This window comes from Streptomyces sp. NPDC042364 (assembly GCF_056437585.1).
This window is the reverse complement of record NZ_JBWKAJ010000023.1, coordinates 1-55,921: the sequence shown is the minus strand read 5'-3', so window position 1 is coordinate 55,921 and position 55,921 is coordinate 1. Positions and strand designations below refer to the sequence as shown.

General features: G+C 73.8%; 52 protein-coding genes and 4 pseudogenes (1 of these 56 cut by a window edge). 34 read left to right on the top strand and 22 right to left on the bottom strand.

Annotated elements, in window-relative coordinates; translation table 11 throughout:
• From hypF to AC067N_RS32500, 11 genes are all read left to right on the top strand, one after another.
• Positions 1-1,842, top strand: the 3' portion of a protein-coding gene (gene hypF, locus AC067N_RS32550; protein ID WP_478682505.1) for a carbamoyltransferase HypF. 447 nt of this gene lie to the left of the window's left edge; only the last 1,842 of its 2,289 coding nucleotides appear in the window; its start codon lies off the left edge, out of view; the stop codon is at positions 1,840-1,842.
• 6 nt (positions 1,843-1,848) lie between these two features.
• Positions 1,849-2,133: a HypC/HybG/HupF family hydrogenase formation chaperone gene (locus tag AC067N_RS32545; protein WP_478682504.1), complete on the top strand. Its 285-nt coding sequence runs from the start codon at positions 1,849-1,851 to the stop codon at positions 2,131-2,133.
• 151 nt (positions 2,134-2,284) lie between these two features.
• Complete coding sequence (locus AC067N_RS32540; protein ID WP_478682503.1) at positions 2,285-3,439, top strand: 4Fe-4S dicluster domain-containing protein; 1,155 nt, start codon at positions 2,285-2,287, stop codon at positions 3,437-3,439.
• A gap of 3 nt (positions 3,440-3,442) precedes the next feature.
• The gene (locus AC067N_RS32535) at positions 3,443-3,907 is read left to right on the top strand and encodes a Crp/Fnr family transcriptional regulator (protein WP_478682502.1); all 465 of its coding nucleotides are present in this window, start codon (positions 3,443-3,445) and stop codon (positions 3,905-3,907) included.
• Positions 3,904-4,710: an FAD/NAD(P)-binding protein gene (locus AC067N_RS32530; protein WP_478682501.1), complete on the top strand. Its 807-nt coding sequence runs from the start codon at positions 3,904-3,906 to the stop codon at positions 4,708-4,710. Before AC067N_RS32535 ends, AC067N_RS32530 begins: the two co-directional genes overlap by 4 nt.
• Position 4,711: 1 nt before the next feature.
• The gene (locus AC067N_RS32525) at positions 4,712-5,467 is read left to right on the top strand and encodes an NADH-quinone oxidoreductase subunit B family protein (protein WP_478682500.1); all 756 of its coding nucleotides are present in this window, start codon (positions 4,712-4,714) and stop codon (positions 5,465-5,467) included.
• Complete coding sequence (locus AC067N_RS32520; protein WP_478682499.1) at positions 5,464-6,795, top strand: Ni/Fe hydrogenase subunit alpha; 1,332 nt, start codon at positions 5,464-5,466, stop codon at positions 6,793-6,795. The genes AC067N_RS32525 and AC067N_RS32520 overlap by 4 nt, the downstream gene beginning before the upstream one ends.
• 11 nt (positions 6,796-6,806) lie before the next feature.
• Positions 6,807-7,433: a CBS domain-containing protein gene (locus AC067N_RS32515; RefSeq protein ID WP_478682498.1), complete on the top strand. Its 627-nt coding sequence runs from the start codon at positions 6,807-6,809 to the stop codon at positions 7,431-7,433.
• A gap of 33 nt (positions 7,434-7,466) precedes the next feature.
• Positions 7,467-8,663, top strand: coding sequence for a hydrogenase formation protein HypD (gene hypD / locus AC067N_RS32510; RefSeq protein ID WP_478682497.1), 1,197 nt, complete (start codon positions 7,467-7,469; stop codon positions 8,661-8,663).
• Positions 8,660-9,694 carry a hydrogenase expression/formation protein HypE gene (hypE, locus tag AC067N_RS32505; protein ID WP_478682496.1) on the top strand — a complete coding sequence of 345 codons (1,035 nt, stop codon included), beginning with the start codon at positions 8,660-8,662 and terminating at the stop codon, positions 9,692-9,694. Before hypD ends, hypE begins: the two co-directional genes overlap by 4 nt.
• A gap of 233 nt (positions 9,695-9,927) precedes the next feature.
• Complete coding sequence (locus AC067N_RS32500) at positions 9,928-10,632, top strand: CBS domain-containing protein (protein WP_478682495.1); 705 nt, start codon at positions 9,928-9,930, stop codon at positions 10,630-10,632.
• 62 nt (positions 10,633-10,694) lie between these two features.
• On the opposite strand, the gene AC067N_RS32495 is transcribed toward AC067N_RS32500, so the two are convergent.
• The 3 genes from AC067N_RS32495 to AC067N_RS32485 all read right to left on the bottom strand — a co-directional run bounded on the left by AC067N_RS32495 (position 10,695) and on the right by AC067N_RS32485 (position 12,851).
• Positions 10,695-11,504 carry a universal stress protein gene (locus AC067N_RS32495; protein ID WP_478682494.1) on the bottom strand — a complete coding sequence of 270 codons (810 nt, stop codon included), beginning with the start codon at positions 11,502-11,504 and terminating at the stop codon, positions 10,695-10,697.
• 45 nt (positions 11,505-11,549) lie between these two features.
• Complete coding sequence (locus tag AC067N_RS32490; RefSeq protein ID WP_478682493.1) at positions 11,550-12,458, bottom strand: universal stress protein; 909 nt, start codon at positions 12,456-12,458, stop codon at positions 11,550-11,552.
• A gap of 138 nt (positions 12,459-12,596) precedes the next feature.
• Entirely contained in the window at positions 12,597-12,851 is a 255-nt protein-coding gene (locus AC067N_RS32485; protein ID WP_478682492.1) for a hypothetical protein, read from the bottom strand.
• 219 nt (positions 12,852-13,070) lie between these two features.
• On the opposite strand from AC067N_RS32485, the gene AC067N_RS32480 reads away from it, so the two are divergent.
• Positions 13,071-14,063, top strand: a complete 993-nt coding sequence (locus tag AC067N_RS32480; RefSeq protein ID WP_478682491.1) for an Acg family FMN-binding oxidoreductase — start codon at positions 13,071-13,073, stop codon at positions 14,061-14,063.
• Positions 14,064-14,228: 165 nt separating this feature from the next.
• Here AC067N_RS32480 and AC067N_RS32475 read toward each other — a convergent pair whose 3' ends face one another.
• Positions 14,229-15,110 carry a universal stress protein gene (locus AC067N_RS32475; protein ID WP_478682490.1) on the bottom strand — a complete coding sequence of 294 codons (882 nt, stop codon included), beginning with the start codon at positions 15,108-15,110 and terminating at the stop codon, positions 14,229-14,231.
• Between the two features lie 228 nt (positions 15,111-15,338).
• On the opposite strand from AC067N_RS32475, the gene AC067N_RS32470 reads away from it, so the two are divergent.
• From AC067N_RS32470 to AC067N_RS32440, 7 genes are all read left to right on the top strand, one after another.
• Entirely contained in the window at positions 15,339-16,232 is an 894-nt protein-coding gene (locus tag AC067N_RS32470) for a universal stress protein (RefSeq protein WP_478682489.1), read from the top strand.
• Positions 16,233-16,308: 76 nt separating this feature from the next.
• The gene (locus AC067N_RS32465; RefSeq protein ID WP_478682488.1) at positions 16,309-17,256 is read left to right on the top strand and encodes an ABC transporter ATP-binding protein; all 948 of its coding nucleotides are present in this window, start codon (positions 16,309-16,311) and stop codon (positions 17,254-17,256) included.
• A gap of 6 nt (positions 17,257-17,262) precedes the next feature.
• Positions 17,263-18,432: an ABC transporter permease gene (locus tag AC067N_RS32460; RefSeq protein ID WP_478682487.1), complete on the top strand. Its 1,170-nt coding sequence runs from the start codon at positions 17,263-17,265 to the stop codon at positions 18,430-18,432.
• Positions 18,429-19,604, top strand: coding sequence for an ABC transporter permease (locus tag AC067N_RS32455; RefSeq protein WP_478682486.1), 1,176 nt, complete (start codon positions 18,429-18,431; stop codon positions 19,602-19,604). Before AC067N_RS32460 ends, AC067N_RS32455 begins: the two co-directional genes overlap by 4 nt.
• 116 nt (positions 19,605-19,720) lie before the next feature.
• Positions 19,721-21,070: a phosphoribosyltransferase family protein gene (locus AC067N_RS32450; protein WP_478682485.1), complete on the top strand. Its 1,350-nt coding sequence runs from the start codon at positions 19,721-19,723 to the stop codon at positions 21,068-21,070.
• A gap of 176 nt (positions 21,071-21,246) precedes the next feature.
• Positions 21,247-21,522 (top strand): hypothetical protein, encoded by a 276-nt coding sequence (locus AC067N_RS32445; protein ID WP_478682484.1) that lies wholly within the window; start codon positions 21,247-21,249, stop codon positions 21,520-21,522.
• 426 nt (positions 21,523-21,948) lie between these two features.
• A complete protein-coding gene (locus AC067N_RS32440; RefSeq protein WP_478682483.1) occupies positions 21,949-22,515 on the top strand; it encodes a universal stress protein in 567 nt (188 codons plus the stop codon).
• A 428-nt stretch (positions 22,516-22,943) separates the two neighbouring features.
• Here AC067N_RS32440 and AC067N_RS32435 read toward each other — a convergent pair whose 3' ends face one another.
• Entirely contained in the window at positions 22,944-23,165 is a 222-nt protein-coding gene (locus tag AC067N_RS32435; RefSeq protein ID WP_478682482.1) for a rhodanese-like domain-containing protein, read from the bottom strand.
• A 49-nt stretch (positions 23,166-23,214) separates the two neighbouring features.
• Complete coding sequence (locus AC067N_RS32430) at positions 23,215-23,541, bottom strand: rhodanese-like domain-containing protein (RefSeq protein ID WP_478682481.1); 327 nt, start codon at positions 23,539-23,541, stop codon at positions 23,215-23,217.
• Positions 23,542-23,853: 312 nt separating this feature from the next.
• Here AC067N_RS32430 and AC067N_RS32425 point away from each other — a divergent pair, with 312 nt between their 5' ends.
• Both AC067N_RS32425 and AC067N_RS32420 read left to right on the top strand, forming a co-directional pair.
• Positions 23,854-24,435: an Rv1733c family protein gene (locus AC067N_RS32425; protein ID WP_478682480.1), complete on the top strand. Its 582-nt coding sequence runs from the start codon at positions 23,854-23,856 to the stop codon at positions 24,433-24,435.
• Positions 24,436-24,917: 482 nt separating this feature from the next.
• Positions 24,918-25,450 (top strand): annotated as a pseudogene (locus tag AC067N_RS32420) (Tn3 family transposase); the annotation flags it as partial.
• A gap of 55 nt (positions 25,451-25,505) precedes the next feature.
• Here the strand turns inward: AC067N_RS32420 and AC067N_RS32415 are convergent.
• The 6 genes and pseudogenes from AC067N_RS32415 to AC067N_RS32390 all read right to left on the bottom strand — a co-directional run bounded on the left by AC067N_RS32415 (position 25,506) and on the right by AC067N_RS32390 (position 29,744).
• A complete protein-coding gene (locus AC067N_RS32415; RefSeq protein ID WP_478682479.1) occupies positions 25,506-26,747 on the bottom strand; it encodes an MFS transporter in 1,242 nt (413 codons plus the stop codon).
• Positions 26,748-26,870: 123 nt separating this feature from the next.
• A pseudogene (locus tag AC067N_RS32410) lies at positions 26,871-27,023 on the bottom strand (site-specific integrase); the annotation flags it as partial.
• Positions 27,024-27,733: 710 nt separating this feature from the next.
• Positions 27,734-28,468: a dienelactone hydrolase family protein gene (locus AC067N_RS32405; RefSeq protein WP_478682478.1), complete on the bottom strand. Its 735-nt coding sequence runs from the start codon at positions 28,466-28,468 to the stop codon at positions 27,734-27,736.
• A 389-nt stretch (positions 28,469-28,857) separates the two neighbouring features.
• A pseudogene (locus tag AC067N_RS32400) lies at positions 28,858-29,091 on the bottom strand (ATP-binding protein); the annotation flags it as partial.
• A gap of 20 nt (positions 29,092-29,111) precedes the next feature.
• On the bottom strand, positions 29,112-29,237 hold the full coding sequence (locus AC067N_RS32395) for a hypothetical protein (protein ID WP_478682477.1): 126 nt from the start codon (positions 29,235-29,237) through the stop codon (positions 29,112-29,114).
• A gap of 9 nt (positions 29,238-29,246) precedes the next feature.
• Positions 29,247-29,744 (bottom strand): Mu transposase domain-containing protein, encoded by a 498-nt coding sequence (locus AC067N_RS32390; RefSeq protein ID WP_478682476.1) that lies wholly within the window; start codon positions 29,742-29,744, stop codon positions 29,247-29,249.
• Between the two features lie 434 nt (positions 29,745-30,178).
• Here AC067N_RS32390 and AC067N_RS32385 point away from each other — a divergent pair, with 434 nt between their 5' ends.
• A complete protein-coding gene (locus tag AC067N_RS32385; RefSeq protein WP_478682475.1) occupies positions 30,179-30,529 on the top strand; it encodes an ArsR/SmtB family transcription factor in 351 nt (116 codons plus the stop codon).
• Between the two features lie 171 nt (positions 30,530-30,700).
• A pseudogene (locus AC067N_RS32380) lies at positions 30,701-31,363 on the top strand (CBS domain-containing protein).
• A gap of 54 nt (positions 31,364-31,417) precedes the next feature.
• Here the strand turns inward: AC067N_RS32380 and AC067N_RS32375 are convergent.
• From AC067N_RS32375 to AC067N_RS32365, 3 genes are all read right to left on the bottom strand, one after another.
• Positions 31,418-32,368: a pyridoxamine 5'-phosphate oxidase family protein gene (locus tag AC067N_RS32375; protein ID WP_478682474.1), complete on the bottom strand. Its 951-nt coding sequence runs from the start codon at positions 32,366-32,368 to the stop codon at positions 31,418-31,420.
• A 209-nt stretch (positions 32,369-32,577) separates the two neighbouring features.
• Positions 32,578-32,889 (bottom strand): DUF1876 domain-containing protein, encoded by a 312-nt coding sequence (locus AC067N_RS32370; protein WP_478682473.1) that lies wholly within the window; start codon positions 32,887-32,889, stop codon positions 32,578-32,580.
• Positions 32,890-32,900: 11 nt separating this feature from the next.
• Positions 32,901-34,301, bottom strand: a complete 1,401-nt coding sequence (locus tag AC067N_RS32365; RefSeq protein ID WP_478682472.1) for a nicotinate phosphoribosyltransferase — start codon at positions 34,299-34,301, stop codon at positions 32,901-32,903.
• A gap of 396 nt (positions 34,302-34,697) precedes the next feature.
• On the opposite strand from AC067N_RS32365, the gene AC067N_RS32360 reads away from it, so the two are divergent.
• The 3 genes from AC067N_RS32360 (at position 34,698) to AC067N_RS32350 (ending at position 37,176) form a co-directional block, all read left to right on the top strand.
• Positions 34,698-35,573 carry a universal stress protein gene (locus AC067N_RS32360; protein ID WP_478682471.1) on the top strand — a complete coding sequence of 292 codons (876 nt, stop codon included), beginning with the start codon at positions 34,698-34,700 and terminating at the stop codon, positions 35,571-35,573.
• A gap of 180 nt (positions 35,574-35,753) precedes the next feature.
• Positions 35,754-36,065, top strand: coding sequence for an SHOCT domain-containing protein (locus AC067N_RS32355; RefSeq protein WP_478682470.1), 312 nt, complete (start codon positions 35,754-35,756; stop codon positions 36,063-36,065).
• Between the two features lie 121 nt (positions 36,066-36,186).
• A complete protein-coding gene (locus tag AC067N_RS32350; protein WP_478682469.1) occupies positions 36,187-37,176 on the top strand; it encodes an Acg family FMN-binding oxidoreductase in 990 nt (329 codons plus the stop codon).
• 13 nt (positions 37,177-37,189) lie between these two features.
• On the opposite strand, the gene AC067N_RS32345 is transcribed toward AC067N_RS32350, so the two are convergent.
• From AC067N_RS32345 to AC067N_RS32335, 3 genes are all read right to left on the bottom strand, one after another.
• Positions 37,190-39,559, bottom strand: a complete 2,370-nt coding sequence (locus AC067N_RS32345) for a heavy metal translocating P-type ATPase (RefSeq protein WP_478682468.1) — start codon at positions 39,557-39,559, stop codon at positions 37,190-37,192.
• A gap of 116 nt (positions 39,560-39,675) precedes the next feature.
• Complete coding sequence (locus tag AC067N_RS32340; protein WP_478682467.1) at positions 39,676-40,578, bottom strand: universal stress protein; 903 nt, start codon at positions 40,576-40,578, stop codon at positions 39,676-39,678.
• A gap of 178 nt (positions 40,579-40,756) precedes the next feature.
• Positions 40,757-41,632 carry a universal stress protein gene (locus AC067N_RS32335; RefSeq protein ID WP_478682466.1) on the bottom strand — a complete coding sequence of 292 codons (876 nt, stop codon included), beginning with the start codon at positions 41,630-41,632 and terminating at the stop codon, positions 40,757-40,759.
• 327 nt (positions 41,633-41,959) lie between these two features.
• Between AC067N_RS32335 and AC067N_RS32330 the strand changes: the two genes are divergently transcribed.
• From AC067N_RS32330 to AC067N_RS32320, 3 genes are read left to right on the top strand one after another with little or no spacing between them, the layout of a single operon-like run.
• A complete protein-coding gene (locus AC067N_RS32330) occupies positions 41,960-42,688 on the top strand; it encodes a CBS domain-containing protein (RefSeq protein WP_478682465.1) in 729 nt (242 codons plus the stop codon).
• A 59-nt stretch (positions 42,689-42,747) separates the two neighbouring features.
• Entirely contained in the window at positions 42,748-42,969 is a 222-nt protein-coding gene (locus AC067N_RS32325) for a hypothetical protein (protein ID WP_478682464.1), read from the top strand.
• 30 nt (positions 42,970-42,999) lie between these two features.
• The gene (locus AC067N_RS32320; RefSeq protein WP_478682463.1) at positions 43,000-43,656 is read left to right on the top strand and encodes a DUF4389 domain-containing protein; all 657 of its coding nucleotides are present in this window, start codon (positions 43,000-43,002) and stop codon (positions 43,654-43,656) included.
• An 84-nt stretch (positions 43,657-43,740) separates the two neighbouring features.
• Here AC067N_RS32320 and AC067N_RS32315 read toward each other — a convergent pair whose 3' ends face one another.
• Positions 43,741-43,944, bottom strand: a complete 204-nt coding sequence (locus tag AC067N_RS32315) for a hypothetical protein (RefSeq protein ID WP_478682462.1) — start codon at positions 43,942-43,944, stop codon at positions 43,741-43,743.
• Between the two features lie 169 nt (positions 43,945-44,113).
• Positions 44,114-45,127, bottom strand: a complete 1,014-nt coding sequence (locus tag AC067N_RS32310; RefSeq protein ID WP_478682461.1) for a CapA family protein — start codon at positions 45,125-45,127, stop codon at positions 44,114-44,116.
• Positions 45,128-45,678: 551 nt separating this feature from the next.
• On the opposite strand from AC067N_RS32310, the gene acsA reads away from it, so the two are divergent.
• Genes acsA through AC067N_RS32285 form a run of 5 tightly spaced genes read left to right on the top strand, consistent with a single transcriptional unit; the run spans position 45,679 to position 51,338 of the window.
• On the top strand, positions 45,679-47,469 hold the full coding sequence (gene acsA, locus AC067N_RS32305) for an acetate--CoA ligase (RefSeq protein ID WP_478682460.1): 1,791 nt from the start codon (positions 45,679-45,681) through the stop codon (positions 47,467-47,469).
• A complete protein-coding gene (gene pdhA, locus AC067N_RS32300) occupies positions 47,466-48,572 on the top strand; it encodes a pyruvate dehydrogenase (acetyl-transferring) E1 component subunit alpha (protein WP_478682459.1) in 1,107 nt (368 codons plus the stop codon). The genes acsA and pdhA overlap by 4 nt, the downstream gene beginning before the upstream one ends.
• Positions 48,569-49,570 (top strand): alpha-ketoacid dehydrogenase subunit beta, encoded by a 1,002-nt coding sequence (locus tag AC067N_RS32295; RefSeq protein ID WP_478682458.1) that lies wholly within the window; start codon positions 48,569-48,571, stop codon positions 49,568-49,570. The genes pdhA and AC067N_RS32295 overlap by 4 nt, the downstream gene beginning before the upstream one ends.
• 2 nt (positions 49,571-49,572) lie before the next feature.
• A complete protein-coding gene (locus AC067N_RS32290) occupies positions 49,573-51,090 on the top strand; it encodes a dihydrolipoamide acetyltransferase family protein (RefSeq protein ID WP_478682457.1) in 1,518 nt (505 codons plus the stop codon).
• Entirely contained in the window at positions 51,087-51,338 is a 252-nt protein-coding gene (locus AC067N_RS32285) for an acyl carrier protein (RefSeq protein ID WP_478682456.1), read from the top strand. The genes AC067N_RS32290 and AC067N_RS32285 overlap by 4 nt, the downstream gene beginning before the upstream one ends.
• 128 nt (positions 51,339-51,466) lie before the next feature.
• Here the strand turns inward: AC067N_RS32285 and AC067N_RS32280 are convergent, their stop codons facing one another.
• Complete coding sequence (locus AC067N_RS32280; RefSeq protein ID WP_478682455.1) at positions 51,467-52,399, bottom strand: universal stress protein; 933 nt, start codon at positions 52,397-52,399, stop codon at positions 51,467-51,469.
• A gap of 621 nt (positions 52,400-53,020) precedes the next feature.
• The gene (locus AC067N_RS32275; protein WP_478682454.1) at positions 53,021-55,714 is read right to left on the bottom strand and encodes a bifunctional acetate--CoA ligase family protein/GNAT family N-acetyltransferase; all 2,694 of its coding nucleotides are present in this window, start codon (positions 55,712-55,714) and stop codon (positions 53,021-53,023) included.
• Between the last annotated feature and the right edge of the window lie 207 nt (positions 55,715-55,921).

The following is a 55,921-nucleotide window of genomic DNA, read 5'->3' as shown; positions in this document are numbered from 1 at the left end:
CGGATCCGTACGACGATGCGCCGCTTCCCGATGTGCGCGCGGTGCGCGGCCGAGTACGCCGACCCCGCCGACCGGCGCTTCCACGCCGAGCCCGTCGCCTGCCCCGTCTGCGGTCCCCGACTCGCGTGGGACGGCCTGCGGGGCGAGGCGGCGCTGCGGGCGGCGGTGAAGACCGTCGCCGGGGGCGGGATCGTCGCCCTGAAGGGGCTCGGCGGCTACCAGCTGGTGTGCGACGCGGGCGACGCAGCTGCCGTGGCGGAGCTGCGGCGCCGCAAGCACCGGCCGTCGAAGCCCTTCGCCGTCATGGTGCGCGACGGCGCGGCGGCGGCCCGGCTGGCCCGGGTCTGCGCCACCGAGTACGACGCGCTGACGTCCCCGGCCCGGCCCGTGGTGCTGCTCGACCGGTCCCGGCGGCACGGGGAGAGTCCGCTCGCCGAGGAGGTCCATCCGGGGCTGACCCGCGTCGGCCTGTTCCTGCCCACCACGGGCCTGCACCAGCTGCTCCTGGACGATCTCGACCGTCCGCTCGTGGTCACCAGCGGCAACCTCGGTGACGAGCCCGTCGCCGTCGACGACACCGAGGCCCGGCGGACCCTCGCGGACCTCGCCGACGGGTTCCTCACCCACGACCGGCCGATCCGGGCCCGCTACGACGACTCCGTGGTCCAGTTCGCCGGCCGGGTCCGCGTGACCGTCCGCCGGGCGCGCGGCCTCGCCCCCGCCCCCCTGCCCCTCGACGTGGGGGAGCCGGTCGTGGGCGCCGGCGCCCACCTCAAGCACACCTTCGCGCTCGCCGCCGACGGCCGGGCCCTGCTGGGCCCGCACACCGGCGACCTGGCCGACGCGGCGGCGTACGACGCCTTCCGTACCTCGTACGCCGGTCTCAAGCGGCTCACCGGCATCGAGCCGACGGTCGTCGCGCACGACCTCCACCCCGGTTACCTCTCCACGCGGTGGGCGAGGGAACAGCCGCTGCGCCGGATCCCGGTGCAGCACCATCACGCCCATGTGGCCGCCTGCGCGGCCGAGCACGGTGTGCGGGGCCGTTTCCTCGGGGTGGCCTACGACGGTCTGGGGCTGGGCGAGGACGGCACGCTGTGGGGCGGCGAGATCCTCGTCGCCGACCTGCGCGGCTACCGCCGCGTCGGCAGGTTCGCGACCGCTCCCCTGCCCGGCGGCGACGCGGCGGTACGCCATCCCTCCCGCACCGCTCTCGGCCATCTGCTGGGCGCCGAACGGCTGGGCACCCCTCGCCCCTACCCCTGGCTGACCCGGCCCTTCACCGACCGGCTCGACCCCGCCGAGGTCACCGCCGTGCGTGCGATGGTGGCCCGGGGCGTCAACTGCCCGTCGGCCTCCAGCGCCGGGCGGCTCTTCGACGCGGTGGCCTCCCTGCTGGGCCTCGCCGACGAGGCACGCTACGAGGGCGAGGCGGCCGTGCTGCTGGAGGCGGCGGCCGGAGCCGAGCACGCGGCGCCGCTCGCCCACCGGATCGTGCGCGCCCAGGGCCTGTGGGTGTACGACTCCACGACGACCCTCGCCGACCTGCTCCGGCGCAGACTGGAGGGGGAACCCGTGTCCCGGCTGGCCGCGGCCTTCCATCTGACGCTCGGGATCGTCACCGCCGACCTGGTCGCCAGGGCGGTGGCGGACGGGGCGCCGCACACCGTGTGCCTGGGCGGCGGTTGCTTCGTCAACCAGCGGCTGCTCACCGAGACCCGGCGACGACTGCGCGCCCAGGGCCTGAAGGTCCTGGTCGGCGGCGAAGTGCCGGTCGGGGACGGCGGCATCGCCTTCGGCCAGGCGGCGGTGGCGGCCGCGAGGATCGCGGAGGAGAGGTGAACGCGGATGTGCCTGGGCATTCCGGGGCGGATCCTGGAGGTGTACGACGACGCCGGGCTGCGCATGGCCACGGTCGACTTCGGCGGCGTACGGCGCGAGGTCTGCCTCAGCTGTACGCCGGACGCGGGGGTCGGTACGTACGTCATCGTGCACGTCGGCTTCGCGATCACCGAGGTCGACGAGGCGGAGGCGCACCGCACGCTGGAGGTGCTGCGGGCGATGGCGGGTGCCGTGGAGGCGGAGCTGGGCGAGCCGCTGCGGGCTCCGGCGCGGGGCCCCCGACCCGGCTGAACGCCCCGGGCAGGCGGAGGGCACCGGACAACCACCCCTGTGGGGGCCCGGACGGACCTGTCCGCAGGGCCGTATGGCCCCTGTCCCCCGGGCGCCGCCGCCCGGACGCTGGAAGGGTAGGGCACGCACAACTCCGACGAGGAGGACGGCGATGACCGACACGCAGGCCCCCGCGGTCCTGGATCAGAGCGGCCTGGACACTCTGGTCGCGGTCCTGGTCGAGGACGGGCGCACCGTCATCGGGCCGACGGTCCGCGACGGTGCGATCGTGCTGGCCGAGCTGGCCTCGGCGGCCGAGCTGCCCTACGGCTGGGGTGTCGAGCTCGACGCCGGCCGCTACCGGCTGGTCCCGCGCGAGGACGGCGCCGCCTTCGCGCACAGCGCGGGCCCGCAGTCCTGGAAGAACTATCTGCACCCGCCGCGGGAGAAGCTGTGGAGCGCGGACCGCTCGGCGGACGGCGATCTGGGCTTCTCCGCTCACCGGCCCGAGGCACCGGCGTACGCCTTCCTCGGGGTCCGGCCCTGTGACCTGCGGGCGATCGCGATCCAGGACCGCGTCCTGACCGGCGGCCGGTACGCGAACGGCGGCTACGGAGAGCGCCGCGGGCGGGCGCTGCTGATCGCCGCCGAGTGCACGGAACCGGGGGCGACCTGCTTCTGTGTGTCGACGGGCGGCGGGCCCGCCGCCGATCCCGGGTACGACCTGGCGCTGACCGAGGTGGTGGACGGCGACGGGCACCGGTTCCTCGTCAGGGTCGGCAGCGAGGAGGGCGCCCGGCTGCTGGAGCGGGTGCCGCACCGGGGGGCCGACCCGGCCACCGAGGACTCCGCCCGGACCTCGGTGGACGCGGCACGTGAGCGCATGGGCCGGTCGCTGCCCCCGGTCGACCTGCGGACGCTGCTGGGCGCGAGCCTGGAGGCCGACCGCTGGGACGATGTCGCCGCCCGCTGTCTGACCTGCGGAAACTGCACCATGGTGTGCCCGACCTGCTTCTGCGTCACCACGGAGGAGGTCACCGATCTGACCGGGGACCACACCGAGCGGTGGCAGCGCTGGGACTCCTGCTTCGACCTGGACTTCTCCCATCTGCACGAGGGCCCGGTGCGGCCCTCGGGGCGGGCCCGCTACCGGCAGTGGCTCACACACAAGCTGTCCACCTGGTACGACCAGTTCGGGACCTCCGGCTGCACGGGGTGCGGGCGGTGCATCACCTGGTGCCCGGTCGGCATCGACATCACGGAGGAAGTGGCCGCGCTGGACGCCGAGTTCACCGCGAGGAGCGGCGAACCCGTCTCGGAGGCATGAGTGATGGGCCCCTCGATCACCCTGCGCCTCACCCACGCGTTGCCGGCCGAGCACCGCGAACGGCTGCTGCGCGTCGCCCGCGAGGTCGACCTGCAACCCGGCACCCGGCTGTTCGAGGAGGGCGGACGCGCCGACCGCTTCTGGGTCGTGCGCGACGGCAGGGTCGCCCTCGACATGCATGTGCCCGGCCATCGCTCCCCGGTGATCGAGACCCTGGGCGCCGGCGACCTGGTGGGCTGGTCCTGGCTGTACGAACCGTACGTCTGGCAGCTGGGCGCCGAGACCGTCACCCGGGTGCGGGCCCATGAGTTCGACGCCGTCGCCGTCCGCCTGATGTGCGCACAGGACGCCGAGTTCGGGCGGGCCGTCGGCCACTGGGTCGGCCGGGTGCTCTCCCACCGGCTGAGCGCGGCACGCGCCCGCCTCCTGGACCTCTACGGCACCTCTCCCGGCGGTGGTGCGCGATGACCTCCGTACCCGTCCCCCACCGCGTGGTGGACCGCCGCCGGGAGACCGCGGACACGGTCACGCTGCGGCTGGAACCGGTCGGCGAGGCGCTCGCGGACTTCGCGCCGGGGCAGTTCGCGATGGTGCACTGCTTCGGGCGCGGCGAGATCCCCCTGTCGGTGAGTTCCGTCCAGGCCACGGGCGGCCTCGCGCACACCGTCCGGGGCGTGGGCGCCGTCTCCGGCGGGCTGTGCGCGACCCGGGTGGGTGATGTGCTGGGGTTGCGCGGGCCGTACGGCACCGGCTGGGAGCTGGGGCCGGCACGCGGCGGGGACATCCTGGTGGTGGCGGGGGGCATCGGTCTCGCCCCGCTGCGTCCGCTGATCCTGAGCGTGCTCGCCGAGCCCGGGGCGTACGGCCGGCTCGGTGTGCTCATCGGGGCCCGCACCCCGGGCGACCTGATCGCCCGCGGGGAGATCGACGACTGGCCGACGGCGTTCACCGGGGTGACGGTCGACCGGCCCGGCCCCGGCTGGCGCGGCGACGTGGGGGTCGTCACCCAGTTGACGGGCCGGGCTCCGTTCGAGCCGGACGCCACCTGGGCGTTCGTGTGCGGTCCCGAGCCGATGATCCGCGCCACGGCCCGGGAGCTGGCCCACCGGGGGGTGCCCGCGGAGCGGATCCGGGTGTCGCTGGAGCGGAACATGCGGTGCGCGACCGGGCACTGCGGGCACTGCCAGCTCGGCCCGCTGCTGCTGTGCCGGGACGGGCCGGTCGTCGGCTGGGACCGGGCCGAGCCCCTGCTGCGCGTGAGGGAGTTGTGAGATGGCCGCGCCGAAGCTCGCCGTGTTCAAACTGGCCTCCTGCGACGGCTGCCAGCTGACCCTGCTGGACTGCGAGGACGAACTCCTGGCGCTGGCGGGGCAGGTGGACATCGCGCACTTCCTGGAGGCCTCCAGCGCGGTGGCGGACGGACCGTACGACCTGGCCCTGGTCGAGGGCTCGGTCACCACCGCCGAGGACGCCGAGCGCGTCCGGGCGATCCGGGCCGCCTCGCGCCGTCTGGTCACGATCGGCGCGTGTGCCACCGCAGGCGGCATCCAGGCGCTGCGGAACTTCGCCGACGTCGACGAGTACCGGCGTGTCGTCTACGCGCACCCCGAGTACGTCTCCACCCTGGCCACCTCCACGCCGGTCTCCGCGCACGTGGACGTCGACTTCGAACTGCGGGGCTGCCCGATCGACAAGCGGCAGCTCATCGAGGTGATCACGGCGTTCCTCGCCGGCCGCCGGCCGGATGTGCCGGACCACAGCGTGTGCTTCGAGTGCAAGCGGCGCGGCACGGTCTGCGTCACCGTCGCCCACGGCACGCCCTGCCTCGGGCCGGTGACCCACGCCGGCTGCGGGGCCCTGTGCCCCGCGTACGGGCGGGGCTGTTACGGCTGCTTCGGCCCGTCCGGCTCGGTGAACCTGCCCGCGCTGATCCCCGTGCTGCGCCGGGACGGACTCGACGAGGACGGTGTCGACCGCTTCCTGCACACCTTCAACGCCGCCGCTTTCGACGAGGAGTTGACCAAGTGACCCATCGCGGTTCCCGTGTGCTGCACGTCGGCTCGCTCGCCCGGGTCGAGGGCGAGGGAGCGCTGCGCCTGCACGTCCACGGCGGCACGGTCGGCGAGGCCCGGCTCGACATCTACGAACCGCCCCGATTCTTCGAGGCGTTCCTGCGCGGCCGGGCGTACACCGAGCCACCCGACATCACCGCCCGGGTGTGCGGGATCTGCCCGGTGGCGTACCAGATGAGCGCGTGCGCGGCCATCGAGGACGCGTGCGGGGTGAGCGTCCACCCGGCGATCCGCGAGCTGCGCAGACTGCTGTACTGCGGCGAGTGGATCGAGAGCCACACCCTGCACGTCTACCTGCTGCACGCGCCGGACTTCCTGGGCCGGGCGAGCGCGATCGAGCTGGCGCGCACGCACCGGGCGGAGGTCGAGCGGGGGCTGCGGCTGAAGAAGGCGGGCAACTCCCTGATGGAGCTGCTGGGCGGCCGGGCCGTGCACCCGGTGAACGTCCGGCTCGGCGGCTTCCACCGCACCCCCTCCCGTGCCGAACTGAGGCCGCTGGCGGCGCAGTTGAGGCAGGCCCTCGACGACGCCCTGGAGACCGTGCGCTGGGTCGCCGGCTTCGAGTACCCCGAGGCCCGGGTCGACGCCGACCTGTTCGCACTGGCCGCGCCGGACACCTATGCCATCGAGGGCGGTGTCCCGACGGTGCTGCGCTCCGACGGCACGGTCCGCTCCTTCCCGGTGCGGGACTTCACCGACCACGTCACCGAGACCCAGGTTCCGCACTCCACCGCCCTGCACGCCCGGCTCGACGGGCGCCGCCATCTCACCGGCGCCCTCGCCCGGTTCGCGGTGAACGGGCGGGCGCTGTCGCCGACGGCCCGGGAGGCCGCCCGAGCCGGAGGGCTCGGCGAGCCGGGCGAGGGCGCGGTGTGCCGCAACCCCTTCCGGTCCATCCTGGTGCGGGCCGTGGAGGTGGTGTACGCCGTCGACGAGGCGCTGCGGATCATCGACGCGTACGAGCCGCCGCCGCGCCCGTACACCGAGGTGCCGCCGGCGGCCGGGGTCGGCCACGGGGCGACCGAGGCGCCGCGCGGCCTGCTGTACCACCGCTACGCGCTCGACGCCGACGGCGTCGTCACCGACGCCCGGCTGGTGCCGCCCACCGCGCAGAACCAGGGCGCGATCGAGGACGACCTGCGCCGCACGGCACAGGACGCGATCACCGACCGCGATCCGGACGACGCGGAGCTGACGGCGCTGTGCGAGCGCACGATCCGCAACCACGACCCGTGCATCTCGTGCTCCACCCACTTCCTCGACCTGACCGTCGTCCGTACCTGAAGGAGGCTGCGATGCCCGAGTCCCCGTCCACCGTGAGCGATGTGATGACGCACACCGTCATCGCCGTGGGGCGCGACGCGCCCTTCAAGGAGATCGTCCAGTTGTTCGACCAGTGGAAGGTCAGCGCGCTCCCGGTGCTGGAGGGCGAGGGCCGGGTCGTCGGGGTGGTCTCGGAGGCCGATCTGCTGCACAAGGAGGAGTTCCGGGACCGGGACGGCACCTCCGGCGACCTGGCCGACCGGATCAAGGCGGGCGCCGTGACCGCCGGGGAGCTGATGAGCGCCCCGGCAGTGACGGTGCACGCGGACGCCCCGCTGTCCGAGGCCGCCCGCATCATGGCGCGCCGGAAGGTCAAGCGGCTCCCCGTCATCGACGGGGTCGGCATGCTCCAGGGCGTGGTCAGCCGCGGCGATCTGCTGAAGGTGTTCCTCCGCCCGGACGAGGAGATCGCCGAGGAGGTGCGGAGTTCCGTCCTGCCGTCGCTCCCGGGCACCGAGGCCGTCACGGTCACCGTGACCGAGGGCGTGGCGACGCTGGGGGGATCGCTGCCCGATCGCGGACTCGTGCCCGTCCTGGCCCGCGCCGTACGGGCCGTGGAGGGGGTCGTCGACGTCCGGACCGACCTCTCGCACCGCTGACCCTCACCACGCGACGAACCGCATGGGGCACCGATGAAGTACCTGGACGAGTACCGCGACCCCGTGCTCGCCCGGCATCTGCTGGACGAGCTGCGGGGCACGGCGACCCGCCCGTGGCGGATCATGGAGGTGTGCGGCGGCCAGACGCACACCCTGGTCCGCCAGGGCATCGACGAACTGCTGCCCGCCGGCATGCGGATGATCCACGGCCCCGGCTGCCCGGTCTGTGTGACGCCCCTGGAGACGCTGGACCGGGCCATGGCCGTCGCGGCCCGCCCAGAGGTGATCTTCACCAGTTTCGGCGACATGCTCCGCGTGCCCGGCACGCACACGGACCTGCTGTCGCTGCGGGCGCGGGGCGCGGACGTACGGGTCGTGTACGCGCCCATGGACGCGGTGCGGCTGGCCGCCGGGCATCCCGACCGCCAGGTCGTTTTCCTCGCGGTGGGGTTCGAGACGACCGCGCCCGCCAACGCCACGGCCGTCCTGCACGCGGCCCGGCTGGGCCTGACCAACTTCTCGGTGCTGGTCAGCCATGTTCTCGTGCCCCCGGCGATCACCGCGCTGCTCGACGACCCGGAGTGCGAGGTGCAGGCCTTCCTCGCCGCCGGGCATGTGTGCGCGGTGATGGGCTGGCACGAGTACGAGCCGATCGCCGAGGCGTACCGGGTGCCCATCGTCGTCACCGGATTCGAACCGCTCGACCTGCTGGAGGGAATCCTGATGGCGGTACGGCAACTGGAGTCGGGCCGCCACGCGGTGGAGAACCAGTACGCGCGGGCCGTACGCCGCTCCGGCAACACCCGGGCCCAGGACGCGGTGCGGACCGTCTTCCGGGTCACCGACCGGGCCTGGCGGGGCATCGGGGCGCTGCCCGCCAGCGGCCTGGAACTCGCCGGGGAGTACCGGCGGTTCGACGCCGCCCGCCGCTTCGACGTGGCCGGGCTGCGCCCGGTCGAGGACCCGGAGTGCATCGCCGGGGCGATCCTCACGGGGGCGAGGCTGCCCACCGACTGCACCGCCTACGGCACCCGTTGCACCCCTCGCCATCCCCTCGGCGCCCCCATGGTGTCGTCCGAGGGCACCTGCGCCGCCTTCCATGCCGCCGGGCGCGGGAGGACGACGGCCACGACGGCCGAGGGATCGCGTACGGGGGCGGGCGCCCCGACGGGTGGGGCGGGCACGACGAGCGGGACACGGCCCGCGGAGACGACGAGGAGCACGGCATGAGCGTCGACTGCCCCATCCCGAACCACGAGGACGAGGTCGTGCTGCTGGGCCATGGCGCCGGCGGCCGGCTCACCGCGGAGCTGCTCGACCGGCTGGTCCTGCCCGCGCTGGACGCCGGCCCCGGCCCGCTGGAGGACGCGGCCATGCTGCCCGGCTACCGCGAGCTGGTGATGAGCACCGACAGCTTCGTGGTCAGTCCGCTGTTCTTCCCCGGCGGGGACATCGGTTCCCTCGCGGTGCACGGCACGATCAACGACCTCGCCATGCGGGGCGCCTGGCCGGTCGCCCTGTCCGTCTCCCTCATCGTCGAGGAGGGGCTGCCGCTGGAGGAGCTGCGGGCCGTGGTCGCCTCCCTGGGGAAGGCGGCGCAGTCCGCCGGGGTGCCCGTGATCACCGGGGACACCAAGGTCGTGGGGCGGGGGGCGGCCGACCGCCTGTTCGTCAACACCACCGGCATCGGGCAGCGCCACGGGTCGCTGCACCCGTCTGCGGCCCTCGCCCGTCCCGGTGACGCGGTGCTGCTCTCGGGGCCGATCGGTCTGCACGGCACGACCGTCCTGAGCACCCGTGAGGGCCTGGGTTTCGAGAGCGACATCGCCTCGGACAGCCGCCCCCTGCACCACCTCGTCGGGACGCTGACGCCGCTCGCCGAGCACGTCCACGTGCTGCGCGACCCCACCCGAGGCGGCCTCGCCGCGGCCCTGAACGAGATCGCCCGTGACTCGTCGGTCGGCGTGGAGATCGACGAGAGCGCGATCCCGGTCCCCGGGGCGGTCGCCTCCGCCTGCGATCTGCTGGGCCTCGACCCGCTGACCGTCGCCAACGAGGGCTGCCTGGTCGCCTTCGTCTCCGCGGCGGCGGCCGACGACGCCCTGTCCGCGATGCGCTCCGTCCCCGAGGGCGCGCGGGCGGTACGGATCGGCGAGGTGTCCGCACCGGATCCGGACGGCAGGGTGACCCTGCGGACCCTGGTCGGTGCGCGACGGATCGTGGAGATGCCGCTGGGCGAACAACTGCCGAGGATCTGCTGAGTGGGTCGCGCGGCCGCCACGGCCGGCCCGACTGCCGGTACGGCTGTGCGGGCCGTCGTCGGGTCGGCCGGTCCTGCCGCCCCGCTGCGGCCGGTACGGGCCGGCGTCCGTGCGGGCCTCGGCTCCCCTACGGGCTGGTCGGGCCGTGGTCGGGGCCGAACGGCCCTTGGGGCGGGCCCTTCGGCGGCGGAGAGTGGAAAGAGCAACGCAAGCGTCCTCAGGAGGCGAGAACCATGCGGCACCGGATGGTGAGTGACCTCATGACCACAGGCGTCGTACGGGTCCAGCGGGACACCGGCTTCAAGGAGATCGCCAAACTGCTCGCCGAGTACGGCATCACGGCCGTACCCGTCGTGGACGACGACGACCGTCCCGTCGGTGTCGTGTCCGAGGCGGACCTGCTGCGCAAGGAGGCCGCGCAACTGGACCCGGCCGGTCTGCTGCCGGTGCTGCGTCCGCGGGACGCGGCACGCGCGAAGGCCGAGGCGTCCACCGCCGAGGGGCTGATGAACAGCCCGGCCGTGACCGCGCGGCCGCAGTGGACGGTGGTGGAGGCCGCCCAGGTCATGGAGCGCCACCACGTCAAGCGGCTGCCGGTCGTCGACGAGTCGGGGCGGCTGGTCGGGCTGATCAGCCGGGCCGACCTGCTGCGCGTCTTCCTGCGCGGGGACGGTGCCATCCGTGAGGAGATCACCGGGGACGTCCTCGTGCGGACCCTGGGTCTCCCGCCCGACACGATCACGGTCCGGGTGGTGGACGGACGGGTCGCGCTGCGGGGCACCGTCGAGCACAAGTCCATGGTCCCCGTGGTGGAGCGGCTGTGCCGAGGCGTGGACGGCGTCGTCGACGTCTCGGCCGAGCTGGACCACCGGGTCGACGACACCTCCTCGATGCCGTCGGACCCGGGGATGTCGCGCCGCTCCCAGCTGGCGACCTGACCTGCCCTGACCTCGGGCGGGAGCCCGGGGAGCAGGGGCCGGGCGATGACACGGCCGGTCCCCTATGCCGCCTGGTGTGCGGCGGGAACGATCAGAACCGGGCAGTGGGACCGGTGCAGCAGCTCGCGGGCCACGGGCCCGAGGTGGCGGCCGGGCCCGTGCGGGGCGGGACCGGCGGCGACCACGACGAGGTCGGCGGTGCGGGTCGCGTCCACCAGGGCCCGTACCGGGGCGGAGCCCGGCTCGGGGGCATCCGCGCGTACTTCCGGATGCCGCTCACCGAGTTCCGCCAGCGCGGAGACCAGCGCGGGCCGCGCCGTCGACCGCCCGTTCCCCCGGTGGGACACCACGGGGAGGACGGGGTGGTGCGTGGTGAACGGGGGGATCCGCAGGCGGGCGCGGCGCAGTTCGGCCTCCTGGAAGGCATAGGCGGCGGTTCCCGCGTCGGTGGCGTCGTCCAGGCCGAGGATGATCTCGCCGTGGCTGTTCATCGGCGAGTCTCCGCGTACGACGAGCAGCGGTCCCGGCGCGTGTGCGGCAAGGCGCGCGCTCACCGATCCGACCACCGCGCCGAGTATCCCGCCGAGGTCCCGGCACCCGACGACGGTGAGTGCCGCGTGGCGTCCGCGTTCCGCGAGGACGCCGGCCGAATGGCCCTGGACCGGGACGGTGGTGACGGCCGTGCCGGGACGACGGGCACGGACCCGCGCGGCGGCGGACGCGAGCACGGGTCCGGCCTCGTCGAGGTCCGGCACGGCGTGGACGATCTCCAGTCCGACCCCGCGCAGGGCGGCCTCGTCCGCGGCACGGTCGAGGGCGCGTACGGCGGTGATCGTGCCGTCCACGCCGACGGTCACGTGGCGGGTACTCATGATGGTTCCTCCTGTCGGGCTTCCGGACGGCTCTCGGGCGGCGGCTCAGGTGTGCGGGACGACGGCGACCGGGCAGCCGACGTGGTGCAGCACCGCGTGGGTGACGGGCCCGGTGTGCGGGCCCGGCAGGCCATGCCGGATCCGGCGTCCGACGACGACCAGCGAGGCTTCGGCCGACGCGTCGAGGAGCGCGCCGGCGGCCCGCCCGTCGACGACCGTCTCGGCCACGGTGACCTCGGGGAACTTCGCGCACCAGGGGCGCAGCGCCGCGACCACGGCGTGTTCCCGCTCCGCGAGCAGTTGGGGCCCGGGGACCGGGACGCGGGTGTCGTCGACGGCGTACGCGGTCGGGACGCGGTAGGCGTGGATCACGCGGAGTCCGGTACCGCGGCGCCGGGCGGCGGTGAAGGCGAACTCGATCAGCTCGTCGCAGGGGTGGGAGATGTCGAGTCCGAGGACGACGTCCCTGTAGGGCAGTTCGGGTATCTCGTCCGGCGAGACGCCGTCCGGGGCGGGGAGGTGTTCGCCGGCCGCGCTCTCCCCGGACCGGACGAGGACCACGGGACGCGTCGACCGGGCCACGACCCGCTGGGAGACCGAGCCCACGACGAACCCCGCGAGACCGCTCAGTCCGCGGGACCCGAGCACCAGGAGTTCGGTCTCCCCGGGGGCGTCGAGCAGGGCTCCGACCGGGGAGTCCTGCAGCAGCCGGTCCTCGATCCGCAGACCGGGGTGCGCGGCCCTGACGCTGCGGGCCGCTCCGTCCAGGGTCTGTTCGGCCCACGCGCGCTGACCGGTGCCCAGGGGCACGTAGGCCGGCGGGCGCGGATGCCACTGCCAGGCGTGCACGAGCCGCAGGTCCGTGCCCCTGCGCAGGGCTTCCCTGGCCGCCCAGTGGGCGGCGGCGAGGCTCTCGGGTGATCCGTCGACTCCCGCGATCACGTGCTGAAGCATGGTGCGTACCTCCTGTGTCCCGGCCGGTTACGGCCTGAGCCGAGCATCGGGGAAGGACACGGTGGTGCGCAGGGGGCCGCACAGTCCTTCCCATGGGCCCTTCGGCCCCAACTCCCCCCTTGTCGCGTGCCGGACGGCTCAGTGGGACACGAGGGCCGGGCCGGGGCGGGCGGCCCCGCCCGTCGCGGTCGTCGTCCGCGGAGCAGTCGGCGGGGGCACGGTGACGGGCGCGGGTGCCGTGGGCGTCGCCGGTGTCCGGCGGTCCGTGCGGCGGCGCAGCGCACGCAGCACCAGTGTGTCGCGCACGGCCCGGAGGACGAAGGCCACCACGGCGGAGCCGGCCAGCAGGACGGCGTACCGCCTCCGAACGAGCGAAGTCGACGTCGTGCCCATGGTGCGCACCCCTTTCGGGTTCCGGTCCCCCTCCTCTTCAGGGAACCCCCCGGCGGACCACGGCACAGGGTGCCGAAGGGCTCTGCTCCGGTGCCGTGCGGGCCCGGCCGAGGAGCCGGACGGCCTCTACTGCGCCCGGCGCGACGAGTCCACCGTGGGCAGGGTCCACCACCACCCAGGCCCACCGGCTCCGCGGCGCGGGGCGGGAAAGGAGTTCCGATGTGGTCCGCAGCTCCCGCTCTCCCGACACTGGAGACGATGATCACGGCGGCCGTGGCCGCGCCCTCCATCCACAACACCCAGCCCTGGCGCTTCCGGTTCGACCCGGACACGCTGACGCTGGAGATCCGGGCCGTGGCGGACCGCGGGCTGCGGCACCTCGACCCCACGGGCCGTGCCCTGCACCTCTCCGTCGGCTGCGCGGTCCTCAACCTCCGGCTGGCCGTCGCCCACTTCGGCCGGGAGCCGGTGACCCGGCTGCTGCCCCGGCCCGACGAACCGGACCTGCTGGCCACCGTACGGCTCGGCGGGCCGGTGCGGAACGCGGCCGATCCCCGGCTGTACGAGGCGCTGTGGCGTCGGCACAGCAGCCGGTTCCCGTTCTCCGAGGAACCCCTGCCCGACGCGGTCGTGGCGGAACTGGCCGAGGCCGCCCACAGTGAGGGCGCCCTGCTGAGCCGCCCGGACCCCGGGGAGACGGAACGGCTGCTGCGGGTGATCCGGGACGCCGAGCGCCGCAACACCGCCGACCCGGACAGGGCGGCGGAGAGCCGCCGTTGGGTGCACGAGCCGAACGCGGCGGCCCTCGGCATGCCGCCGGCGGCGATCGGGCCGCAGGACTTCTGGGAGCGGATGCCCCTCCGGGACTTCGGCGCGCACCGGCATCCCTCCGTGCTGGCCAGCCGTCCTTTCGAGAAGCGGCCCTCGATCGCCGTGCTGTCCACCGCGCACGACCGCAGGTCCGACTGGCTGCGCGCCGGACAGGCACTGGAACGCGTCCTGCTGGTGGCCACCGCCCACGGGCTGCGGGCGTCCCTCCTGCACCAGGCACTGGAGTGGCCCGATCTGCGGGCGCGGGTCGTCCCTTCGACGGACATCCTGCGCGCCCATGCGCAGATGGTGATCCGGCTGGGCTACGGCCCGGAAGGCCCGCCGTCGCCGCGCCGCCGGGCACGGGAGGCCCTGGACGCGGGCCTGCTGTTCGCTTCCTGACGGGCCCGCGTTCTCCGGGACGAACGAGGCCGACGTCCCGTCATGGTTCGACACCGGGTGACGTCGGGGCGCAGGGGGTGCGGGGTGTGTGCGTGCCGATGGTGCGGTTCCCCGCGCCCCCGCACAGCACGGGACCGCGCCCCGGGTCCGACGGTGTCCAGGACGTCACTCCGGCCCGGTGCGCACGACGGTGACCGGGCAGTGCGCGTGGTGCAGCGCGGCCTGGGCGACCGAGCCCAGACGCAGACCGGTGAAGCCGCCCCGGCCGCGGGCACCGACCACGAGCAGCTGGGCGTCGGCGCTCGCCCGGATCACGGAGGCGCGGGTCCGCCCGCGGACCAGCCGCCGGTGCACGGTCACGTCGGGGTACCGGTCGCCCAGCCCGGACAGCGCTTCGGCTAGCACGCGCTCCTCCTCGTCGTGGAGCCGGTCCTCGTCGTACGTCACGAACGGCGGGTCGGCGGCACCGTCGTAGGCCCGCTCGGTGCGGGTGTTCCACACATGCAGCGCCACCAGGTCGGCATGGCGCATCGCCGCCTCGGCGAAGGCGTGCTCGACGGCGCCGGCGGCCGCCGGTGAGCCGTCGGCGGCGAGCAGGACGGGGTCCGCCGGGTCCGGCCTGCCGCGTACCACCAGCACGGGGCAGCGGGCGTGGGCGGCCAGGTGCGCGGAGGTGGAGCCGAGCAGCACCCTCGCGAAGGTGCCCAGCCCGCGGCTGCCGACCACGAGGAGCGACGCCGTGCGGGACTCGATCTCCAGCACCGTCACCGCTTCGCCGGGGACGACCTCGCGGGTGACGTCGATCGCGGGTGCCGTCGTGCCGGCCAGCCGCTCGGCCTCGCCCAGCGTGCCGTCCACCATCTCGCGCAGACCCGTCCCTCTGGCGTTCCAGGGTGGTGCGCCGGGCGGCACATGGGCGCCCGGCCACCCGAAGGCGTGCACCAGACGGAGACCCACTCCGCGCAGGGCGGCCTCCCGGGCGGCCGTCTCCACGGCGGCCCGGGCGGACGGCGATCCGTCCACTCCGACGACAACGGGAGCGCTCATCACACAGTCCCCTCTCCCGGAGGCCTGGGCCCGGGGGCTCACCCCCGTACAGCTCTTCCGTACCCACGCTGGTCCGGACGGTCGCGCCCCGCACGGGGCCGGATGGCCCAGGGTACGTACCGTCCGGCCCCTCACCCCGACACCGCCGCCGCGGCGAGAATGGACGGGAGGACGTGGGGGCGGACGCGTGGCGGCGCCGCGCCGGCACGCCGACACCGGAGGTAGGCCATGACCGGCACTGTCACCGTAGGGTTCAACGGTTCTCCCGCCGGTATGACCGCCGTCTGGTGGGCCGCTCGCGAAGCCTCGGCCCGGCGCCTGCCGATGGTGCTCGTCCACTCGTGGAGCACCCAGCCGCTCGATCTGCCGGCGCTCCCGCAGGAGGCCCGCAGCAAGCAGCGGTACGGCCGGGAGGCACTGCGCCGGGCCGAGGCCGAGGTGCTGCACCGCTACGGGGATCTGGATCTGACCACGCAGCTGGTGTCGGCCCCCGCCGCCGATGAGCTCGTGGGCCGCAGCGCCGACGCGGCCCTGCTCGTGGTCGGTTCCCGGGGCCACGGCTCCCTGGCGAGTTTCCTGCTGGGCTCCATCAGCCTGCACGTCCTGGGCCTGGCCCAGTGTCCGACGGTCACCGTGCGGGCCGGCGACCCGTCCGTCGACGACGGCTGGGAACACTCCGCGACGGCGGGCCACGACGCGGTCGTGGTGGGCGTCCAGGAGCCGGGCCCGGCCGCCGACGCGCTGCTCGACTTCGCCTTCGCCGAGGCCGCGTCCCGGGGCACCCCCGTACGCGCCGTACGGGCCCTGCCCGTGCTGGCCGCACTGGCGGCCCAGCCGCACGCGAGGTACCTCTCGGAGCCGGCCGGCCGCTTCGAGGCGGAGGAACGCGCCCGTCTGACCGCGTCGCTGACGCCCTGGCGGGAGAAGTACCCCGGGGTCCCCGTCGAGGAGCAGGTGACCACGGGCCACCCGTCCCAGGTGCTGCTGACGGCCGCGGTCTCCGGACGGCTCCTCGTCGTGGGCCGCCGGCGGCATCCGTCCGGCCCTTGGAAACTCGGCCCGGTGGCCCACGCGGCGCTGCACCACGTGCCGTGCCCGGTGGCGGTCGTCCCGCACGACTGAAGAGCACGAACGAACGGCACGACAAGCGTGGAGACCCTTCCCGCGCCGAAGCAGCCACCCCTGTCGAGGTGATGTCATGAACGCTGTGCTCGACTGTGCCCATCTCGTCCGCCGGTTCGGGGACCGCACCGCCGTCGACGACGTCGGGCTGAGCATCGCGCCCGGTGAGACATACGGTCTCCTGGGGCCGAACGGCGCGGGCAAGACCACCACGATCAGGATGGTCTGCGGTCTGCTGCGGCCCGACTCCGGAACCGTGCGCGTGGCGGGGCGGCCGATGAGCACGGCCGCCGCTCCGGCCAAGCGGCTGATCGGATTCGTGCCGCAGGACGTGGCGTTGTATCCGGACCTGACGGTCCGGGAGAACCTCCGCTTCTTCGGGCGGCTGCACCGCCTGCCGCGCCGCCTCCTGGAACGCCGGGTGGACGAGGTGCTCGACCTCGTCGACCTGGGCTCCCGCGCCGGTGACCGTGTCGAGTCGCTCTCCGGCGGCATGCGCCGGCGCCTCAACATCGGGGCCGGGCTGGTGCACGCGCCGACCCTGCTGGTGCTGGACGAGCCGACGGTCGGGGTCGATCCGCAGAGTCGGCACGCGATCCTGGAGAGCGTCACCCGGTTCGGCGAGGAGGGCATGGCCGTCCTCTACACGACGCACTACATGGAGGAGGCCGAGCGGCTCTGCGACCGCGTCGGCATCATCGACCGGGGCCGCCTCGTCGCGGAGGGCACCCCGCGTGAGCTGGTGGCGCTGGTGGCCGAGCGGGACCGGGTGAGACTGACCGCCGTCGGCGACCTCTCGGCGTACGGCGAGGCGTGCCGCCGTCTCGCCCGGGTCGAGGGCGCCGCCCGGACCGGCGACGGCGGCGATGTCGTCGAACTGGTCGTCAAGGACGCCCGGAGCCTGCTGCCCGATCTGCTCGATCTCGCCCACGAGCACGGGGTCGGCATCCGCAGTGTGGAGATCGACGAACCCGACCTGGAGTCGGTCTTCCTGCATCTGACCGGCACCGCGCTGAGGGAGTGAGCGGTCATGCGTGTCGTCCTCGCGATCGCGGCCAAGGACCTCAGACAACGGCTGCGCGACCGTTCGGCCTGGGTGCTCGTGTTCCTGGCGCCCGTGCTGATCTCCGCCCTGATGGCCCTGGCGTTCGACAACAACGGTGAGTTCCGCGCGAACATCGGCGTGGTGGACCTGGACCGGGGTCCGGCCGCGACGGGGCTGACCCGGGTGCTGACGAGCGACGAGCTCGACGAGACCGTGGGCGTGCGGCGCTACGACGACGAGAGCGCCGCCCGGCGGGCGGTCGACGGCGGGGACGTGCACGCCGCGATCGTGGTGCCCGAGGGGTTCACCGCGTCCCTGCACGGCGGCGGGTCCTCGCCCGTGCGGGTCCTGGGCAGCGTCGACTACGGCCTCCAGGCGCAGCTCGCCCGGGCGGTCACCGAGTCGTACGTCGCCCAGGTCAACGCCGACCGGCTGTCGGTCGCCACGGCAGTCGCCGCGGGCGTCCCGGAGTCGGACATACCCGAACTGGCCGCCGAGGCCGCCCTGCTGCGGCTGCCCGAGCAGGTCGGGGCGCAGGGCCTCCCCGACGACCCGCTGAAGGTCATCAGCTACTTCGGGCCGAGCATGGGCATGTTCTTCGTGCTGTTCACGGTCGGGTACGGGGCGCGCGGTTACTTCGTCGAACAGCAGCAGGGCACCCTGGACCGCATCGCGGCGGCGCCTGTCGGGCGGGGCGCGCTGCTGCTGGGCAAGTCGTTGTCGACCTTCGTCTACAGCCTGGCCGGGCTCGCGACCGTGACCGTGGTGTCGTGGCTCGCCTTCGGCGCCCGATGGGCGGATCCCGTCGGCGTCGCGGCGCTCAGCGTGGCGATGGCGGTGTGCGTGGTGTGCCTGACCGCGCTGGTCATCTCGTTGGTGCGGACCGAGCAGCAGGCTCAGGGACTCGCGTCGATCCTCGTGTTCGCGCTGGTCCTGCTGGGCGGGAACTTCGTCTTCGCGTCCGGCACCACACCCGCCGTCCGCACCCTCGCCCTGTTCACGCCCAACGGCTGGGCGCTGCGGGGCTTCACGGACCTGGGGACCGGGGAGCGCGGCTGGGACGCGGTCGGTGCCCCGCTGCTCGGGATCGCCGCGTTCTCGGCCGTCGTGGCCGGGGTGACGGCTCTGCTGATGCGGCTGAGGAGGACGTCGTGATCGCTCTCGCCGTGGCCCGGGCCACCCTCTCGCGCACGATGCGGGACCGCACCGCGCTGTTCTTCATGGTGTTGCTGCCGGTCGCGATCATCGTCGTCATCGGTGTCACCGTCAGCGGCTTCGACCAGTTCCGGATCGGCCTCGTCCGCGCCCCCGGGCAGGGTCCGGTGGCCCGGGAGCTGACCTCGCAACTCCAGGACGAACCCGGGTTGCGGTCCCGGACGTACGCCACGGAGTCCGACGCGCGCACCGCGCTGCGCCGTACGGAACTGGACGCGGTGGTGCTGGTGCCCGCGGATCTCGACGGGGACGTCCGGGCCGGGCGGCGGGTCACCGTGAGGGTCCTGGTGGAGCCCTCGGGCGGCGCCGGGCACTCGGCCGTGTCCTCGGTGTCGGCCGTGGTGGCCGACCACGCGGGGCGTCTTCAGGCCGCTGCCTTCGCCGGCGAGGCGGCCGGCGGAACGTTCGACGAGAATCTCGCCCTGGCCCGGGAGGCCGAGCGGTCCTCCTCCCCCGTCGTCGTACGTGCCGAGACGGTGAACGGCCAGAGCGACTTCCTGCCGCTGGGCTACAGCTACAGCACGCCCACGATGCTGGTGCTGTTCGTCTTCATCAACGCGCTGGCGGGCGGCGCGACCATCGTGCAGACCCGTCGGACGGGGGTGTACTCGCGTGCGCTGGCAGCGCCGGTCTCCGCCCGCACCCTGGTGCTCGGCGAGACGGTCGCCCATCTGCTGCTGGCGTTGCTGCAGTCCGTGCTGATCGTGGGTATCGGTGCGTTCGTCTTCGACGTCGCCTGGGGCGATCCGCTCGCCGCCGGCGTCCTCGTCGCCGTGTGGGCGCTGGTGGGCACCGGTGCGGGCATGCTGGCCGGTGCTCTGTTCCGTACGCCGGAGCAGGTGCACGCGATCGGCCCGGCGCTCGGCATCGGGATGGGCATGCTGGGCGGCTGCATGTGGCCGCTGGCCGTGGTCCCCGACTGGCTGCGCACCGCCGGTCACGCGGTACCGCAGGCATGGGCGGTCGACGCGTGGACCACCCTGCTGTCACGGGACGGCGACCTGGCGGCGATCCTGCGGGACATCGCCGTTCTCGCGGCCTTCGCGACGGTTCTGCTGGCCCTCGCGTCCCTGGCGCTGCGGCACCGGCTGACCCACGAGGCGCGCGTCTGAGCCGCCCGCCGCGGCGCCGCCCCTCGCGAGCGGCGCCGCGGCGGGGTGCAATGGAAGAAGAGGGAAGCGCCCCCGGAGTCGGCACCGGTGCCGTGGACACCACGGGGAGGTGGCGTATGGATTTCGACGACCGTACGGAGGCCGGGCGCCTCCTGGCCCGGCGCCTCGACCATCTGCGCGACGAGGACCTCGTGGTCCTGGGCCTGCCCCGGGGCGGCGTACCCGTGGCGTACGAGGTGGCCAGGGAGCTCGACGCTCCGCTGGACGTGCTCGTGGTGCGCAAGCTGGGGGTGCCGCGCCGACCGGAGCTGGGCTTCGGCGCCATCGGCGAGGACGGTGTCCTCGTCCTCGACGAGGACGTGATCGAGCGCATGGGGGTGGGCGCCGAGGCACGGACGGCCGTGGAGCGGGCCGAGCGCGCCGAGTTGGACCGGCGGATCGCCCGCTACCGCGCCGGCCGCGCCCGCGCCCTCCTCGCGGGGCGCACGGTGGTGGTCGTGGACGACGGCCTCGCCACCGGCGCCACCGCCGAGGCCGCCTGCCAGGTGGTGCGGGGGCAGGGCGCGGCCCGGGTCGTCCTCGCCGTGCCCGTGGGACCCGCAGAGACGGTGGCCCGGCTCCGCGGTGCGGCCGACCGGGTCGTCTGTCTGGAGTCGCCGGTCCGGTTGGGCTCGGTCGGCGCCTGGTACCGGGACTTCGGTCAGGTCTCCGACGCCGAGGTGACCGCGCTGCTCTCCCGGGCCGCGCCCCCGGTCGCCGGCGCCCCTGCGGCGCCGTCCCGGACTCCGGGGGCCTCCGAGGTCCCGCCCCTGGACCGGGAGGCGGAGGTGCCCGCCGGTCCCGTACGGCTGCCTGCGCGGCTGGTGGTGCCCGACGCCGCCCCGACCGTGGTGGCCTTCGCCCACGGCAGCGGCAGCGGTCGGCACAGCCCCCGCAACCGCTACGTCGCCACCACGCTCAACAGGGCGGGTCTCGGCACCCTGCTGCTCGACCTGCTCACCGAGGACGAGGAGGCCGACCGCGCCAACGTCTTCGACATCGGCCTGCTGGCGCGGCGCCTGCACGCCGCCTGCGGCTGGCTGGGCCGCGAGACCGGCCTGCCGGTGAGCTTCTTCGGTGCGAGCACGGGTGCCGCGGCCGCCCTGGAGGCCGCGGCCGCGCCCGGCGCGGACGTCCGTGCCGTCGTCTGCCGGGGCGGCCGCCCCGATCTGGCGTCACCGGCGGCCCTGGCCCGCGTAAGGGCCCCGACACTGCTCATCGTGGGCGGTCTCGACACCGGGGTGCTCGGCATCAACCGGCTCGCGGCCGACCGGCTGCGCTGCGAGCACCGGCTCGCCGTCGTCCCCGGTGCCGGCCATCTGTTCGCGGAGCCCGGAGCCCTGGCCGCGGTCGCCGAGCTGGCCCGCGACTGGTTCACGGGGCATCTCGCCGCCCCGGACACGGGCTCCGGTCTCCGCCTGGTCTGACGGCGGTCCGCACAAGACAGGTGGCCGAAAGGCCGAAGCAGGGGTTGCCGGAGGAACAAGGCGGGTCCGTACAGCGCTGTTCCTGACACCCCCCAGCGCGAATCCCGCCGGTCACGGCGAGGTCCGGCGAACGGGACCCCGCGACCCCGCACGGATCGGAGAGAGGTGTGAGACCCATGACGGCTCCAGGGCAGGAGCGGCCCTCACCGGGTGAGCGGCCCCCGCTGGTGACATCCTGCGGACGCCGGATCACCGTGAAATGCCTGCGGCTGGCCGCGGACCGGCCGATCACCCGGGTGACCCTCAGCGTGGGCCCGGACCAGGGTGACGAACCCGGTGTCTGGGCTTCGCTCACGGCCGGGGAGGCACGCGAACTGGCCCACCGGCTGCTCTCACACGCCGACCAGGCCGAAGCCGCCGCCGAGGCGCGCGAGGCCGCCGCCCGGGTGTGACTCGGCCGCCGACCGATTCGTCCGGGCGGCGACCGGGCCGGTGAGGCCCAAGCTCCCGACACCCGCTACGGATGACCGGAGCACCACTCCCGCGCCGCGCCGCCCCTCCGGCCTTTACTGGTGGCCCCCGGGCGCCACCGGGGGGCGACCTGCCCCGGCCCGCCGCGGCCGCATGACACGACGGGGAGCTGCATGACACCACGGGGAGCAGAGCCGGGTAGCCGGGTGTTCTGCCCCGGCTCCAGCCGTGCCCCGTGCCGCCTCGCCCACACGGCCGACCCGCTGTCCGGCCCGGTCGACCCGCTGTCCGGCCCGGTCGGCCCGGAACAAGGGGCCGTTCGCCCGGTCGGCCGAGCCCCTCGGCCCACGGCGGCGGCGCGCAGACCCGCCGCATGGTGGGAGCAGAGGCCATTCAGGGAGGCCGTCATGCCGGAAGTCAGCGCCGAGAACGCCATCGTGGTGGGCGTCGACGGTTCCGATGCGTCCGTGTCCGCGCTGCGCTGGGCGGTCCGGGCCGCCCGGGCGGTGCACGCCGATGTCGTCGCCGTCCATGCCTGGGAGCCGACCGGGCCGTTGCTCGCCCCCTACGCTCCCCCGTCGGCGCGCCCGACGGCCGCCGAGCAACGGGTGCGCGCGGCGAGGCTGCTCACCGAGTCGCTGCGCGAGGTGCTCGGCGCGGGCGACGACGGGGCCGTCCACGCCGTCGTCGCCGAGGGACCGCCCGTACAGGTGCTCCTCCGACACGCCCGCGGCGCGCGGCTGCTCGTTCTGGGACGCCGGGTCCATGGGGCGTTCGGGATGCCCCCGATCGGGGCGGTCGGCCGCGAGTGCCTGCTCCACGCGACGGTGCCGGTGGTGGCGGTACCCGCTCCGGAGCCGCCCGTGGAACCGCGCCGGCCCGCGGGGACACCCGCTCACGCCGTGCGGGGAGCCGAGCGGCAGCGGGCGGTGCCGGCCCGCCATCCCCGGCCGCGGGGTGCCGCGAGGCGATGAGGCGTCCGGGGCCGTTCGGCCCTGGCGCGCTCGCCGTCGGCGTGATGTCCTGAGAGTGACGGGAAGGGCCCCGTAGAAGAGACGCGGAGAAGCGGCCGTGAGGTCGCGCACCGCGCAATCAGGATCCGCGAGAAGCGGGTGGGGCTCCTTCCCGTCGTGTGCGCCGCGTCCCGTCCGTGTGGGTGGCGCCGCGGGCAGTTCGGTCGCACGGGCCCCCGGCCGCCGCCTTCGACGTGCCACGCCGCCCACGCGGTCGCGGATCAGTCCACGAACCCGCCGCCGCAGGCACGCGCAGGCTCTGCAGACGCGGACCGGGGCGGCGGGAGCCGGTGACGAGAACTCGCCGGGGCCGCCCACTGCCCGACCATGCGGCCCGGTGGTCCTCACGGCCCGGGGCGCTGCACCGTCGGCCGCGCCCGGACGGGTGATCAGGCGGTCTTCGCCGGTGCGGGCCGGGCGAGCCAGGCGCCGTAGCCGCCGAGCAGGTCGGAGACGTCGGCGCGGCCCCGGTGGCGGAGCAGGGCGGCGGCCACGGAGGGGCGGTGGCCGCCGGCGCAGTGGACCACCAGAGGCCGGTCGGCCGGGATCTCGTCGGCGCGACGCGACAGTTCGGCCGGCGGGATGTGCAGTGAACCCGGGTTGACGACCAAGGCTGGGCACCTTCCCATCCGGCCCGGAGGGCGGGCGTGGTACTCGGCGTCAGGCGGCGTGTTCACGGGGTCCGGCCACGTCGATGCGGTCGGCACGAGCCCGGCTACGGGTCCCGCCGGCCACGGAGCGGGCGTCGGGACCACGGGCGTCCATCCGGCCGGCGGCCGTCCCGCCGCGGTCGCCGTCGGCGCGGATCACGTACACCGGGCGGCCGGCGGGCGGTTCGCCGCACCGGGCGCGCACGGTGCGCAGGGGCGTCGGCCGTACTCCCGGGACGCGTCCCGCCGCGTACCCGTCGGGGGCGCGCAGGTCGACCACGCGCGCGCTGTCGGCCGATGCCGCCGCGCACGCCTCCCGCGCCATTCCACGAGTCATTCGATTGCCTCCTCAAATACCCCAGGGGGTTTCCTGGGGCGAGCGCGTTGCGGCTCCGGGAAGCACGTCAAATACCCCCGGTGGTATTTAACTCTCGGGCAAGACGGTCCCGCCCGGCAGCTCCTCTCCACGAGGAGCCGGACCCGGCCGACCCGCCGGGCCGCGTCCGGGCGGCGGGCGGGCCAGGGCTGAACGGCCCACACCCGGACGAGAGTCGGTCCCGGTCGGCCCCGCGACCGCACCTGACAGGCCCATGCGGCGGCCGTGCACCTACTGGCACCGTCCAAGAGGACGAGGAGGAGGTGTGGAGCGATGGCCGGCAACAGGCACGGGAAGAAGCTCCTGTGGCGGTGGCGGAGCAATCCGCTGCGGCGACACGAGGACGTACTGGAGGCGTGGATCGTGCTGGCCGTCTGGGCGGTCATGGCGCTCGGGGGCACGCTGGCCGGTTTCCTGACGGCGCAGGCGGCACAGGACGTCTTCGCGGATCAGCGCGCCGAGCGGCGCACGGTCCCGGCCGTGCTCCTCTCCGACGTCCCCGCGTCGGGCTCGGGTCAGCGCAGCGTGAGTGACCGGTCCCCGGGCGAGGTCCGCTGGAGGGCCCCGGACGGCACCACCCGCACCGGGCGGACCCTGGTGGAGGACGGACGGAAGGCCGGCACCCGCGTCACGGTCTGGATCGACGGGAGGGGCGGCCTGAGCAACGAGCCGCCCAGCTCCAGCGAGGCGGCCGTCGAGGCCGGCGTGCTCGGGACCGCGGCAGGCCTCGCCCTGAGCGGGCTGGTGTTCGGTGTCGGCCGCGCCGGACGGTGGTGGCTCGACCGGCGACGTGTCGAGCAGTGGGGCAGGGAGTGGACCCTGGTCGGCCCCCAGTGGGGCCACAAGACGAGCTGACTGTGCGACATCCCGCGAGTTCCCCTGGGCCCTGCTGAGTCCTTGTCCCCGTGGCCAGGGTGTTCTGTCTCCTTGGGGTGGCCTTCGACCCGGTGACGCAACTTCAGGATTCTTCAAGCGTTCTCACTTCGTCCGATCGGTCTGCGATTGGGGTGAGGGTGGGGAGGCTCGGGTTGGCGCTGGCAGCCGTACGCGACCTGCGCGAGTTCCGCGTCCGGTCTCGGCGGAGGAACTGGAGCAGTTCGAGACCGACGTGCTCGCCGGGTTCGTCCTCGCGCGGGCTTCTGCGGGGCTGGCGGACGGCACCATCCGCGGAGACGTCGGGCACCTGGACCAGATGCGGGCCTGGTTCGGCCGACCGCTGTGGGATATGGAGCCGGCCGACGCCGACGGGTACTTCGGGAAGGTGCTGCGGGGCTCGCAGAGCGGCACCCGGCTGGCCCGCGCGCAGGCGCTGACCACCAGTTCGACGACGACCACACGACGTCCTCTACGACCGCGATGGTGGCCGCCGTCCGGAGATGATCGTCACCGACACTGCGAGCTACAGCGGCATCGTCTACGGCCTGCTCACCCTGGCTGGGTTCGCCTACGCTCCGCAGCTCGCGGACCTGCACGATCAGAAGACCCTGCACATCCTGCGCCTGGCCGATGAGCCCGGCTACCGCCGCCAGATCAAGGTGCAGGCCAACCTCCAGGAGGGCCGCCACGCACTGGCCCGGAAGATCTTCCACGGCCGGGTCGGGCAGCTCTACCAGCGCTACCAGGAAGGTATGGAGGACCAGATCGGCGCCCTGGGCCTGGTCCTGATCGCGCTCGTGCCGTTCAACACTGCATGGGCGCCGCCGTGAACCAGCTGCGCGCGGACGGCTTCGAGGCCCGCGACGAGGACGTGGCCCGGCTCTCCCCGTTCGTGCGCCACCACATCAACGTGCTGGGCCGGTACTCCCTCCAACTCCCCTACCTGCCCGGCGGAATGCGGCCCCTCCGTGCCCCGGACGCTGTCGACGAGTAGCGAGACGCGGCGGGCGCGTCTGGCCGCGCCCGCCGCTCGCACCGTCGTGGGAACCCTATGCGTTGGCCGCCTGGACGCGGACGGCTCGGGCGCGGACCACGAAGGGCCGGGAGAAGACGGTGATGGCAATGGAGACGGCGGCCACAAAGGCGATGGCCGTGCCAGAAGTGAAGTGCTGGGCAATGCCACCAGCGATCGAGGCTCCGATACCTTGCCACGTCATCCGGCCGGCGGACTCAACTCCCTGGACCTGGCCACGGACAGGATCAGGGGTCAACTCCAGAAGCTGCTCCTGGAGCGGCAGGGTGGCAGCGAAGCCGGCACTGGCGATGAACACCGCGGCTGTCGCCACCAGCACGGGCGGGTGGACGGCGAACAGCAGGTAGGGGGCGGCGAGCAGCAGTCGCAGGGCGAATGCGTAGCGGCGCCGCTGCTCGGCGGTGAACAGCCGCCCGACCGCCAGGTCACCGAGGAGCATGCCTGCCGATCCGGCGGCCAGGAAGACGCCGGCGTGATGGGGGGCGTAGGAGATGAACAGGGCCTCGCAGCCAACGATCAGGCCATTGGGGACCCACAGGTTCAGCAGCAGCGCGCGTTGGCCGGAGTGGGAGAAAAGCTCGATGTTCGTCGTCCAGGTCTGGCGCAGTCCAGGGCGCCGGGTCAGACGGATCGAGCGTTCCCGGACCGTCACCGCCACAATGATCAATCCACCGCCGGTCAGGGCGGTCGCGACGGCGAAGACCTCCTGCGGGCTCAGGTACCGCAGCAGTACGGCGCCGATGGCGTAGCCGAGGATGGCCATGCCTCCCGAGGTGATGTTCATCAGCGAACGTGCCAGTGCATAGGCGGAGGTCGGCACGACCTCGGCAAGCAGCCCCATCCGTGTGCCCGTTCCCAGAGACTGGAAGAACCCCAGTACAAGGAGCAGACCGAACCGGGCGGCGAGCGGCAGCCCTGGAACCGCCTGTGCGGCAACACCTACGAGCGAGACGCACTGGAGCGCGACGAGGGTCCGGCGAGGACGGCTTCCGTCCGCGACCGACATCAGCGTCAGCGCACCGAGTACCGTCGCGAAGGTGGCGCCGTACATGCTCACAGCGGTCAGGAACGGGGACTTGGTCTGCTGGTTGACCAGCGTGCCGAGCGCGAAGCCCGACAAGGTGCTCGCGGCGACCGTCAGTGTGAAGCCGGCGTACAGGCCGACGAATTCACGGTTGCGGAGCAGGTCACGGTAGGTGGTGGGAGGTGTGCCGGAGGCAGATGTGTCAGAAGGCATGAAAAAAGCCTTCGCGCGCACCCAACCCTGGGCGCCGAAGGCCGACTCGTGGATTATAGCAACTGCCCCAGTCCCACCACGGCTCGCATCGGACAGGGGGAGACGCGGACGCGGATACGCACCGGTCTCGGCAGGACCGCACATTCACCGGCGGCTGTCGCCAGGTGCGAGCAGACTGGTCAACTCCGAGATCGCCTCGGGGGACGACTTGAAGTAGCGGCGGACGTTCTCCGGCTTCTTGTGCCTCGACTTCGCCATCAGCATCAGCAGGGAGGCGCCGTGCTCGCCCAGGTGGGTCTCCCACAGTTTCACGATCGCCGGATACTTCCGGCCCCAGGCGTCGGCAGGGCTGGCCGCCAGGCCCCGCCCGGGTCGCTCGCCATGACGTCCGCCCTCCATACGCCCTCGGGACCGCGCACCTCCATCTCGCAGTGCGCGCCTGCGGCCCGGGCCGCCGCCACAAGCCTCAGTCTACCGATCCCCGACCTGTCCAGGTTGGCTCTGAGCTGCGGGAATGCGTTCCGTTGCCGTCCGCGACGCGACCGGCTCAGTGGCGAGTACGGCCCCGTGCCTGTCGGACGAGAGAAAAGAGTTCAGTGCCCAGGGCTATGACCTGGGCACTGAACTCTTCCCTGCGCAGCCTGGATTCGGGAAATGCGCACTGATCTGTTCAGTGCGCAGACCCTCGTGGGTGCCTCCCTGAGCACAGCCGACAACCAGGCCCGTGGGAAGTTGGCTTCGACAATGTGAGCTGGCCCCCTTCGCCCTTCCGACGCGGCTTGGTCATCGCAACATCCCTCAAGACAGGTGTTGCAACGACCTATAGAACCCAAGCGGTGCCGGGGGGCCTCGTCGGCCGAGCGGCCTCGGGGTGGACAGTAACGAGGCTGCCGGTACGGAAGTCTTGTTCGCGATAGAGGCGGGCCACGGCCATGGAGACATCGGTGTGGCCCGCCATACCGTCTGCTGGTCGCTGCCGTTTCAGGCTTGCTCTCCGGGCTTGAGCCTCAGCTGTTGGACAGGGTGCGGTCCAGAAGGGGGAGCAGGCGATCCCAATGGCGCTTCAGCCCGGAGGCGCTATAAGCGTCGGTGTCGGACATGGTGAAGCCGTGAATGGTGCCGGGGTAGATCTCGGACGTGTAGCCGACACCTGCCGCATCCAAGGCCTGGTTGAGCTCGCCGAGGGCCTCAGATGTCATGTCGCCTTCGGCGTGGCCGAGGTGGACCTGGGCGGTGATCTTGGAGAAGAGGTTGGCCCCATCGACGCCCACGGGGCCGTGGAACGCGGCGACGGCCGCCACCTGGTCGGGATGGGCCGCGGCCGTGCGCATCGCGTAGAGGCCGCCAATGCAGTAGCCGGTCACCGCGACCGGTCCGGCGCCGACCTCAGGCTGGGTGGTGAGGAACCTGAGGTAGGCGTCGGCGTCGCCCAGGACACGTTCGGCGGTGTGCGCCTCGATCAGGGGCATCAGCTGGGCGAAGACCGCGGGCCGGACCTCCTCTCCGATGTACTCGGGAAGCTCGACCAGCGGTGCCGGGCCGTGCCGGTAGAAGGAGTTGGGGACGAGCACGTAGTAGCCGTGCCCGGCCAGTTCGCGGGCCATCTCCCGCAGCACGGGCCGGATGCCGAAGCCGTCCGCGTACATCAGCACCCCTGGGTGCCGCTCGCCGTGGTCGGGGAGGGCGGCGAAGGCGTCGGCCTGGCCGCCCGTGGTGGGAATCCGCAGCGTCTTGGTGGGCATGAATACTCCTGTCGTGGTTGATGTGCAGAGCCTGTGATCAACACGACGGAGGCGGAGCCCGCGCAGCAGCGCAAGAGCCTCGATCAAACAGCGGGCCCGAACCGGCCCGTACGGCGCTCAGAAGAGCCCCGGGTCACCGATCCGTGTGTGGCGCAAGGCCGTCCCGGTATTCATAGCCGCACAGCCTAGCCCACCGATGGGACATCGAGACTCCCGTTCGACGGACACCACTCAAGATCGAAAAGACGACAGCTTCTCAGGTGGAGCCTGACTGCTCGGCTTTGCTGCGGGTGTGGGCGAGTCGGTAGGAGTCGGTGCCGGTCTCGATGATTGTGCCGTTGAAGGTGAGCCGGTCGACGATCGCGGTGCAGGGCCTGGGGTCGGTGAACGAACTCCCTGACCGACTTCTGCCTCGGGAACGCTGCGGCCTTGATGCGGCGCTCGGAGCGACGCAGGGCCCGGTCGTCGCACTCGGCCAGCAACAGCTCGGCGAGGAAGGCGAGGTAGGACATCTGCTCGCGGGACGCCTGCTCGGCCAGGTCGGGGAACTTCGCGCGGATGGTTGGCAGCCGCAGCATGCGGCAGGCGCCGACCACGGCGGTCTCCGCCGCCTGCTCGCTCATCCGGTGACAGCTGGGAGTACTCACGGCAGCGACTCCTTCAGTGCGGCGGGACGACGGTGCAGCAGTTGGTCATAGGCGGCCGGCGAGGGCAACGGCCGCCGATCGGGCGGCAGGTGGGCGAGACGGCGCTGCGTCAACGAGGCCACGGAAGAGGGCTAATGGGGCTGGGCCGGGGTGGAGTCATCATCGGATTCGGCTGCCTTGCGGGCCTCCAGGGCGACCGCGTCCGCGGTCAGCGCGCCCACCTGTAACGACCCGGCGAGCCCGGCGACCAGGTGTTCGTGCGGGGTACGGCGGTGCAACAGCAGCACCTCGATCAGGGCCTTCGTGCCGTCTTTGTCCCCGCGGGCTTTGCGGGCAGCGGACCACCACGCGTCGTGGATCGGGGTGAACCTGCCCGTCTGGCGGGCCTGTTCCAGCGCGGTCGCCCCGGGCAGGGCGCCCGGCTTACGCAGCAGCGTCTCCAGGTAGTGGTCGAGTTCGAGACGCTCGCCGGCTTTGGCGACCAGCCGCTCGTGGCGGGCGATCTCTGTGGCGCCGTCGTAGACGGCCAGCTCGTTGGCATGCATCACGATGCGGACCCTGCGCTCGATACAGCGGGCCGGCACCGAGTAGAAGCCGGCGCGGGCCCAGACGCGGCTGTGCCGGTCCACCCGGGGTCTCGATGACCTGTCCGGCGTCGAACGGCTCGGTGGGCAGCGGCGCCAGCAACGGCTGCTCGACGGCGAAATACTCCCCGCCCGTGCGCGGCCGCATCCGGATCCGGCGGGCCTCGTCCTGCTCGTCCCACCGCTCGACCGGCGTGTTCAGCTCGGCCAGCGAGCCGACCTCCGGGACGGGGACGAAGTGGTTGCGGCGGAGGCGGCCGATGTCACCCTCGACGCCGCCCTTCTCGTGGGCGCCAGCCAGGCCCGGGCGGCAGAGGTCGTCGTCGTCGCGTCCGGGGGCTCCGTTCCCACCCACCGGGTGCGGCGTGGCCGGCGCGGCAGGCGAGGATGGGCAACATGTTCCTGACGAGTAAGTGGATGCGGCGTGCCGAGCCCCTGCCGGTGAGGGCGGGGCGGCGCGTCGAGGAGGCGACGGCCCGATGAGCACGCCGCTCTACCAGCTGAAGGCCGAGTTCTTCAAGACGCTGGGCCACCCGGCGCGCATCCGGGTGCTGGAACTGCTGAGCGAGCGTGAGCACGCGGTCGCGGAGATGCTGCCCGAGGTGGGCATCGAGCCCGCTCATCTGTCCCAGCAGCTCGCGGTGCTGCGCCGGGCCAACCTGGTCAAGAACCGCAAGGAGGGGTCGACGGTGTACTACTCCCTGACGAGCCCGTACGTCGCCGAGCTGCTGCGGGTGGCGCGGACCATCCTGTCCGGGGTGCTCGCGGGGCAGGCCGAGCTGCTGGCCGACCTCCAGGCCGCGCAGGGTGAGGGAAAGCCACCCGCGTGACAGCGGCGGGGGGCCGGTCCTTCGGACCACGGGACCCACTGCCCCCGCCCCGGCTGCACCGTGAGGCTGCGCGGCGATCGTGGAGTCATACGGCCGGGAGGCGGCGAGTGCCCTGGCCGGAGACCGAGGCGGTTCCGGGTGCCTGACAGCCCGCGCCTCGTGAGCGATGTGATGACCCGCCCGGTCGTGGCAGTCGGACGCTACGCCCCCTTCAAGGAGATCGTCCGCGTCCTGGAGCAGTGGAAGGTCAGCGCCGTCCTCGTCCTCGCAGGAGACGGGCGTGTGGCCGGTGTCGTCTCCGAGGCGGACCTGCTGCCCAAGGAGGAGTTCCGCGACAGCGACCCCGGCCGATTCGAGCAACGCCGCCGGCCGTCCGACCTCGCCAAGGCCGGCGGCCTGACGGCCGGGGACTTGTTGAGCGCCCCGCCGTCACCGTCCGTCCCGACGTCACCTTGGCACGGGCTGCCCGGCTCATGGCCGTCCGGCACGTCAAACGGCTGCCCGTGGTCGACGAACTCGACATGCTCCAGGGCATCGTCAGCCGCGCGGACCTGCTGACGGTCTTCCTGCGGTCGGACGAGGACATCGAGGAGGAGGTCCGCCGCACCGTGGTGGCCTCCCTCTTTCCCGCCTTCGGCCACGCCGTCCATGTGCACGTCCACGACGGTGTCGTCCACCCTCCGCGGACACATCCGCGACACCTCGCTCGTCACCGTCGCCGTACGCCTCGTACGCCTCATACGCCTCGTACGCGCCGTCGAGGGCGTCGTGGACGTGGAACTCCGGCTCACCGAGGAGTCCTCCGACCCGGTCGGCCCCGGCGGGAGGCGGTAGGAGGCCGGGGCGGCGTGTACCCGGGCGCGGGTAGCGGAGCCCGCCCGTGGTGGGTCAGGGGACCGTCGGCGGTCCCGCCTCGTCGGCGGGGGTGATGCGTCGCCCCGTCACACGCGTGGGGCGGATCGCCACCCACATCTCGCGGCCGTCCCCGGCCCACGGAGCGGAGTGGGCGCCCTCCACCAGCCTGCGCACCTCGTCGGGTTCGGTGACCACCCGTGCCGTTCCGACGACGAGGACGCTCCAGCCCCGGCTCATCGCCTCGTCCACATGGTCGACCTCGAAGGCGACCTCCGATCCCACGGCCGACGCGGGTACCGACTCCGGCGCGGTGCGGAACGCGATCGCGTCGTCGACGACCTCGTAGTTCACCGGGACCACCGCCGGGCCCATCGGTGAGGAGACGGCCACCCGGCCCACGCCGTGGGTGGACAGCAGGGCACGGCACTCGTCGGGATCGAGGTTCACCAGCCGTGGGTGCAGGAGCGCCTGGCCCCGGCCGGGCGGCAGATCGACGCCGGCGCCCCGCAGGGCGGTGACGGTCGTGTCCAGCGCGTCGGCCAGGCCGATGAGGCTGGCCTTGGTCGGGTCGGCCGGCTGTTCCTCGAGGTACGCGAGGTACTCCGGCGCCATTCCGGCACGGCGGGCCGCCTCCTCCCGGGTCAGCCCCCTGCGGAGTCGTTCGGCCGCGACCCGGCGACCGATGTCACCGGGGTTGGGCGGCTGACCCGGTGGGACGTGGGCGGCCTCCGCGGGTCCGCGCCCACCCGGGGCGGGCGCGGGCGGCCGGGACGTTTCCCCCGTGCCGGCGGACCGATGCTCGACGTGATGGATGTGTGCGTCCGGCCCGGGGAAGACGAGGGTCACCTCGTCCGTGTCCGACCAGCGCACGTCGTAGGGGGGCGTCCCGTCCTCGTGGTGGAGCCCGACGATCTCGCCGTCGCGCCTGGTGGCGCCGGTGGCTGGGCTCTCCACCACGAGTTGGTCACCGAGTTGAGCTCGCATGATGGCCGCCGTTTCCTCGAATGCCGTCGAATGTCGCTGTGGCCCGAGTCCCGTACAGCCGACCGCGCCGCCGCTCGGAACGTGAGCCTGTTCACGTGAACCTGTTCAGGCCCGGGTGCAAGGCCCCGTCAAGGCCCGGGTGCAAGGCGCCGCCCGCCCGGGTCGCGCCGAGGGAGCGCCCCCGGCGCGGCGGACGGGCCGGGTCGTCGTCAACCTCCTTGCAGCTGGTCCGGCAGCGGCCAGCCCGTCTCCGGGCGGTCGTTCCGCCCGGAACCGGCCGCACCCACGCCCTCGATGTCCTGTGCGGCGACCCGCACCAGTTGCCTGCCGAGATCGTGCAGCGCCCTGCCCGCCGCGAGTTCGTCGCCGATCTCCGGCACATCCATGTCGTCGGGACTCCGGTGCGCGACACCGTGCCCGACGAGTTCCGTGGTCCCGGTGTCCAGCACCACGCGCGCCTTGGTCGTCCCCTCCTCCTCGAAGAGATGGAGACGGACGTTCCATTCCACGGTATGGGCCATCACTGTCCTCCTCATCTCGGTGCGGAGCGCCCGGACGCGCTCGCCCCGCCGGGTGCGTCGCCCGGGTCCGCGGACGTGCCCAGGACGTCGTCGGCGATACGGCGCCGGACCTCCTCCGCCAGCTCGGTCAGCCGCCGCGAGGGCGTCGCCCGCGGTGGGAGGGGCGCCCTGACGCGGCGTGCCGCGGGCGGCAGCCCGGCCAGGTCACCGGCGAACCTCGCCGCGGACCTGTCGGGAGAGGGCCGTCGCACCGTGCGTCGCCCGTGCGTCATCACCGTCTCCAGCATCGGGGCGCCGTCGGGCGGCGGCCACTCGTCGTGGAGTGCGATGACGTCCGCGTAGCCGGGCCGGCGGTACACCTGCTTCCGCCCCGGGGCGGTGATCTTGGCGGAGGAGAGCTTCATGACCGGGCGGCCGTCGTACTCGACCATCTTGTATGCGGAGTCGAGGAAGGGGGCGTCGGCCGAGACCCCGACCCGCGTCCCGACGGCGTAGACGTCGATCGGCGTCCCGGAGCGGACCAGTTCGTCGACGGCGTACTCGTCGAGACCGCCGCTGGCGACGATCCGCACCTCGGGCAGTCCCGCCGCGTCGAGGAGGGCGCGCGCCCTCCGTGCCAGGCACCCCAGGTCACCGCTGTCGAGCCGTACGGCCGAGCCGGTGCCGGGGCCCGCCGGATCGAGGTCGCGCAGCACGCGGGCCGCGACGCCGACGCCCTCCTCGGTGTCGTAGGTGTCGACGAGGAGGGTGACCGGGCCGGGGTGGGCCCGGGCGAAGGCACGGAAGGCGTCCTCCTCCGTGCCGAACGCCTCGATGTACGAGTGGGCCATCGTGCCGACGGCCGGCAGTCCTTCGGCGGTGGCCGCGGCGACGTTGCTGGTACCGGTGAACCCGACCAGTGCGCTCAGCCGGGCGGCCTGGTAGCCGGCGTGGGGACCGTGGGTGCGCCGCAGGGAGAAGTCCACCACCGGGTGCCCCGCGGCGGCCAGGACGCAGCGCGCCGCCTTCGACGCGATCGTCGTCTGATGGCTGACCTGGTTCAGCAGGTACGTCTCGACCAGTTGGGCCTCGGGCAGCGGGGCGGTCACCTCCAGCAGCGGTTCGCCGGCCAGGACGATCCGCCCCTCCGGCACGGCCCTCACCCGGCCGGTGAACTCCAGGTCCAGCAGCGGTGCCAGATCGGCCGTCGGCCGGTGCAGGGCCGAGGCGAACGCCTCGACGTCCTCCGCGTCGACCCGGAAGCCGGACAGGAAGTCGAGCGACGGCTCCAGGCCCGCCGCCACCAGGAACCCGCGCTCCGGCGGCAGGTCACGCACGAACAGGCTGAACGTCGCCGGCGCGGTCATCCCCTCACGGAGGTAGGACATCGCCATCGTGATCTCGTACAGGTCGGTGGTCCGCGCGTCGGACATCCACCTCACCTCCGGACGACGACCGGAGGACGGCTCCGGTCGCTGGTGCGTGCCCCTCAAGTATCCGTCTCCCCCACCACCCTGCGGCCGCGACGCGAAGCCGGCATAGGGCCGAAGGGTCCTCGCCACCGGACACCCGGCCCACCCCGCCGGTTGCCCGGCACGGCCCACATGAGCGGCGTACCGCGGTACGCGGGGACCGCGTGCGGCCGGCGGCGATCTGAGGTAGTCCTCGATGTGGAAGGGCCGTGCCCCGCCGGACGGCCCCGGCGCTCGCGCGACCGCGCCGAGCGCGCCCGGCCGGCCCGCCCCGCACCCGACGGGCGGGGGCGGCGACAGCCCGGACGGTGCCGCGCCCGCCGTCCTGACGGCTTCGTACGAGACGGAGGCAGCCCCATGGAACAAGCCCTGACCGTCGGCCTCGACGGCTCACCCGAGAGCATCGCCGCCGCCCACTGGGCCGCCGACGAGGCCGAGCGGCGCAATCTCACCCTGCGCCTGCTGCACGCATGGCCCCTGCTCGTCCCGGAACCCACGAGCCTGCCCTCGGAGGTGGACCAGAACTACTGGGCGAGGCGGCTGGTGCACAACGCCAAAGCGGAACTCCAGGCCCGCAAGCCGGGTCTCACCGTCGTGGGCAACCTGGTCGCGGACGACGCGCAGCACGCACTGATCCAGGCGGCGGCCGAGTCGGAGATGCTCGTCCTCGGCTCACGGGGCGTGAGTCCGGCGGAGAGCTACTTCCTCGGCGACATCGGCCTGTCCGTCGTGGCGCACGCCGACAGGCCCGTGGTCCTGGTGCGGGCCGAGCGGAGAGACGAGGGACACCCGCGCGGATCGGGGGCGGAGGGCGCCGTGGTCGTGGCGCTGAAGCTGCACGGCCCCTCCGACGACCTGCTGGATTTCGCCTTCACCACGGCCGCGGCACGCGGTGTGCCCCTGCGCGCCGTGCACGGCCGCGGTGTGCCGCTGCACGCGTTCACCCCATGGGGCGTGGACCACACCGTGACCCGGGAGGCAAGGCAGGAGGCGGACAAGGCGCTGATCCGGGCGCTCCACCCGTGGCGGGAGAAGTTCCCGGGCGTGGACGTGTCGGACACCGTCCGCCTGGACAGCCCCGCCCGAGCGGTCCTGTCGGCTGTCGGGGACGCCGGGCTCCTGGTCGTCGGGCGTCGCAGGCACCGGCACGCCCCGGTCCCCCGGCTCGGTCCCGTGGCCCAGGCGGCCGTCCATCATGCCCGCTGCCCTGTGGCGGTGGTACCGCACGACTGACCGTGCGAACTCCCCGGGTGAGCGGTCCGCCTCGCGGCCGTGCCGCCCGCCGTCCCCGGTCCTCGTCCGGCGGTGAGGGACCAACGGCCCGGTGCGTCTGCCTCTTCGGCCCATGACGGGGGGCCGGCCGGGGACGACATTGGAGGTGGACGCCGCAGGCGCGGGTCAGGGCCCCGCCCGGTGATCGCAGGGAAGCGGGTGACCGTGATGTTCTGGTACGGCCATGATCCCGGCGGGTGGGGCTGGTTCGTCATGTCGGCGGGCATGATCCTCTTCTGGGCCGCGCTCATCGCCTTCGGTGTGTTTCTCTTCCGGTCCCTGTCCGCGCCGTCGGCCGGGACGGGGCTGCCTCCCGGTGGTCCGCGGCCCGGCCCCTCCCCCGAACAGCTCCTGGCCGAGCGCTTCGCACGGGGCGAGATCGACGAGGACGAGTACCAGCGCCGTCTGGCCGTCCTGCGCTCGCACGGCGCCGCAGGGTCGGGCAAGGGGTGAACCGATCGGCCGGCCCGGGACCGGCTTCGGCTGCGCGAGCGCCGTGCCGCGTGGAACAGTGGGAACAGGCACGTCATCGATCCGCACCCCGGCCGGTCGGCACTGGAGGGAAGCAGCTGTGGTGCCCGTACACGCACTCGACACGAAGACCGTGACAGCCCTGGTGGAGGACGCCGCGGCGGCTCCGTCCATGCACAACGCCCAGCCGTGGAGGTTCCGCTTCCGCCGCGGCGACGGCGCCTTCCATGTCCACGCGGACCTCGGCCGCGCCATGCCGAGAACGGACCCGACCACCCGCGCCCTTCATCTGGGCTGCGCCGCCGCCCTGTTCAATCTGCGCGTCGCCGCCGCCCACGCGGGCTGGACCCCGGTAACCGAGCTGCTGCCCGATCCCTCCGATCCGCAACTGCTGGCGATCGTACGGCTCACCGACCAGGCTCCCCCCGAGGACGACCTGGCCCCGCTGTACCCGGCGATCCGCCGGCGCCGCACCAGCAGGCAGCCCTTCTCCGGCGAGGCGGTGCCCGAAGCCATCAGGGACGGCCTCAGTGCCGCCGCCCTGCTGGAGGGGGCGCGGCTGGCGTTCCCCGACACCTGGCATGTGCAGACCCTGCTGGACTCGGTCCGGGACGCCGAGGGGCGGGACGCGCAGGACCCGGCGGCGGCCGATGAGCTGAGGCGCTGGGTCCGCACCGGCGCGGAAGCGGCGACGTCGGCGGGCGACGGGGTGCCCGACTACGCCTTCGGCCCCCGCAAGCAGCACGGTGGGGCGCCCGTCCGCGACTTCGCCGGCCGGCAGCCGCTGCCGGGCCGTGAGACCGCCGTGTTCGAGAGCGTGCCCCAGCTGGCCCTCCTGGGGACCAGGGACGACCGGCCGAGGGACTGGCTGGTGGCGGGGCAGGCCATGGAACGCGTACTGCTCCAGGCCACTCTCGACGGACTGGCCACCTCGCTCACCTCCCAGGCCCTCGAACGGCCCGAGGTCCGCTGGATCACGCGCGACCCGGAGTCGGCGATGGGGTTCGTACAGATGGTCATCCGGCTCGGCTACGGGCCCTCGGGGCCGGCGACACCGCGCCGCCCGGTGGACGAGGTGCTCACCATCGAGTGAGCGTGCCCGTGACTCATCGTTCCGGCCCGCCTGCGTCGGCCTCGGCCGGCGTGGACGCCAGCGAGAAGTAGTTCTCCTCCTCCTGGGCGAAGTGCAGGCGCAGCACGGTGTGCAGGCCGTAGAGGCACGAACGCAGGTCGTCGAGTTGCTCCGGAGCGAGGCCGCCGTCGGCGTGGGCCAGGTCGAGGTGGGTGGTGACGCGCCGGGAGAGGCGGGCGATCTCCGTGTGGGCGCGGCTCATGGTGGCGGTGGCCTCTGGTCCGCCGAGGGCGGGGTTGAGGGCCGGATAGAGCTGGTGCTCCTCCGCTTCCTCGTGCGGCAGCAACCGTTCGGTGAGCAGCCGGTGCGCCTCCTCGACGGCGGCGAGGGCCTGCGGGCCGGTGCTGTCGGAGAGCCGGTCGGCGGCGCTCCGTACGGCTTCCAGGACGTCCTGGAGGTCGTCGTGCTCGGCCGCGAAGCGGTGGACGAGTGCCTCGGCCGCGGGGGTGAGGGCCGGTCGCACGGCCCGGTCGACCCGCAGCGCACGGAGCGCGTTGAGGATGACGGCCACGTCGATGCCCTCCTGGAGCAGCGCGCCGGCGGCGGGCGGCAGCAGGCCGAACGCGGCCGCGGTCATGGCGGCCAGCGACATCAGCATGCCGCCGAGGGCGCTCTGCACGGCGATCCGCCGGGCGCGTACGGCGATGAGGACGGCGTCGGCCAGACGGTCCACGCGATCGGTGGTCAGGACGATGTCCGCCGCCTCGGAGGAAGCGGTGGAGCCGCGCGCTCCCATGGCCACGCCGATGTCGGCGGCGGCGAGGGCGGGGGCGTCGTTGACGCCGTCGCCGACCATCACGGTGACCGCGCGCTCGCGTTCGGCGCGTACGACGGCGACCTTGCCGGCGGGGCTCAGCTCGGCGCGTACGCCGTCCAGGCCGAGGACGGTGGCGACCTCCTGGGCGGGTTCGGCGCGGTCGCCGGTCAGCATCAGCAGCCGTTCGATGCCCGCCGACCGCAGATGCCGCAGTGTGCGCGGTGCGTCGGGTCGTACGGGGTCGCGCAGGAGGACGGCACCGGCGTCCCGTCCGTCGACGGTCAGCCAGGCGACGGCCGCGCCGTCGAGGAGCGCCCGGTTGTCGGCGGCACGCGCCCACGCGGGCCGGTCGGCCGGGTCCCCGAGGCGGCCGATGGACACCCGGTGGCCGTCCACGGTGCCCGAGGCGCCCCGCCCGGCTTCCTCGGTGACGTCCGACGGCGCCGACAGCCTCAGGCCGCGTGCGTGGGCCGCGTCCACGATGGCCCGCGCCAGGACGTGCGGCGAGTACTGGTCGACGGACGCCGCCAGACGCAGCACCTCCGCGGGGTCCCGGCCGGGCTCGGCCGCGACGTCCAGGACTCGGGGCCGGCCTCCTGTGAGGGTGCCGGTCTTGTCCAGCAGGAGGGTGCGTGCCCGGCCCAGGTTCTCCAGGGCTCCCCCGCCGCGGACGACCACGCCGAGCCGGGAGGCGCGGGACAGTCCCGAGACGATGGCGACCGGTGCGGCCAGCAGCAGAGGGCACGGCGTGGCGACGACAAGGACGGCGACCGCGCGGACCGCGGAGCCGCTGACCAGCCAGGCCAGTCCCGCCACCACGAGGGTGAGGGGGAGGAACCAGGCCGCGTAGCGGTCGGCCAGCCGCACGACGGGAGCGGACTCCGCCCCCGCCTGCCGTGCCAGCCGGACGATGCCGGCGTAGGTGCTGTCCTGCTCGGTGGCGGTCGCGCGGAGTTCGATGGCGCCGCCCGCGTTGATCACACCGCTGCGTACGGCCTCACCGCGTGCGCGGGCGATCTGGAGGGGCTCTCCGGTCAGCACCGACTCGTCGAGATCGGCGGCGCCGCTCTCCAGCCGCCCGTCGACGGGGATCACCTCGCCGGGGCCGACGACGAGCAGGTCCCCGACGGCGACCTCGGCCGGGGACACCGTGCGTACCCCGGTGGCGGTGCGCAGCCGGGCGGTGCGGGGAGCCCGCTCCAGCAGGGCGCGCAGATCGTGGGAGGCCCGCCGCTGCGCCGCGGACTCCAGGGTGCGGCCGGTGGCGAGCATCAGGGCGATCAGGGCACCGGCGAGGTACTCCCGGACGGCCAGGGTGCCGCCCAGGGCGAGCACGGCGATCACGTCCACACCCGCGTTGCCGTGCCGCAGTGCGTTCAGCACCCACACCACCGCCGGTACGACGGCGGCGACGGTGCCCAGGGCCCAGCACAGGTCGGCGGCGGCGTCCGCCCCGACGGCCCGGGCGGCGCCCCCGGCCACGAGGGCGGCTCCCGTGACCGCCAGGAGAACCGGCTCACCGTGGACGGAATCGATCGCCGAGCGCAGCCGGCGGAGCCCCGCCCTCGTGTTGCGGGAGTGGTCCATGACACCCACCTCGGTCCTGGCGACGTGGCAAGGGAAGTCGGCGTCGGGCGGATCCTCGTCGTGCCTCGCCGGCCGCCCCCACGACAAGGATCCGCCCGGCGGGGGCCGCGCGCGCCCTACAGCACGGGTACGACGGCCACGGGGCAGGCGACGTGGTGGATCGCGGCGTGGGTGACGGGTCCGGTGCGGGGCCCGAGCGTGCGTTCGCCCAGGCGGTGCCCGACGACGAGCAGGCTCGCTCCGGAGGCGGCCCGGACGAGCGCGGTCGTGGGTTTGTCCTCCACCACCGTCTCCAGGACCTCCACGTCCGGGTACTTGTCGCGCCAGGTCCGGAGCACGGCGTCGAGGAAGCCGCGCCACTCCTCACCCTGGCGGGGCCCGTCCACCAGAGCGACGTCGCCGGGGCCGAGGCCCATCGGGCCGGACGGGTGCCAGGCGTGCACGGCCCGCAGTCGCGCCTGCCGGAGCCGGGCCGCCTCGAACGCGAACTCGATGACCTCGTCGCAGCTGTCGTCCAGGTCGACGGCGACCACGACGTCCCGGTAACCGGTGTCGGCCGAGGCCTGTCCGGCGCCGGTCGGCAGATGCTCGTCCTCGGCCTGTTCCTCCGCACGGACGAGGACGACGGGGCGCGTCGCCCTGGCGACGACGCCGAGCGCTACGGAGCCCACGAGGAAGCCGGTGAAGCCGCTCAGCCCGCGCGAGCCGAGGACCAGGGTGTCGGCCTGGTCGGCGGCCTTCAGCAGCGCGGCGACGGCGGGGCCCTCCATCTGCTCGTCGGAGAGCCGGACGCCGGGGCACTCGGCGCGGGCACGGTCCTCGGCCCGCCTGAGATGGCTGCGGCCCAGGTGCCGTCGGGCGGCGTGCGCGATCTCGTCCTCCCGGCGGCGGGTGGGCCGGTCCAGTACGTGCACCAGGTGCAGCGGCAGGTCCCGGCGTGCGGCCTCGCGGGCCGCCCACGCCACGGCGGCCAGGCTCTCGGCGGATCCATCGACTCCGGCGACAACGGGTGGACGCATCTCGGCACCTCCGGCAGTAGGTCTGTCCTTCGATACCAGCGTCAGGCCGGGGGCGTCGCGCGGGCAGGGGCCGGCGGGTCCCGGCGGAGGGCCGACCGGCCCCTGCCGGTCCGGCGGCTCGGCCGGGCGGGCTGTCGGTCGGCGGGCCGCGGCCGGCCGTCGGTGCCGTCGGCGGCGGTCACGACGTCTGGGGGACGACGGCGACCGGGCAGTCCGCGTGGTGGAGGAGGGTGTGGCTCACCCGGCCGAGCTGGAGGCCGAAGTGACCGTGCCTGCGCCGGGCGCCGACGACCACGAGGTCGGCGGAGGCCGAGCGGTTCACGAGAAGGGTGTGGGCCGCTCCCTCGACCGTGATGCGCCGGGTCCGGACTCCCGGGTGGTCGGCCACGGGGCCCCGCAGCAGCGCGTCCAGGAGGGCGGATGCCTCCGCCTCGTGCCGGCGGGCCGGTTCGGTCACGAGGGCGGGGTCGTCGGCGCTCTCGTGCGCGGGGCGGCGCCAGGCGCGGACGGCGTCCAGGGTGCATCCGCGTACCTCTGCCTCGCGGAGGGCGAAGTACGCGGCCTCCGCGCCGGTGGCGGGGTCTCCCGCGCCCAGCACGATCCGCTCGCGGGCCGTCGGCGGCAGCGCCCCGTCGCCTCGGACCACGATCACGGGGCAGTGCGCGCGGGCCGCAACCGCCAGCCCGACCGAGCCGAGGAGCAGGCCCTTCAGCTCGCCGCGGCCCCGCGATCCCGTCACCAGCGCGAAGGCGTCCTTCCCCGCCTCCAGCAGGGCGCCCGCCGGGTCGTCGGGAACGATCTCGGTGGTGACCTTGACCTCGGGGTTGCGCAGCAGGGCGCGCTCCGCGGCGGAGGCGACGATGTGTTCCGCCAGGACACGCTCGGCGGGACGACCGAGGCTGATGGACGGTGCGGCCTCCTCGTAGCGCTCCCAGCGGGAGGCGTGCGTCAGCCGCAGCGGCAGACCGTGGCGGGCGGCCTCGTCCACCGCCCAGTCGACCGCCAGCAGGCCGGGGCCCGATCCGTCGACACCTACGACCAGGGGGAGCGTCATCGTTCCCACCGCCTTCCGTTCGCCTGCCGTGGGGGTTGCGCGCAGGGTCCGCCCTCTCCACCGTCGCACCCCGTGACGGAGGGCAGGAGGGCGGGTCGGGCCGCGCAGGAGGGACGTTCGGCCCATGGCTGAGGCGCGAGAGGGTGTCGTGCTTCGCCGGATGTGGCGTCCCGGTCGGCGCGGGCTCCACGGCGCACGCTCCGGAGGGCCGCTCGGCCCACACTCCGGCCCGCTCAGCCCATGCGCGGGTGGGCCCGTCAACCGGAAGCTGGAAGGGAGGCCCCGGAAAGGGCGCCTGATGCTGCGGCAGGAAAGGGAGGCTCCGCCATGAAGACCACGAAGACAGGCGCACTCATGGTCGACGAGGTCGTCACGGCACGGCGGGACACACCGTTCAAGGAAGTGGTGCGCCTGCTGGAGGAGCACCGCATCAGCGGGCTGCCGGTGGTCGACGAGGACGACAAGGTCATCGGTGTGATCTCCCAGACCGACCTGGTGCTGCACCAGGCCCGGGAACCGCGGCCCTCGGACCGCCGGACGGGATTTCGGCGGCTGTTCGGCCGCGGCACCCGGCGCGCCGACGCCGAGAACCGGGCCACGACGGCGGACGGGGTGATGTCCGCTCCCGCGATCACGGTGCCCGCCCAGGCCACGGTCGTCGAGGCGGCCCGGCGGATGGCCGAGCATCGCGTCGAGCGGCTGCCCGTGGTGGACGAGGAGGACAGGCTCGTGGGCATCGTCACGCGCCGGGACCTGCTCCAGGTCTTCCTGCGCGACGACGAGGCGATCCGGCGGGACGTACAGCAGGAGGTCTTCGTCGACACGTTGTGGCTGGGCCCGCAGGCGGTCGACGTCCATGTGGAGAACGGAGTCGTCACCCTGACCGGTCAGCTGGAACGGCGCAGCGAGATACCGATCGCGGTCGGTATGACACGCCGTCTCGACGGCGTCGTGGAGGTCGTCGACCATCTGGGCCACCGCATCGACGACAGTCGTCTGCGGCCCTCCGAGCAGGCGCTGCGAGGCATCGCCGACAACTGGTTGCACAAGCTCTGACCGGGTGCCGCGGCACTCGGACCCGTATCAGTCCGCAGCGGGGAGAAAGGACGGCCGTCATGATTCCCCTGCTTCTCATCGTCGCCACCGTGGTGGGTGCCTGCCTGGTGTTCGGATACAGCTCGTTCGTCGTGGGCTTCTCGCTGATCGTGGCCGGTGTGGTCGGACTCATCGCCTTCCTCTCGACACCGGGTGCGGTCCTGCGTCCCGGTGAGCGGGAGTTCGTCGAGGAGCGGCACTACTTCGGCAAGCACGACGACCACCGGGAGTTCCGGAAGTGACCCTCGCCCACGACGAAGGGATCGGTCCTCATGAGCACGGAGTTCGTCGCGTCATCCCACCCCGCTCGGCTGAGCGCGAGGCTCGACACTCCGCTCTCGCGCTGGCTGTGGCTGGTGAAGTGGCTGCTGGCGCTCCCCCACTACGTCGTCCTGTCGTTCCTCTGGGTGGCGTTCGTGGGGGCCGGCGTGTTCGCGTTCTTCGCGATCCTTTTCACCGGCCGCTACCCGCGGCCGGTGTTCGACTTCAACGTCGGTGTACTGCGGTGGAGTTGGCGGGTGGCGTACTACGCGTACGGCGGCCTGGGCACCGACCGCTACCCGCCTTTCACACTCGCCGACGTCCCCGACTACCCGGCCCGCTGGGAGGTGGAGTACCCGCGGCAGCTGTCCCGCGGGCTGGTCCTGGTGAAGTGGTGGCTGCTGGCGATCCCGCACTACCTGGTGCTGGGGTTCCTGATCGGCGGCGTACGGGTGGGGTGGTTCTCGGGAGGGCTCATCGGGTTGCTGGTGCTGTTCGCCGGCATCGCGCTGGCCGCGACGGGCCGGTATCCGCGCGGCCTGTTCGACCTGGTGACGGGCCTGAACCGCTGGGTGCTGCGCGTGGCCGCCTATGCCGCGCTGCTCACCGACGTGTACCCGCCGTTCCGGCTCGACCAGGGCGGTGAGGAACCCGGTCCGCGTCCGTGACCGTGACCGAAGGCGGCGGCACCGGTGTCGGCACCGGTGCCGCCGTCCTCGTGGAGCGCCAACGGCCCGCGCCGCGGGCCGCCTTCAGCTGTGGGCCGTCGTGTGCCGTCCCCTGCCGGGCAGCGGACGGGTCACCGGCGGTGTGCGGTGGGGCCCGCGGTTCCGGCGGCGCAGCACACGGACCGCGAGGGTGTCGAGGGCGGCGGTCAGGACCGCCGTCAGGCCGACCGCCAGGACGAGCAGTACCGCGGACCGCTCCCAGAACTCCGGTGTCAGAGTCGTCACCACTGTCCTCGCCCTCCCTGGTCAGACTGTTTCCGTCCCTGCCACCAGACAACCGCGGGGACGGTCGCGGGCCCATGAGCCGAGCGGTACCCGCGCGGGGGCTGGACGGACCCTCGCCGCCGGGCCGACCAGCCCCTGCGCCGGCCGGGGCGCCGACGCCCCGGCGAGGGCGTCACCTTCGCCCGCCCGGTGCCCGAGGCCCGGCCGGGCGCCTCCGAGGCGGCCAGACGGCGGTGAGGCGGTCGCCCTCGTCGGTCACCCGGGTGCCCAGGTCGGCACAGGCGCGGACGAGCCGGTCGGCGGCGAAGCCGTACTCCGCCTGGTCGGCGAGGCGGGTGCGGGCGAAGTCGAGGGAGAGGGGTACGGCCTCGGTACGCAGCACGTCATGGGTGTCGAGAGTGACCCTCCAGAGAAGCCCCAGGTCGTTGCGGAGGGCCGGGTGGACGGCGTAGTCGTCGATGAAGTCCCCCAGATCGAACAGGACGTGGCGTGTGAACCCGTGGAACACGTGGGCGGAGTGGCCGATCACCAGGTCCGCCCCGGCGGACGTGAGGTCGCGGGCGGCACGGTGCACATGCGACACGGGGCGGGTGGTCATGTTGGGTCCCCAGTGCACGCTGACCAGGACCAGGTCCGTGTCCTCGGCCAGGGCGCGCACGGTGTCCGCGAGCCAGTCGGGCACGTCCTCGTTCCACAGGTCGGCGTAGGCCACGCCGGGCCTGTCGTCCCCGGCGGCGAACTCGGCGGGATGATCCGTGACCGCCGCCAGCCCGATGCGCAGTCCGCCCGCTTCCAGGATCAGCGGGGCGCGGGCCTCGCGCGTCGTCGCGCCCGCTCCGATGGTCCGGATGCCCGCGCCGGCCAGGTGGTCCCGGGTGTCGAGGAGTGCTTCGGGGCCGTAGTCGAGGGCGTGGTTGTTGGCCAGTGAGACCACGTCCACGCCGATGTCGGCCAGGAGACCGGCGGCGCGGGGCGGGGCGCGGAAGAAGTAGGTCTTGCCCGGCAGGTCGGCGGGAGCACCTCGGTCGGAGACGCAGCATTCGAGGTTGAGCAGGAACAGGTCCGCGTCCTCGACGATCCTGTGCACGGCGGGGGTGAACAGGGGCCGTGGCCTGGTGTGCGCCAGCACCTCGGCGACTCCCCGGCCCAGCATCGTGTCCCCGGCCAGCGCGATCCTCACCGTCATGGTCCTTCACACCTCTCCGGGGCGGGGTGGCGGCTCCGGCCCCCGGCGCGCGACCGGCCGACGCGTTCTTCCGTGAACGCCTCCCCGTCGCCCCGGCGCGGCATCGCGGGCTCGCACCAGGCACCGCACAGTCGTACTGCTGCCAGTCTGCACCCCCCGAACCGCGCATCGCGGCCGCGGGGCCGCGGGGCCGCCGACGAGCGCCGTCACGGCCGGCGCCGAACCGGCGCCCCGCTGCGGGGCACCCGGGCGCCACGGCCGCGGGCCGCGCCGCTACCCCCCCTGTCGTCGTTTTCGGCCGAAGGGAGCAGCGCTCCTGAGGCCGCCCGCCCGCAGGCGCGTCCGGCGAACGCACCGCACCTGGCAGGCACCTGTCCCTCGCCCGCGACCGTCCGACCGTCCGCAGACCACAGACCACAGACCACAGACCGCAGAGCCCACAGACCGCCACACGTCTACCGGCCCTGTCCTGCGCGTCCTCCGACCGACATGCGGCCCAAGCCCGACTCGGCGACTCTGGAGAGCGGGGGCAGTGCCGGGAGGAGAGACCCATGCACTGGGAAACGATCCACAAGGACGCCACACCGGTCGTAGCGCCCCGCCTCACCGACTACGACCGCGCCCGTTCCGACTTCAGCTGGTCGCACGCGCGCGCCGCGCTCGACGGACTGCCCGACGGCGGGCTCAACATGGCCCACGAGGCCGTGGACCGGCACGCGGCATCGGGCCGGGCGGAGCGGGTCGCGCTGAGCTGCGTCGCCCGGGACGACACCGTCTCGACCGTCACGTACGGTGAACTGGCCCGTCGTACGGCCCGCTTCGCGAACGTACTGCGGTCGCTCGGCGTCGGCCGCGGCGACCGGGTGTTCACCCTTCTCGGCCGCTGTCCCGAGCTCTACACGGCGGTCCTCGGCACGCTGAAGAACACCAGTGTCCTGTGCCCGTTGTTCTCCGCGTTCGGCCCCGACCCGGTGGAGCAGCGGCTCAGGCTCGGGGACGCCCGCGTCCTGGTGACCACCGCGGACCTGTACCGGCGCAAGGTCGCCGGCCGGCGGGAGTCGCTGCCGGGCCTCGAACACGTCCTCCTCGTCGGGCCCGCTTCCGAGGAACCGGACGGCACGCTGTCCTTCGACGAGCTGACGTCGACGGCCCCGGAGACGTTCGCCATCCCGCCGACGGCACCGGAGGACATGGCACTCCTGCACTTCACGAGCGGCACGACCGGCGCCCCCAAGGGCGCCGTCCATGTGCACGAGGCGGTCGTCGCCCACCACGCCACGGCCTCCTACGCACTCGACCTGCACCCGGAGGACGTGTACTGGTGCACCGCCGACCCCGGCTGGGTCACCGGCATGTCGTACGGGATCATCGCCCCGCTCGTCCACGGTGTGACGGTGGTCGTGGACGAGGGCGACTACGACGCCCGGCGCTGGTACCGGATTCTCGGCGAGCAGCGGGTCACCGTCTGGTACACCGCGCCCACGGCCCTGCGGATGCTGATGCGCGCGACACCCCGCCAGGGCCCGTACGACCTGCCGCGCTCCCACGACCTGTCGGCGCTGCGGTTCATCGCCTCCGTCGGCGAACCCCTCAACCCGGAGGCCGTGGTGTGGGGCCGGGATGTGCTCGGCCTGCCCGTCCACGACAACTGGTGGCAGACGGAGACCGGTTCCATCATGATCGCCAACTTCGCGGCCTGCGACATCCGGCCCGGCTCCATGGGCCGGCCGCTGCCCGGTGTCGAGGCGGCCGTCCTGGAGCAGGGCGAGGACGGCCGCGCCCTGGTGGTCGACGGCAGGGTCACCCTGGTGGAGAAGCCGGACGTGGAGGGCGAGTTGGCGCTGCGGCCGGGCTGGCCGTCGATGTTCCGCGGCTATCTGCACGACGAGGAGCGCTACGGCGCCGCGTTCGCGGACGGCTGGTATCTGACCGGTGATCTGGTCCGGCGGGACGCCGACGGCTGGTTCTGGTTCGTCGGGCGCGCCGACGACGTCATCAAGTCGGCCGGGCATCTGATCGGCCCGTTCGAGGTGGAGAGCGCGCTCATGGAGCACCCGTCGGTGGCCGAGGCCGGAGTGATCGGACGGCCGGACCCCGTCGCGGGGAACGTCGTCAAGGCGTTCGTGTCGCTGCGCCCCGGCGCCGAGCCGACCGCGGCTCTGGAGCGGGAACTGCTGGCCTTCGGCCGCCGCAGGCTGGGTCCCGCCGTCGCCCCCCGGGAGATCGCTTTCGACCAGGACCTGCCCAGGACCCGCAGCGGGAAGGTGATGCGCCGTCTGCTGCGTGCGCGTGAACTCGGTCTGCCCACGGGCGACTTGTCGACTCTGGAGGGATCCGCATGAGCGTTGCCCGCCCCACCCGCACGCGGAAGAACCCGGCGGCCGCCCCCAGGACCGCCAAGACGGCCAAGACCGTGAAGAGGGCCTCGGCGGCCGGACGCGGGGCGGCCACCGGACCTCCGTCCGGCCCGGGAGCCGCCGGGCACCGGGCGGACCTGCTGGAGTCGATGCTGCGCATCCGGCGCTTCGAGGAACGGTGCGTCGAGCTGTACAGCGCCACGAAGATCCGCGGCTTCGTCCACCTGTACATCGGTGAGGAGGCCGTCGCCGTCGGCGTCAACGAGGCGCTGACGCCCGAGGACGCGGTCGTCGCCACCTACCGCGAGCACGGCCACGCCCTCGCCCGCGGGATCACGGCCGAGGCGGTCATGGCCGAGATGTACGGCAGGACCACCGGGTGCAGCGGCGGCCGGGGCGGCTCCATGCACCTCTTCGACGCCGAACGCCGCTTCTACGGCGGCAACGCCATCGTCGCGGGCGGTCTGCCCCTGGCCGCCGGTCTCGCCCTCGCCGACCGTATGCGCGGACAGGATCGCGTCACCTGCTGCTTCTTCGGCGACGGCGCCTTCGCCGAGGGTGAGTTCCACGAGACCGCGAATCTGGCGGCGCTGTGGAACCTGCCGCTGCTGCTCGTCTGTGAGAACAACCTCTACGCCATGGGCACGGCCCTGGAGCGGCACGAGGCGCAGACCGACCTCGCGATGCGCGCCGCGTCGTACGGCATGGTCGCCCGGGCGGTGGACGGCATGGACGTCGAGGCGGTCGAACTGGCCGCCCGCCGGGCCGTCGAGGGCATCCGCACCGGCACCGGACCGCACTTCCTGGAACTGCGCACCTACCGTTTCCGCGCCCACTCCATGTACGACCCGGACCGCTACCGCGAGAAGACGGAGGTCGAGCGGTGGAAGGAGCGGGACCCGATCGACGTGCTGACCGGCCGCATGCGCGAGACGGACGAGCTGGACGACGAGGCACTGGCCGGGATCGAGCAGCGCGTCGCCGACGAGATCGACAAGGCCGTCGAGGCGGCCGAACAGGCGCCCGAGGAACCCGTCGAACAGCTGCTCCACCACGTCACCAGCTCCTCGGCGGGGAGGGTGGGATGACCGTGGGCGGCAACGGTACGCACGTGACGAAGACGACCTACCGTGAGGCGATGCGCGAGGCGCTGCGGGAGGCGATGCTCGCCGACGAGCGGGTGTTCCTCATGGGTGAGGACGTGGGCCGGTACGGGGGGTGCTTCGGTGTGAGCCTGGGCCTGCTGGAGGAGTTCGGTCCCGAACGCGTCCGTGACGCGCCGTTGGCGGAGTCCGCGTTCGTGGGCGCCGGCATCGGCGCGGCCCTGGCGGGGCTGCGCCCGATCGTCGAGATCATGACCGTCAACTTCAGCCTGCTGGCCCTCGACCAGATCCTCAACAACGCCGCCACCCTGCTGCACATGTCGGGCGGCCAGTTGCCCGTGCCGCTGGTCATCCGTATGACCACGGGCGCCGGACGGCAGCTCGCCGCCCAGCACTCGCACAGCCTGGAGGGCTGGTACGCGCACATCCCCGGCATCCGTGTCCTGGCCCCCGCCACCCTGGAGGACGCCCGCCACATGCTGGCCCCGGCGATCGCCGACCCCGACCCCGTACTGATCTTCGAACACGGCGGTCTCTACAACGTCTCGGGGGAACTGCCCGCCTCCACGGCCCCCGTCGGCCTGGATCACGCCGCGATCCGCAGGCCCGGCACCGACATCTCCCTGATCACCTACGGCGGTTCGCTGCCCAAGGCGCTCACGGCGGCGGACGAGCTGGCCGCCGAGGGCATCAGCGCCGAAGTGATCGATCTGCGTACCCTGCGCCCCCTGGACGCCGCGGCCATCGCCGCCTCCGTAGCCCGGACGCATCGTGCGGTGGTCGTCGACGAGGCATGGCGCACGGGAAGCCTGGCCGCCGAGGTGTCCGCCCGGATCGCGGAGGAGTCGTTCTACGAACTGGACGCGCCCGTCGAGCGGGTGTGCAGTGCGGAAGTGCCCATGCCGTACGCGCGGCAGCTGGAGGAGGCCGCCCTGCCGCAGAGCGCCGACATCGTGGCGGCCGTCCATCGGGCGGTGGACTGAACATGGCCGAGTTCACCATGCCGTCGCTCGGCGCGGACATGGACGAGGGCACACTCCTGGAATGGCTGGTGCGGCCCGGTGATCCCGTCCGCAGGGGCGATCCGGTCGCGGTCGTCGAGACCGCCAAGTCGACCATCGAGGTGGAGTGCTTCGAGTCCGGGACCATGGCGAGGCTGCTCGTCGAGCCCGGCGCGACGGTACCGGTGGGGACCCCGCTCGCCGTGATCGGGCCGCCGTCGGGGAAGCCGGAGGCGTCGCACGGGCGCCGGCACTCCCGTCCACCGCGGCGGGAGCCCGAGCCCGAGCGCCCCGTCCCGGCGGCCGCCACCGTTCCCGGGCCGTCTCCGGCAGTGCCGGACACCGGTGACGAGCCCGGGACGGTGCCGGCTGCCGACTCCGAGCAGCCGACTACGGTGGCCTCCGGGCCCGAGCCTGAGCCGGCGGCCCCCTTGCCGAGCGCACCGGCCGGAGGGCGGCCGGAGGGCCATGTGGAGGCGGGTCCCCTGGTCCGGCACCTGGCGGAGCACAGTGGTGTCGATCTGGAGGCGCTGCACGGCTCCGGAAGGGGAGGCCGCGTCAGCCGGGCCGACGTCGAGAAGGCGGCGGCCGCGCGGCGGCCCCGTGTGCGCGCCTCGCCCCTCGCGCGGCGGCTCGCCGCCGAACTGGGGGTGGACGTCGCCATGGTGACGGGCGCGGGCAGGGGTTCGGCCGTCCGTGCCGCGGACGTGCGCCGGGCCGCGCCGGGCCCGGCGGCGGCCGGTCCGCCCGTCCCGGCGCACGCCCCCGCGTCGCGGGCCGGCCGGCCCACGCCTCCGCAGGCAGGCCGGTCTGCGCGGGCGCAGTCCTCGGAGGACCGGCCGGCGGCCATGCGGCGGGCGATCGCGGGGCTGATGACCCGGGCCAACCGGGAGATCCCCCACTACTACCTGTCCAGCACCATCGATCTCGCCGCCGCCATGGGCTGGCTGCACGAACACAACCGACGCCATCCCGTCGGTGAGCGGCTGCTGCCCGCGGCGCTGCTGCTCAAGGCGGCGGCCCTGGCGGCCCTGGAGGTTCCCGAGCTGAACGGCTTCTGGACCGACGACCGCTTCACGGCGGGCGAAGGCGTCCACCTCGGCGTGGCCGTGTCCCTGCGCGGCGGGGGGCTCGTCGCCCCCGTGCTGCACCACGCCGACACCTTGGCGCTCCCACGGCTGATGGCCGACCTCAAGGATCTGGTCACCCGGGCCCGCACCGGGCGGCTCCGGGGGTCGGAGGTCTCCGACGCCACGCTCACGGTCACCAACCTCGGCGACCAGGGTGTGGAGACCGTCTTCGGCGTGATCCATCCGCCGCAGGTGGCCCTGGTCGGCTTCGGGCGGGTGGCCGAACGGCCGTGCGCCGTCGACGGCATGCTGGGGGTGCGGCCCATGGTGACGGCGACCCTGTCCGCCGACCACCGGGCGACCGACGGTGCCGTGGGTGCCCGCTACCTCACGGCGGTCGCCCGTCTTCTGCAGAATCCGGAGCAGCTGTGAACATCAACCGAGCCGACGCACTGGACCTGGTCCGGGACGCGATCTCCGCTGCCGTGCCCGGCGCGGACGTCGCCTCCCTGGAGCCGGACGACGCGTTCCGGGACGCCCTGGAGATGGACTCGCTGGACTTCCTGAGTTTCGTCGAGATCCTCGGCGAGCGGTCGGGCGTCCGCATCGAGGACGAGGACGCGCCCCGGCTCACCACGTTGGCGGGGACGGCGGACTTCCTCGTCGCCCGTACCACCTGAACGGGCCCGCCCAGGGCCCCGGAGGCCGGCCGCAAGGCCCCCGGACGGACCGTGCCGGGGGGCCGCGGGAAGCCGTGCGAGCGGGACCGGTGTTCCCGGTCCCGCTCCCCTCGGCCCTCCGGACGCCGTCAGTCGTGCGGTACCACCGCGACCGGTGCGACGGCGTGCTGGATGACGTGGTGGGTCACCGGCCCCACGCGAGGGCCGACGTTCCCCGCGCGTCCGCGCCGACCCACGACGACCAGGGCGGCGTCGGACGAGGCGTCCACCAGGTGCGCCCCCGGATTGCCGATCACCGCTTCCTGTATGACGCGGACGCCGGGGTACTTCTCCTGCCACGGACGCAGCACGTCGGCCGGCAGCGGCGGGGTGCCGGCCTCCCGCCGGTTCCGGCCGGGCTCCGCCGCGGGGGCGGCCTCCGCCGCACGGGTGACCCGCTCGCCGCTCCAGCCGTGGACCACGCGCAGCGCAGCGCCGCGCCGGGAAGCGGCGTCGAAGGCGAAGCCGAGGACGAGGTCGTCGGGTGCGCTGAGGTCCAGTCCGACCACCACGTCCCGGTCCGACCCGCCCTCGACGGAGTCATCGGCCCCATCGACCCCGTCGGACCCGTCGGCGGCCCCCACGGCCCCGCGCGTCACGCCGGAACGGACCAGGACCACCGGGCGACCTGCCCTGGCCGCCACGGCGAGGGCCACGGAACCGAGCAGGACTCCGTCCGCGCGGCCCAGGCCCCGCGACCCGAGCACGAGCAGTTCCGACTCGCCCGCGGCGGCGACCAGTGCGGGCACCGTCCGGCCGGGGATTCGCTCGACGGTCACCCGCACACCGGGGTGGCGGTGAGCCAGCCGGCCCCGCGCCTCGGACATCAGGCTGACGGACCGGTCGGCTCCGGGTGGCGGCACCGGCTCGCCGGCGAACGGGACGTAGGCGTGCGTCTCCTGCCTCCCGGCGTGTACGACGCGGAGCGGGAGACCGTACAGGCCTGCCTCGCGAGCGGCCCAGTCGGCCGCGGCCAGGCTCTCGTCCGAGCCGTCCAGACCGACGGTGACTGTAGGGGACATCGAGGACCTCCTTGAGGGGTGTGACTCCACTCTGCTGTCCCCCGACCACGTGGCACGAGGGACCTCGAGTCCCGGGTGCCGGTCCGTTCGGCCCCCGTGGGCACGATCTCGTCGGCGCCGGCCGGGCCGTTCGGCCTCTGTCCGGCCCGGCGAACGCCGCTGCGCAGAGGTCGCCCTCGGCATGGACGGGGACCCTGTCGGCGGTGCGGTCGGCCTCGCTCTCGCCGGTGCCCGGGCGCGAGGGGTACGTCCGCGTGTCGTCCACGCCTGGGCACTGCACGCGAGCGCCGCCGAGCGGCCGCTCGCCGTACCGGAGCGGGAACGCGCGACGTGGGGGGACCACGAGGAGCAGTTCCTGCCGGCGCGCTCGTCCGTGGCGGGAAAGCCATCCGGATGTTGTTCCGGTGCTCCAGGAGGTGGTCCTGGTGTCCCCGGTCCAGGCCTGGTCCATCACCCGGCCGGGGCCGGGCAGCGCGCGTCCCGCGCGGAGTACGCGTCACGGGTCCGGCCGGCCGGGTACCGGCGTCAGCCGCCCCTACCCCCTGCCCGGCGGTCGCACCGCGGCGTCGCCCTGCGATGCGGCGCGACCGGGGAGGGCATGGGGGCGCGCCGTTCGGGTCCTCATCGCAGTCGGCGCAGGTAGGGGTCGTGCGGACGGCGCGGCAGCAGGCGTATGCGGGCGTCGAGCACGGTGACCCCGGCCGGTGCCGCGAGGACGGGGTTGAAGTCGGCCTCGGCGAGCTGCGGCAGGTCGGCGGCCATCCGCGAGAGCCTCAGCAGGAGTTGTTCCAGCTGTCCGAGGTCGACGGGGCTGCTTCCGTTCGCGCCGAACAGCAGGGGCGCGCACCGCGGCGACGTGATGAGTTCGTGGACGTCGCGGTCGGTGAGCGGGGCGAGGCGGGCCGCGTGGTCGGCCAGTACCTCGGTCGCCGTCCCGCCGAGTCCGAACAGGACGAGCGGCCCGAAGACCTCGTCCTGGACGACGCCCGCGAACAGTTCGGTGCCCCGGTCGGCGAGCGGCTGGAGGACCACGCCCGTCATGAGTCCCGAGAATCGGGTCTCCAGGTCGTGGAACGCGGCCCGCACCTGGGAGTCGCCGCGGAGGTCGAGGTGGACCGCCTTGTGCTGGGTCTTGTGCAGGAGCCCCGGCCAGTGGGCCTTCATGACCACCCGGCCGTCGAAGCCGCGCAGCCGGTCGGCGGCGGCCACGGCGTCGTCGGCGGTCTCGGCCCAGGCCCACGGAATCTGCGGGATGCCGTAGCAGGAGAGCAGGTCGGCGGCGGTGCGCGGGTCGAGCCAGCCACCGTCGGGCTGCGCGGCGAGATATCCCTCGACGACCTTGCGGGCCCGCTCGGTGTCGACGTCGTCCAGGTCGGGGACGGTGCCCGCGGGCCGGGACAGCCACGCCGCGCGCTCGGCGGCGTGGGCCAGGGCGCGGGCCGCCGCCTGGGGTTCGGCATAGGAGGGGATGGTGCCGCCGCCGTCGGCGGGCAGCAGCCGTACCGCCGTCTGCTGTTCCAGACGTACCGCGAGCACGGGTTTCGACCGTCGTCCGGGGGCCGTGGTGAGGGCCCGTACGAGGTCGTCTCCGGTGGCCGCCGCGACGGCGGTCGGCACGAGCGCGACCATCACGGCGTCGATCGCGGGGCATCGCAGGAGTCGGTCCACGCACTCGGTGAGCTGCTCCTCGGAGACCGCGGCGGTCGCGTCGACCGGGTTGCCGACGCCGGCGCCGTCGGGGAGCAGGCCGAGCAGTTCGTCGACCGTCGCCGGGGTGAACGGGGGCAGCGCGAGGCCCGCCTCGGCGCAGGCGTCGGCGGCGAGCACCCCCGCGCCGCCCGCGTTGGTGACGATCGCGACGCGAGCGCCTTCCGGCAGCGGCTGGGAGTGCAGCAGGGCGGCGGTCTCCATCAGTTCGCCGACGGAGCGGGTCGCGGTGACGCCCGCCTGGGTGAACAGGGCCTGCCGGGTCATCGTGCGGGTGGCGGCGGCAGCGGTGTGCGAGGCCGCGGCCTTGCGGCCCGCGTCGGTCCGGCCGGCGTCAACGGTCAGCACGGGGATGCGGCGTGTCACGCGCCTGGCGGTACGGGAGAAGGCGCGGGGGTTGCCGAACGACTCCAGGTGCAGCAGGGCCAGTTCGGTGCGGCCGTCGCTCTCCCACCACTGGAGCATGTCGTTGCCGCTGACGTCGTACTTGTCGCCGAGCGACACGAAGGACGAGACCCCGATGCCCAGCCGGGACAGCCCGTCGAGCAGCGCGATGCCGACGCCTCCGGACTGCACGGCGACGCCCGCCGTCCCGGGGCGGGGATGATCGGCGGCGAAGGTGGCGTCGAGGCGCAGTTCCGGCTCGGTGTTGGAGATACCGAGGCAGTTGGGGCCCACGAGGCGCATGCCGTAGGTGCGGCAGGCACCCAGCAGTGCCCTGGCCTGGTCGCGGTCGAGCCCCGCCGTGACGACGACGAGCGCGCGTACGCCGGCCCTTCCGCACTCCTCGGCCACGGAGGGCACCGCAGCGGCCGGCACGGCCACGACGACGAGGTCGGGTGTCCGGGGAAGGGCGGAGACGGAGGCGTAGGACGGCACTCCGAGCACCGATGTCACCCGGGGGTTCACGGCGAGGAGGCGGCGGGTGAAGCCTCCGGTGTGCAGATGGTGGAGGATGGCCCGCCCCACCGATCCGGGACGGCGCCCGGCGCCGACGACCGCCACGGTGTCCGGCCTCAGCAGGGGCCGCAGACTGGCCACGTCCGCGGACCGGCCGCGGGCCTCGACGGCGGTCAGATAGTCGTCGTCGATGTCGAGGTGGAAGGTGTGGCGCACCTCAGTGCCGTCGAAGCGGCGGGAGGTGCGCAGTCCGAGGTCGGCGAAGAGCCGCAGCACCTCGTGGTTCTCGCTGAGCGTGTCCGCGGTGAAGGTGGTGATGCCCTCCGCGCGGGCCGCCGAGACCAGGTGTTCGACGAGCAGGGTGCCCACACCCCGGTGATGGAGGCCGTCGGCGACGGCGATGGAGATCTCCGCCCCCTCCTCCTTCCCTCCGGCGTCGTACTCGGCGAGGCCGATCACCCGGCCGTCCACCTCTGCCAGCAGTGCCCGGTAGCCGGGGTGGGGCGGGGCGCAGGCGCGGTCTGCGGCCTGGGCCGCCGAGCGACGGCTCGCCGCGAAGAACCTCAGCCGCAGGTTCTCGGGGGACATCTCCTCGTAGAGCCCCTGCAGCTGTTCGCGGTCGCCGCGCACCACGGGGCGGATGCACACGGTGGTGCCGTCCGCGAGCAGGGCGTGGACCGGGGGTCGCTCGGACACGTCGTTCGTCATCGCGGATCTCCTCCAAGGTCACGGCACTTGAAGCATCCGGCGGAGCGGCACCGGGGCGCTTGGGCTGACCGGGGTGGGGGGGGGGGGGGGGGGGGGGCCCCCCCCCCCCCCCCCCCCGCGGGGCCGGCCGCCCCCGCCCCCCCCCCCCCCGGGGGGGGGGGGGCGGGGCGCGGCGCCCACGGGGGCCCCCGGCCCCAAGCGGGCGGC

Coding starts and splice junctions, on each gene's coding strand:
- AC067N_RS32545 (WP_478682504.1), top strand. CDS start 1,849: ATGTGCCTGGGCATTCCGGGGCGGATCCTGGAGGTGTACGACGACGCC.
- AC067N_RS32540 (WP_478682503.1), top strand. CDS start 2,285: ATGACCGACACGCAGGCCCCCGCGGTCCTGGATCAGAGCGGCCTGGAC.
- AC067N_RS32535 (WP_478682502.1), top strand. CDS start 3,443: ATGGGCCCCTCGATCACCCTGCGCCTCACCCACGCGTTGCCGGCCGAG.
- AC067N_RS32530 (WP_478682501.1), top strand. CDS start 3,904: ATGACCTCCGTACCCGTCCCCCACCGCGTGGTGGACCGCCGCCGGGAG.
- AC067N_RS32525 (WP_478682500.1), top strand. CDS start 4,712: ATGGCCGCGCCGAAGCTCGCCGTGTTCAAACTGGCCTCCTGCGACGGC.
- AC067N_RS32515 (WP_478682498.1), top strand. CDS start 6,807: ATGCCCGAGTCCCCGTCCACCGTGAGCGATGTGATGACGCACACCGTC.
- hypD (WP_478682497.1), top strand. CDS start 7,467: ATGAAGTACCTGGACGAGTACCGCGACCCCGTGCTCGCCCGGCATCTG.
- hypE (WP_478682496.1), top strand. CDS start 8,660: ATGAGCGTCGACTGCCCCATCCCGAACCACGAGGACGAGGTCGTGCTG.
- AC067N_RS32500 (WP_478682495.1), top strand. CDS start 9,928: ATGCGGCACCGGATGGTGAGTGACCTCATGACCACAGGCGTCGTACGG.
- AC067N_RS32495 (WP_478682494.1), bottom strand. CDS start 11,504: ATGAGTACCCGCCACGTGACCGTCGGCGTGGACGGCACGATCACCGCC.
- AC067N_RS32490 (WP_478682493.1), bottom strand. CDS start 12,458: ATGCTTCAGCACGTGATCGCGGGAGTCGACGGATCACCCGAGAGCCTC.
- AC067N_RS32485 (WP_478682492.1), bottom strand. CDS start 12,851: ATGGGCACGACGTCGACTTCGCTCGTTCGGAGGCGGTACGCCGTCCTG.
- AC067N_RS32480 (WP_478682491.1), top strand. CDS start 13,071: ATGTGGTCCGCAGCTCCCGCTCTCCCGACACTGGAGACGATGATCACG.
- AC067N_RS32475 (WP_478682490.1), bottom strand. CDS start 15,110: ATGAGCGCTCCCGTTGTCGTCGGAGTGGACGGATCGCCGTCCGCCCGG.
- AC067N_RS32470 (WP_478682489.1), top strand. CDS start 15,339: ATGACCGGCACTGTCACCGTAGGGTTCAACGGTTCTCCCGCCGGTATG.
- AC067N_RS32465 (WP_478682488.1), top strand. CDS start 16,309: ATGAACGCTGTGCTCGACTGTGCCCATCTCGTCCGCCGGTTCGGGGAC.
- AC067N_RS32460 (WP_478682487.1), top strand. CDS start 17,263: ATGCGTGTCGTCCTCGCGATCGCGGCCAAGGACCTCAGACAACGGCTG.
- AC067N_RS32450 (WP_478682485.1), top strand. CDS start 19,721: ATGGATTTCGACGACCGTACGGAGGCCGGGCGCCTCCTGGCCCGGCGC.
- AC067N_RS32445 (WP_478682484.1), top strand. CDS start 21,247: ATGACGGCTCCAGGGCAGGAGCGGCCCTCACCGGGTGAGCGGCCCCCG.
- AC067N_RS32440 (WP_478682483.1), top strand. CDS start 21,949: ATGCCGGAAGTCAGCGCCGAGAACGCCATCGTGGTGGGCGTCGACGGT.
- AC067N_RS32430 (WP_478682481.1), bottom strand. CDS start 23,541: ATGACTCGTGGAATGGCGCGGGAGGCGTGCGCGGCGGCATCGGCCGAC.
- AC067N_RS32425 (WP_478682480.1), top strand. CDS start 23,854: ATGGCCGGCAACAGGCACGGGAAGAAGCTCCTGTGGCGGTGGCGGAGC.
- AC067N_RS32405 (WP_478682478.1), bottom strand. CDS start 28,468: ATGCCCACCAAGACGCTGCGGATTCCCACCACGGGCGGCCAGGCCGAC.
- AC067N_RS32385 (WP_478682475.1), top strand. CDS start 30,179: ATGAGCACGCCGCTCTACCAGCTGAAGGCCGAGTTCTTCAAGACGCTG.
- AC067N_RS32375 (WP_478682474.1), bottom strand. CDS start 32,368: ATGCGAGCTCAACTCGGTGACCAACTCGTGGTGGAGAGCCCAGCCACC.
- AC067N_RS32370 (WP_478682473.1), bottom strand. CDS start 32,889: ATGGCCCATACCGTGGAATGGAACGTCCGTCTCCATCTCTTCGAGGAG.
- AC067N_RS32365 (WP_478682472.1), bottom strand. CDS start 34,301: ATGTCCGACGCGCGGACCACCGACCTGTACGAGATCACGATGGCGATG.
- AC067N_RS32360 (WP_478682471.1), top strand. CDS start 34,698: ATGGAACAAGCCCTGACCGTCGGCCTCGACGGCTCACCCGAGAGCATC.
- AC067N_RS32345 (WP_478682468.1), bottom strand. CDS start 39,559: ATGGACCACTCCCGCAACACGAGGGCGGGGCTCCGCCGGCTGCGCTCG.
- AC067N_RS32340 (WP_478682467.1), bottom strand. CDS start 40,578: ATGCGTCCACCCGTTGTCGCCGGAGTCGATGGATCCGCCGAGAGCCTG.
- AC067N_RS32335 (WP_478682466.1), bottom strand. CDS start 41,632: ATGACGCTCCCCCTGGTCGTAGGTGTCGACGGATCGGGCCCCGGCCTG.
- AC067N_RS32330 (WP_478682465.1), top strand. CDS start 41,960: ATGAAGACCACGAAGACAGGCGCACTCATGGTCGACGAGGTCGTCACG.
- AC067N_RS32325 (WP_478682464.1), top strand. CDS start 42,748: ATGATTCCCCTGCTTCTCATCGTCGCCACCGTGGTGGGTGCCTGCCTG.
- AC067N_RS32320 (WP_478682463.1), top strand. CDS start 43,000: ATGAGCACGGAGTTCGTCGCGTCATCCCACCCCGCTCGGCTGAGCGCG.
- AC067N_RS32310 (WP_478682461.1), bottom strand. CDS start 45,127: ATGACGGTGAGGATCGCGCTGGCCGGGGACACGATGCTGGGCCGGGGA.
- acsA (WP_478682460.1), top strand. CDS start 45,679: ATGCACTGGGAAACGATCCACAAGGACGCCACACCGGTCGTAGCGCCC.
- pdhA (WP_478682459.1), top strand. CDS start 47,466: ATGAGCGTTGCCCGCCCCACCCGCACGCGGAAGAACCCGGCGGCCGCC.
- AC067N_RS32295 (WP_478682458.1), top strand. CDS start 48,569: ATGACCGTGGGCGGCAACGGTACGCACGTGACGAAGACGACCTACCGT.
- AC067N_RS32290 (WP_478682457.1), top strand. CDS start 49,573: ATGGCCGAGTTCACCATGCCGTCGCTCGGCGCGGACATGGACGAGGGC.
- AC067N_RS32280 (WP_478682455.1), bottom strand. CDS start 52,399: ATGTCCCCTACAGTCACCGTCGGTCTGGACGGCTCGGACGAGAGCCTG.
- AC067N_RS32275 (WP_478682454.1), bottom strand. CDS start 55,714: ATGACGAACGACGTGTCCGAGCGACCCCCGGTCCACGCCCTGCTCGCG.